General features: G+C 70.2%; 53 protein-coding genes and 2 tRNA genes (1 of these 55 running past the window's edge). 43 read left to right on the forward strand and 12 right to left on the reverse strand.

Annotated elements, in window-relative coordinates; translation table 11 throughout:
- Window positions 1-605: DNA primase (gene dnaG, locus GE115_RS00005; RefSeq protein WP_512698675.1), on the forward strand; the 605-nt coding region annotated here is incomplete at its 5' end.
- Between the two features lie 5 nt (window positions 606-610).
- On the opposite strand, the gene GE115_RS00010 is transcribed toward dnaG, so the two are convergent.
- From GE115_RS00010 to GE115_RS00025, 3 genes are all read right to left on the reverse strand, one after another.
- Window positions 611-1,186 carry a TlpA family protein disulfide reductase gene (locus tag GE115_RS00010; protein WP_153682811.1) on the reverse strand — a complete coding sequence of 192 codons (576 nt, stop codon included), beginning with the start codon at window positions 1,184-1,186 and terminating at the stop codon, window positions 611-613.
- Entirely contained in the window at window positions 1,186-1,659 is a 474-nt protein-coding gene (locus tag GE115_RS00015; protein ID WP_153682812.1) for a hypothetical protein, read from the reverse strand. Before GE115_RS00015 ends, GE115_RS00010 begins: the two co-directional genes overlap by 1 nt.
- A 91-nt stretch (window positions 1,660-1,750) precedes the next feature.
- On the reverse strand, window positions 1,751-4,402 hold the full coding sequence (locus GE115_RS00025) for a hypothetical protein (RefSeq protein WP_216648725.1): 2,652 nt from the start codon (window positions 4,400-4,402) through the stop codon (window positions 1,751-1,753).
- 439 nt (window positions 4,403-4,841) lie between these two features.
- Here GE115_RS00025 and GE115_RS00030 point away from each other — a divergent pair, with 439 nt between their 5' ends.
- The 8 genes from GE115_RS00030 to GE115_RS00065 all read left to right on the forward strand — a co-directional run bounded on the left by GE115_RS00030 (window position 4,842) and on the right by GE115_RS00065 (window position 12,819).
- The gene (locus tag GE115_RS00030) at window positions 4,842-6,470 is read left to right on the forward strand and encodes an ABC transporter substrate-binding protein (RefSeq protein ID WP_153682813.1); all 1,629 of its coding nucleotides are present in this window, start codon (window positions 4,842-4,844) and stop codon (window positions 6,468-6,470) included.
- Between the two features lie 91 nt (window positions 6,471-6,561).
- On the forward strand, window positions 6,562-7,653 hold the full coding sequence (locus tag GE115_RS00035; RefSeq protein ID WP_153682814.1) for an ABC transporter permease: 1,092 nt from the start codon (window positions 6,562-6,564) through the stop codon (window positions 7,651-7,653).
- Entirely contained in the window at window positions 7,653-8,723 is a 1,071-nt protein-coding gene (locus GE115_RS00040; protein WP_153682815.1) for an ABC transporter permease, read from the forward strand. Before GE115_RS00035 ends, GE115_RS00040 begins: the two co-directional genes overlap by 1 nt.
- Entirely contained in the window at window positions 8,720-10,447 is a 1,728-nt protein-coding gene (locus GE115_RS00045; protein ID WP_153682816.1) for a dipeptide ABC transporter ATP-binding protein, read from the forward strand. The genes GE115_RS00040 and GE115_RS00045 overlap by 4 nt, the downstream gene beginning before the upstream one ends.
- Window positions 10,447-11,307 carry an ATP-binding cassette domain-containing protein gene (locus GE115_RS00050; protein ID WP_172979610.1) on the forward strand — a complete coding sequence of 287 codons (861 nt, stop codon included), beginning with the start codon at window positions 10,447-10,449 and terminating at the stop codon, window positions 11,305-11,307. The genes GE115_RS00045 and GE115_RS00050 overlap by 1 nt, the downstream gene beginning before the upstream one ends.
- A 93-nt stretch (window positions 11,308-11,400) precedes the next feature.
- Window positions 11,401-11,476, forward strand: a tRNA-Asn gene (locus GE115_RS00055).
- 315 nt (window positions 11,477-11,791) lie between these two features.
- Entirely contained in the window at window positions 11,792-12,517 is a 726-nt protein-coding gene (locus GE115_RS00060; RefSeq protein ID WP_153682817.1) for an AzlC family ABC transporter permease, read from the forward strand.
- On the forward strand, window positions 12,514-12,819 hold the full coding sequence (locus GE115_RS00065; RefSeq protein ID WP_153682818.1) for an AzlD domain-containing protein: 306 nt from the start codon (window positions 12,514-12,516) through the stop codon (window positions 12,817-12,819). Before GE115_RS00060 ends, GE115_RS00065 begins: the two co-directional genes overlap by 4 nt.
- A gap of 21 nt (window positions 12,820-12,840) precedes the next feature.
- Here the strand turns inward: GE115_RS00065 and def are convergent, their stop codons facing one another.
- The gene (def, locus tag GE115_RS00070; RefSeq protein ID WP_153682819.1) at window positions 12,841-13,404 is read right to left on the reverse strand and encodes a peptide deformylase; all 564 of its coding nucleotides are present in this window, start codon (window positions 13,402-13,404) and stop codon (window positions 12,841-12,843) included.
- A 41-nt stretch (window positions 13,405-13,445) separates the two neighbouring features.
- On the opposite strand from def, the gene GE115_RS00075 reads away from it, so the two are divergent.
- The 3 genes from GE115_RS00075 (at window position 13,446) to GE115_RS00085 (ending at window position 15,852) form a co-directional block, all read left to right on the forward strand.
- The gene (locus GE115_RS00075; RefSeq protein WP_312854712.1) at window positions 13,446-14,363 is read left to right on the forward strand and encodes a DMT family transporter; all 918 of its coding nucleotides are present in this window, start codon (window positions 13,446-13,448) and stop codon (window positions 14,361-14,363) included.
- Window positions 14,364-14,517: 154 nt separating this feature from the next.
- Complete coding sequence (locus GE115_RS00080; RefSeq protein WP_312854713.1) at window positions 14,518-15,768, forward strand: glycosyltransferase; 1,251 nt, start codon at window positions 14,518-14,520, stop codon at window positions 15,766-15,768.
- 10 nt (window positions 15,769-15,778) lie between these two features.
- Window positions 15,779-15,852, forward strand: a tRNA-Ile gene (locus tag GE115_RS00085).
- 84 nt (window positions 15,853-15,936) lie between these two features.
- Here GE115_RS00085 and GE115_RS00090 read toward each other — a convergent pair.
- On the reverse strand, window positions 15,937-17,037 hold the full coding sequence (locus GE115_RS00090) for a tyrosine-type recombinase/integrase (RefSeq protein WP_172979612.1): 1,101 nt from the start codon (window positions 17,035-17,037) through the stop codon (window positions 15,937-15,939).
- Window positions 17,038-17,974: 937 nt separating this feature from the next.
- Between GE115_RS00090 and GE115_RS00095 the strand changes: the two genes are divergently transcribed.
- From GE115_RS00095 to GE115_RS00115, 5 genes are all read left to right on the forward strand, one after another.
- A complete protein-coding gene (locus GE115_RS00095; protein ID WP_153682822.1) occupies window positions 17,975-18,154 on the forward strand; it encodes a hypothetical protein in 180 nt (59 codons plus the stop codon).
- Window positions 18,155-18,376: 222 nt separating this feature from the next.
- A complete protein-coding gene (locus GE115_RS00100) occupies window positions 18,377-18,778 on the forward strand; it encodes a helix-turn-helix domain-containing protein (RefSeq protein ID WP_153682823.1) in 402 nt (133 codons plus the stop codon).
- Between the two features lie 1,119 nt (window positions 18,779-19,897).
- Entirely contained in the window at window positions 19,898-20,263 is a 366-nt protein-coding gene (locus GE115_RS00105) for a hypothetical protein (protein ID WP_153682824.1), read from the forward strand.
- On the forward strand, window positions 20,260-20,433 hold the full coding sequence (locus GE115_RS00110; RefSeq protein ID WP_153682825.1) for a hypothetical protein: 174 nt from the start codon (window positions 20,260-20,262) through the stop codon (window positions 20,431-20,433). The genes GE115_RS00105 and GE115_RS00110 overlap by 4 nt, the downstream gene beginning before the upstream one ends.
- Before the next feature lie 116 nt (window positions 20,434-20,549).
- Entirely contained in the window at window positions 20,550-21,473 is a 924-nt protein-coding gene (locus tag GE115_RS00115; protein WP_153682826.1) for a hypothetical protein, read from the forward strand.
- A 120-nt stretch (window positions 21,474-21,593) separates the two neighbouring features.
- Here the strand turns inward: GE115_RS00115 and GE115_RS00120 are convergent, their stop codons facing one another.
- The 6 genes from GE115_RS00120 to GE115_RS00145 form a co-directional block, all read right to left on the reverse strand.
- Complete coding sequence (locus tag GE115_RS00120; RefSeq protein ID WP_153682827.1) at window positions 21,594-21,860, reverse strand: hypothetical protein; 267 nt, start codon at window positions 21,858-21,860, stop codon at window positions 21,594-21,596.
- Window positions 21,847-22,347, reverse strand: a complete 501-nt coding sequence (locus GE115_RS00125; RefSeq protein WP_153682828.1) for a hypothetical protein — start codon at window positions 22,345-22,347, stop codon at window positions 21,847-21,849. Before GE115_RS00125 ends, GE115_RS00120 begins: the two co-directional genes overlap by 14 nt.
- Window positions 22,348-22,407: 60 nt before the next feature.
- Complete coding sequence (locus GE115_RS00130; protein WP_153682829.1) at window positions 22,408-22,986, reverse strand: hypothetical protein; 579 nt, start codon at window positions 22,984-22,986, stop codon at window positions 22,408-22,410.
- 583 nt (window positions 22,987-23,569) lie between these two features.
- Window positions 23,570-24,055 (reverse strand): GNAT family N-acetyltransferase, encoded by a 486-nt coding sequence (locus tag GE115_RS00135; RefSeq protein WP_172979614.1) that lies wholly within the window; start codon window positions 24,053-24,055, stop codon window positions 23,570-23,572.
- 191 nt (window positions 24,056-24,246) lie between these two features.
- On the reverse strand, window positions 24,247-25,206 hold the full coding sequence (locus GE115_RS00140; protein WP_153682831.1) for a LysR family transcriptional regulator: 960 nt from the start codon (window positions 25,204-25,206) through the stop codon (window positions 24,247-24,249).
- A 24-nt stretch (window positions 25,207-25,230) separates the two neighbouring features.
- Window positions 25,231-26,268, reverse strand: a complete 1,038-nt coding sequence (locus GE115_RS00145) for a LacI family DNA-binding transcriptional regulator (protein WP_153682832.1) — start codon at window positions 26,266-26,268, stop codon at window positions 25,231-25,233.
- Between the two features lie 183 nt (window positions 26,269-26,451).
- Here GE115_RS00145 and GE115_RS00150 point away from each other — a divergent pair, with 183 nt between their 5' ends.
- The 5 genes from GE115_RS00150 to GE115_RS00170 all read left to right on the forward strand — a co-directional run bounded on the left by GE115_RS00150 (window position 26,452) and on the right by GE115_RS00170 (window position 34,481).
- Entirely contained in the window at window positions 26,452-27,762 is a 1,311-nt protein-coding gene (locus GE115_RS00150; protein WP_312854714.1) for an ABC transporter substrate-binding protein, read from the forward strand.
- Between the two features lie 150 nt (window positions 27,763-27,912).
- Window positions 27,913-28,722 (forward strand): carbohydrate ABC transporter permease, encoded by an 810-nt coding sequence (locus GE115_RS00155; RefSeq protein WP_153682833.1) that lies wholly within the window; start codon window positions 27,913-27,915, stop codon window positions 28,720-28,722.
- Window positions 28,723-28,726: 4 nt separating this feature from the next.
- On the forward strand, window positions 28,727-29,629 hold the full coding sequence (locus GE115_RS00160) for a carbohydrate ABC transporter permease (protein WP_153682834.1): 903 nt from the start codon (window positions 28,727-28,729) through the stop codon (window positions 29,627-29,629).
- Window positions 29,626-32,274, forward strand: a complete 2,649-nt coding sequence (locus GE115_RS00165) for a family 78 glycoside hydrolase catalytic domain (protein ID WP_312854715.1) — start codon at window positions 29,626-29,628, stop codon at window positions 32,272-32,274. Before GE115_RS00160 ends, GE115_RS00165 begins: the two co-directional genes overlap by 4 nt.
- Window positions 32,271-34,481, forward strand: a complete 2,211-nt coding sequence (locus GE115_RS00170; protein WP_153682835.1) for a glycoside hydrolase family 3 C-terminal domain-containing protein — start codon at window positions 32,271-32,273, stop codon at window positions 34,479-34,481. Before GE115_RS00165 ends, GE115_RS00170 begins: the two co-directional genes overlap by 4 nt.
- A 66-nt stretch (window positions 34,482-34,547) precedes the next feature.
- Here GE115_RS00170 and GE115_RS00175 read toward each other — a convergent pair whose 3' ends face one another.
- Complete coding sequence (locus GE115_RS00175; protein WP_153682836.1) at window positions 34,548-35,570, reverse strand: VOC family protein; 1,023 nt, start codon at window positions 35,568-35,570, stop codon at window positions 34,548-34,550.
- A 286-nt stretch (window positions 35,571-35,856) separates the two neighbouring features.
- On the opposite strand from GE115_RS00175, the gene GE115_RS00180 reads away from it, so the two are divergent.
- The 21 genes from GE115_RS00180 to GE115_RS00280 form a co-directional block, all read left to right on the forward strand.
- Window positions 35,857-36,837, forward strand: coding sequence for a fumarylacetoacetate hydrolase family protein (locus GE115_RS00180; RefSeq protein WP_312854716.1), 981 nt, complete (start codon window positions 35,857-35,859; stop codon window positions 36,835-36,837).
- Window positions 36,838-36,842: 5 nt separating this feature from the next.
- Window positions 36,843-37,835 carry a cyclase family protein gene (locus GE115_RS00185; protein ID WP_312854849.1) on the forward strand — a complete coding sequence of 331 codons (993 nt, stop codon included), beginning with the start codon at window positions 36,843-36,845 and terminating at the stop codon, window positions 37,833-37,835.
- Between the two features lie 41 nt (window positions 37,836-37,876).
- Window positions 37,877-39,010: an FAD-dependent monooxygenase gene (locus GE115_RS00190; RefSeq protein ID WP_153682838.1), complete on the forward strand. Its 1,134-nt coding sequence runs from the start codon at window positions 37,877-37,879 to the stop codon at window positions 39,008-39,010.
- A complete protein-coding gene (locus GE115_RS00195; protein ID WP_153682839.1) occupies window positions 39,007-40,050 on the forward strand; it encodes an amidohydrolase family protein in 1,044 nt (347 codons plus the stop codon). Before GE115_RS00190 ends, GE115_RS00195 begins: the two co-directional genes overlap by 4 nt.
- Window positions 40,047-41,069, forward strand: coding sequence for a fumarylacetoacetate hydrolase family protein (locus GE115_RS00200; RefSeq protein WP_153682840.1), 1,023 nt, complete (start codon window positions 40,047-40,049; stop codon window positions 41,067-41,069). Before GE115_RS00195 ends, GE115_RS00200 begins: the two co-directional genes overlap by 4 nt.
- A 57-nt stretch (window positions 41,070-41,126) precedes the next feature.
- Window positions 41,127-42,104 (forward strand): PDR/VanB family oxidoreductase, encoded by a 978-nt coding sequence (locus GE115_RS00205; RefSeq protein WP_153682841.1) that lies wholly within the window; start codon window positions 41,127-41,129, stop codon window positions 42,102-42,104.
- A 56-nt stretch (window positions 42,105-42,160) separates the two neighbouring features.
- Window positions 42,161-43,375 (forward strand): cytochrome P450, encoded by a 1,215-nt coding sequence (locus tag GE115_RS00210; RefSeq protein ID WP_153682842.1) that lies wholly within the window; start codon window positions 42,161-42,163, stop codon window positions 43,373-43,375.
- A complete protein-coding gene (locus GE115_RS00215) occupies window positions 43,372-44,175 on the forward strand; it encodes an ABC transporter ATP-binding protein (RefSeq protein WP_153682843.1) in 804 nt (267 codons plus the stop codon). The genes GE115_RS00210 and GE115_RS00215 overlap by 4 nt, the downstream gene beginning before the upstream one ends.
- Window positions 44,172-44,903, forward strand: a complete 732-nt coding sequence (locus GE115_RS00220; RefSeq protein WP_153682844.1) for an ABC transporter ATP-binding protein — start codon at window positions 44,172-44,174, stop codon at window positions 44,901-44,903. Before GE115_RS00215 ends, GE115_RS00220 begins: the two co-directional genes overlap by 4 nt.
- Window positions 44,900-45,781, forward strand: coding sequence for a branched-chain amino acid ABC transporter permease (locus tag GE115_RS00225; RefSeq protein WP_153682845.1), 882 nt, complete (start codon window positions 44,900-44,902; stop codon window positions 45,779-45,781). The genes GE115_RS00220 and GE115_RS00225 overlap by 4 nt, the downstream gene beginning before the upstream one ends.
- The gene (locus tag GE115_RS00230; RefSeq protein WP_153682846.1) at window positions 45,778-46,866 is read left to right on the forward strand and encodes a branched-chain amino acid ABC transporter permease; all 1,089 of its coding nucleotides are present in this window, start codon (window positions 45,778-45,780) and stop codon (window positions 46,864-46,866) included. Before GE115_RS00225 ends, GE115_RS00230 begins: the two co-directional genes overlap by 4 nt.
- Window positions 46,863-48,086 (forward strand): ABC transporter substrate-binding protein, encoded by a 1,224-nt coding sequence (locus GE115_RS00235; RefSeq protein ID WP_153682847.1) that lies wholly within the window; start codon window positions 46,863-46,865, stop codon window positions 48,084-48,086. Before GE115_RS00230 ends, GE115_RS00235 begins: the two co-directional genes overlap by 4 nt.
- Before the next feature lie 89 nt (window positions 48,087-48,175).
- Window positions 48,176-49,456, forward strand: coding sequence for an MFS transporter (locus tag GE115_RS00240; RefSeq protein ID WP_312854717.1), 1,281 nt, complete (start codon window positions 48,176-48,178; stop codon window positions 49,454-49,456).
- Between the two features lie 139 nt (window positions 49,457-49,595).
- Entirely contained in the window at window positions 49,596-50,768 is a 1,173-nt protein-coding gene (locus GE115_RS00245; RefSeq protein WP_216648726.1) for a 4-hydroxybenzoate 3-monooxygenase, read from the forward strand.
- A gap of 66 nt (window positions 50,769-50,834) precedes the next feature.
- The gene (gene pcaH / locus GE115_RS00250; RefSeq protein ID WP_153682849.1) at window positions 50,835-51,632 is read left to right on the forward strand and encodes a protocatechuate 3,4-dioxygenase subunit beta; all 798 of its coding nucleotides are present in this window, start codon (window positions 50,835-50,837) and stop codon (window positions 51,630-51,632) included.
- Window positions 51,625-52,188, forward strand: coding sequence for a protocatechuate 3,4-dioxygenase subunit alpha (pcaG, locus tag GE115_RS00255; RefSeq protein ID WP_246190453.1), 564 nt, complete (start codon window positions 51,625-51,627; stop codon window positions 52,186-52,188). The genes pcaH and pcaG overlap by 8 nt, the downstream gene beginning before the upstream one ends.
- Window positions 52,185-53,399 (forward strand): lyase family protein, encoded by a 1,215-nt coding sequence (locus GE115_RS00260; RefSeq protein WP_153682851.1) that lies wholly within the window; start codon window positions 52,185-52,187, stop codon window positions 53,397-53,399. Before pcaG ends, GE115_RS00260 begins: the two co-directional genes overlap by 4 nt.
- Window positions 53,396-54,652, forward strand: coding sequence for a bifunctional 3-oxoadipate enol-lactonase/4-carboxymuconolactone decarboxylase PcaDC (gene pcaDC, locus GE115_RS18655; protein WP_312854718.1), 1,257 nt, complete (start codon window positions 53,396-53,398; stop codon window positions 54,650-54,652). Before GE115_RS00260 ends, pcaDC begins: the two co-directional genes overlap by 4 nt.
- Complete coding sequence (locus GE115_RS00270) at window positions 54,645-55,457, forward strand: CoA transferase subunit A (protein WP_153682852.1); 813 nt, start codon at window positions 54,645-54,647, stop codon at window positions 55,455-55,457. The genes pcaDC and GE115_RS00270 overlap by 8 nt, the downstream gene beginning before the upstream one ends.
- Window positions 55,457-56,113, forward strand: coding sequence for a CoA transferase subunit B (locus tag GE115_RS00275; protein WP_153682853.1), 657 nt, complete (start codon window positions 55,457-55,459; stop codon window positions 56,111-56,113). The genes GE115_RS00270 and GE115_RS00275 overlap by 1 nt, the downstream gene beginning before the upstream one ends.
- Window positions 56,110-57,068: the 5' portion of an acetyl-CoA C-acetyltransferase gene (locus tag GE115_RS00280; protein WP_246190454.1), read on the forward strand. It continues 256 nt past the right edge of the window; the window shows 959 of its 1,215 coding nt (coding positions 1-959); the start codon lies at window positions 56,110-56,112; its stop codon lies beyond the right edge, outside the window. Before GE115_RS00275 ends, GE115_RS00280 begins: the two co-directional genes overlap by 4 nt.

The following is a 57,068-nucleotide window of genomic DNA, read 5'->3' on the forward strand; positions in this document are numbered from 1 at the left end:
GCGGGCGACCCGGCGGCGGTCGACCGGGCGGCGCCGGCCGGCGCCCGGGCGCAGACGGGCGCGACGGCGGCGGCGATGCGGGTGGCGCCGGCAGGCCGGGCCCCGTCGGAACGGATGCCGCTCCGGTTCGGCCGTACTCGATCGCCGACCTCCCGGGCGACCCGTCGACCCGGCTCGAGCGCGATGCGCTGCAGGCGATCCTGCAGTTCCCCGACGCGGCAGGCCTCGACCTCATCCGCCAGGCGACCGACAGCCGCTTCGGCAACGAGACGCTCGCGGTGGTCCGCGACGGCGTCGCCTCCGTGGTGGCGACCGACGGCGCGCTGCGGGTCGACCGGGTCGTCGCCGAGGTGCCGGCGCCGTTCGCGGGCGTGGTGCAGCAGCTCGCCGTCGCGCCGGTGCCGCAGCGCACCGAGGCCGCGACGACGGCGTACGTGCGCGGCGTCGTGGCATCCCTCGTCGAACGCGAACTGCTGCGGCAGAAGCGCGAACTGCTCGGCCGGCTGCAGCGCACCGACCCGGCCGATCGGGAGACGTACGCGATGATCCAGCGGGCGCTGGTCGACATCGAGCTCGACCGGCGGAGCCTGACGGCCGCCGACTGAACGGTTCAGCCGCCGGTGCGCTGCACGATGCGGTCGAGCTCGGTGCGCAGCTTCGCCTCGTCGGCGCCGCCCGGCCAGAGCTTCACGAGGCGCCCGTCGGCGTCGACGAGCGCGGTCATCGGCGGCTCGTCGACGGCGTAGGAACGCCACACCCGCAGGTCGGGGTCGACGATGACGGGCTGTCCGACGCCGAGTTCCTCGAGGTGCTCGAGCAGGAGGTCGCGATCCTCTGAGGGGTCGCCCGCGACGAGCGCCACGGTGACGGCGTCGCCGTAGTCGCGCGAGATGCCGTCGAGGACGGGCTGCTGCTCATCGCACCGCGTGCACCACGCGGTCGTGAACTGCAGCACCGCCGGGCGATCGCCCCAGAGCAGGTCGCCGGCGACCGGCGTGCCGTCGACCAGTTCGGCATCGATGGACGGCGCCTTCGGCGCGCTGGGGCTGGCCTCGAACGTGACGCCCTCGGGGAGCGGACCGGGCAGGCGGTCCTCGCCGCCGCGTTCCTGCGGCGTGCATCCGCCGAAGAGCAGTGCGGTGACGAGGAGGCCGCCCACGAGCGCGGCGCGGGGGATGGACGACATCAACGGTCTCCGGTCTCGAGGATCGCGCCGGGATCGGCGAGCGGGGGAACCGCGATCGGCGCGGCCTCATCGGCGTCGTACCGGTAGTCGCCGGCGGATCGCCCGTCGATGGTGACGGCGTAGTCGAGATCGGGATCGAGGCCGGGCGCGGCGACGCGGAAGCGACACGCGGTCGGGATCCGCGGAGCGGCGCCGTAGTCGATGTCGTCGATGTGCACCGCCTCGCCGTCGGGAAGCTCGACCGAGATGCGGTCGGACCCGTGCTCGAGCACGAGGACGGCGCCGCGGTGGATGTACTGGTGCGGGCGGGCCGCCGAGCACGGCTCGCCAGCCACGCGGAGGTGGGAGTCGCGAACGAGCAGGTCGATCGTCGGGGCATCCGACCCGCCGCCCGGCGTCGCCGGTTGCGCGGCGCAGCCGGCGAGCATCAGGGCCGCGAGCGACGCCGCGAGGAGGTGGGGGAGTCTGGTCATGTCTCAGGTTCCGCGTTGGCAGTGGCCGGGCTGGAGGTCGGATCGGGTGCCTCCCCGCATTCGCGGGGAGGCACCCGTCCGATGATCGACGCTACTTCAGCGTGAAGGTGAGCGTCGTCGCGTTGCCCGCCACGTCGGACACGACGAGCGTGTTCTCGCCGACGACGCCGCCGAACGAGCCCGGCTTCACGAAGTTGAGGTCCGACCACGCGTTGTTCACGAGATCCTTGACCACTCCGTTGAGCGTCAGCTTGTCGATCTTGCCGGCGTCGTGCAGCTTGAAGCTCACGAGCGAGTAGGCGCCGTCGGCGCCCACCGTCTCATTCGCCCCGCTCTTCACCGTGACCGTCGGGGCGGTCGCGTCGATCGTGAACGCGAACGTTCCCGTCTTCGCGATGTTGCCCGCCAGGTCCTCGGCGTTGTACCGCACCGTGTAGTCGCCGTCGGGCAGCGTCACGGTCGCCGCGTGGGTGGCGCCGGTGGCGCCGCCGGCCGCGGTCTGCGTGCTCTTGACGAGCGTGCTGCCCTGGTAGACGTTCGCCACGATCCGCTGCAGGCCGTAGTTGTCGGTCGCGTCGACCTGCACCGACAGCGCCTGGAACGGGCCCGAGGCGGTCGGCGAGACCAGCGTCGCGACCGGCTTGACGCCGTCGACGACCCCGGTCATGGTCGACGCGGTGGCCGCCGGGTCGTTCTCGGATGTGACGGTCACCGTGACCGCGGGAACCGCGGTCGGAGCGCCGTCGCCCTCGTACGAGAGGTAGACCGGCACCTCCTCGGTGGCGCCCGTGCCGACCGTCAGGATCTCGTTCGGGATGCGGACGGTCCAGCCCGCCGCCTCGCCGGAGATCGTGGCGGCGACCCGGTAGATGTCGCCGTCGGCGATCGGGTCGGCCGAGCCGGCGCCCGTGTTCGTCACCGGCACCGTGAGACCGAGCAGGCCGCTCTCGAGCGATCCCGACTCGCCGACCTCGCCCAGGGCGACGCCGCGAGCCTGCGTGGACGTCGAGGTGAGCGAGCGGATCGCCACGTCGTAGGCCAGCAGGCCCTCGTCGTCGCGCTCCATGTCGGTGACGTAGAAGTGCAGCCCGTTGGCCTCGTCGACGTACTCGTACTCGGAACCCGAGTTCGTTCCGGCGTGGAAGAGCGCGTCGTTCAGCTGCCGCTGGTCGCCGCGCGTGATCATCACCGGCGTGCCGTCGGGCCGCACGTAGTCGACCGTGTCGATGTTCTGCGGGTTGGCATCGATCGTCCAGATGAACGGGTTCTGGTCGCGGTTCTTGGTCTTCGCGATCATCACGCCGTGGTCGGGCTGGAACGAGTCGGTGCCCATGCGGTCGATGACCTCGAGCGTGTAGTTGTCGAAGCCGCCGCCGTCGCAGTCCCACGTGGCCTGGCCGGCAGCGTCGGTGCCGCGACGGCTGCACGAGCCGGTCGAGTCGTCGGCGGGAGCATCCGTCGGCTTGTCGAGGACCAGGTTCACGCCGGTCAGGATGTCGTCGCCCATCACGGCGCGCGACGTGAGCCGGGTGGAGACGAAGCCGTGCTGGTCGAGCGTCTGCTCGGGCAGGTTCAGGTACTCGTCCTCGTCGATGATGCCGAGGTTGATGCGGTTGCGCAGCGCGACGCCAGCGGGCTGGGACCCGCCCGCCACCGACGGGACGCTCCAGCGCTGGTGGGTGCCGCCGGGGCCGTTGAACGAACCACGGGCGAGCACGTCGAACGGGCCGCTCGTGTCGCGCAGCGGACCGCCGTCCGCGGCATCCGTACCGTACGGGTTGCCGTAGTTGTCGGAGATGCCGAGGATGTGCGCGAACTCGTGCGCGAACGTGCCCATGCCCGAAGACTCCGCCTGCGTCGAGTTGCCGGCGCGGCCGTTCGAGGGGAAGTTGGCGTTGGGCCAGTGGTTGATCGCGGCCTGCCACGACGTCCACGGGATGTACCGGGTCTTCGCCCAGTTCGCCATCGGCTGGCCGTTCTGGTCGAGCGCGACGCCGTTCGCGTCACGCGGCGGGCCGAAGTCGTCGGTCACGTCCTCGGGGGACTCGAACAGCATCTGCCCGAACTCCTCCCACGTGGACGACTCGTCGTGGCCCGCGGTGATGTAGAACACCTGGTCGAACTGCGTGAGCGGGTCGGGGACGCCGAGGTCGGCGCTCCAGAGCGCATTGGCGTCGGTCCGGATGTTCTTGTTGCAGGACAGGCCCTGCGGGCAGAACGCGGCGTTCGGCCGGTTGAACGAGTCGTTCAGGCCGTACTCCTCGATGTTGCCGGGAAGCTTGTAGGGCCCGAAGGCCTCCATCTGCACGCTGAGGCGGCCGCCCGACTGCTCCATCCAGTACTCGTTGATGGTGCGCCCGTGGTTGAGCTCGTTCGGCTTGTTCAGCAGGTCGAGGTAGAACTGCGGCACGTCCTCGCGCTCGAGGCCGTTCGCGAGGCTCGACGGGTCGCCGAACGGGTGCTCGCCCTCCTCCTGCGTGACGAGGAACGGCTGGTTCTCGAAGTCGAGGAGGACGATCGCGCCGTTGAACTGCCGGTCGGAGCCCTCCTGGTCGTTCGCCCAGTCGGTGCCCGGGACGCCGACGTAGTCGTCCCAGGTCATGTCGTCCATGTTCTGCCAGTTCTGGGGATCGATCGGGTCGAGCACCGACGGCTCGAGCGGGTCCTCCGGCGCCGCGAACGCGGCGCCTGCGGGGACCGTCGTCGCGAGCGCGATGACGCCCACGGCGGCGGCGAGCGACAAGCCGGCCCGCCTCATCCGGGTCTTCGGTCGATGGGATCGTGGTGTCATTTCCAACCTCCGTGTCGAAACCTGCGGGACGAGCCGCCCGCGTGCTCGCGTTCCCGGCGACCGTGTTCGGAGCCGACCCGGAATACGATGTCCGAATCCTCGCACCGCCGAGCAGACGAAGGACAGCGCCGGACGTGTGGCGAATTCCGATGATTAACCATCGGTATTTCCGAGCATTACGGTCCGATAACGTTGGGTTCCCCCGTCAGGTCGCCGTGCTACCCCTTGAGTAACCGCCCCGCGCGCCAGCGGGGGCGCCACCGCCCCGTCCGCGGGGAGGGAACGAGCAACCCGGTTCGTGCCCGCACGCGGGTTCCCAACGTGCCGGTCTCAACATCTCGGCCGCCGCCCTGCGGGCTCGGCCGATATCCACAGGAAGAGGTAGACGGATATGGCATCCGCATCCCAGCTCCGGCGTCGCGGCCTCGTCGCGGCGGCGGGCGTCTCGGTCGCCGCGCTGACCCTCGCCGGCTGCTCCGCCGGCGACGGCGACGACAGCGCGAGCGGCGACTCGATCACGATCGGCACCACCGAGCAGATCACGGCCCTCGACCCGGCGGGTTCGTACGACAACGGCTCGTTCGCCGTGATGAACCAGGTGTACCCGTTCCTCCTGAACACGCCGTACGGCAGCCCCGACGTCGAGCCCGACATCGCGGAGACCGCCGAGTTCACCTCCGAGAACGAGTACACGGTGACCCTCAAGGAGGGCCTGAAGTTCGCGAACGGCAACGAGCTCACCTCGTCCGACGTGAAGTTCACCTTCGACCGGCAGCTCGCGATCGCCGACGAGAACGGCCCGTCGTCGCTGCTGTACAACCTCGACTCGATCGAGACGCCCGACGACCTCACCGTCGTGTTCAAGCTGATCTCGCCGAACGACCAGATCTTCCCGCAGATCCTCTCGAGCCCGGTGGGCCCGATCGTGGATGAGGACGTCTTCTCGGCCGACTCGATCACGAGCGACGACGACATCGTCGAGGGCAAGCCCTTCGCCGGCCAGTACTCGATCTCGAGCTACAAGGTCAACGAGCTCATCCAGTACAAGGCGAACCCCGACTACGCGGGCATCCTCGGCGAGGCTGCCACCGAGACGGTGAACGCCCGCTACTACACGGATGCCTCGAACCTGAAGCTCGACGTCCAGGAGGGCAACATCGACGTCGCGCACCGCACCCTCAGCGCGACCGACATCGAGGACCTCCGCGGCAACGACAACGTCAAGGTCGTCGACGGGCCCGGCGGCGAGATCCGCTACCTCGTCTTCAACTTCAACACGATGCCGTTCGGCGCGACGACCGCGGAGGCCGACCCGGCCAAGGCCCTCGCCGTCCGCCAGGCGATCGCCGACCTCATCGACCGCGACGCGCTCTCCGAGGACGTGTACAAGGGCACCTTCACGCCGCTGTACTCGTACGTTCCCGAGGGCCTGACCGGCGCGAACGAGTCGCTCAAGGAGCTCTACGGCGCCGACGGCGCGCCCGACGCCGACAAGGCGGCCGAGCGCCTCACGGCGGCCGGCATCCAGACGCCGCTGGACATCTCGATCCAGTACGTCGCCGAGCGCTACGGCCCGTCGTCCTCCGACGAGTACGCGATCATCAAGGAGAACCTCGAGGAGTCGGGCCTGTTCACGGTCAACCTGCAGTCGACCGAGTGGGTGCAGTTCTCCGAGGACCGCGTCGCCGACCTGTACCCGGCGTACCAGCTCGGCTGGTTCCCCGACTACTCGGACGCCGACAACTACCTCACGCCGTTCTTCCTCACGGAGAACTTCCTGTCGAACCACTACGACAACCAGGAAGTCAACGACAAGATCCTCGAGCAGGCCACCACGGCCGACCCCGCCGCGCGCGAAGCGCTCATCGGCGAGATCCAGGACCTCGTCGCCGCCGACCTGTCGACCATCCCGTACCTCCAGGGTGCGCAGGTCGCCGTCGTGGGCTCCGACGTCGAGGGCGCTGAAGACACGCTCGACGCGTCGTTCAAGTTCCGGTACGCGGCTCTCTCCAAGGGCTAGTCGCTCCGGCTAGAGTCGATCCAGTTCGACCGACGGGGGCGACCCGCATCGTGCGGGTCGCCCCCGTTTCCATGCATCACGTGAGGAACACATGTCCGCTGTCGATCTGACGCCACGGCCCGGTGCGCCGGTCCAGGGCGCAGGCAAGCCCAAGTCCCAGGGCGGAGGATTCGGACGCTATCTGCTCATCCGCTTCCTGCTCATCTTCCCGACCATCTTCATCCTCGTCTCGCTCGTCTTCTTCCTGATGCGGCTGACGGGCGACCCCATCACCGCGGCGCAGGGCGGGCGACTCAGCGCCGACCAGCTCGACGCGCTGCGCGCGGCCGCCGGCTACGACCGCCCGATCCTCGTCCAGTACTTCGAGTACCTCGGCCAGATCGTGGTCTTCGACTTCGGTACGACGCTCACGACGAATCGCCCCGTCATCGAGGTGCTCGCCACCTACGGCCCGGCGACGTTCGAGCTCGTCTTCTACTCGCTGATCGTGGCGTTCGCGGTCGGCATTCCGCTCGGACTGCGGGCCGCGTACCACCGCGACAAGCCCGAAGACGCCGTCTACCGCGTGCTGGCCATCCTCTGGTATGCCGTACCGGTCTTCTTCGGCGGCCTGCTGCTCAAGCTGATCTTCTCGGTCTGGCTGAAGTGGCTGCCGGTCGCGGGCCGCGCCGACGTCGACTCCGAGATCGAGATGGGCATGCTGCCCTTCCGAACCGGGTTCTACACGATCGACGCGATCCGCACGGGCGACCCGCAGGTCATCGGCGACGTGCTCTCGCACGCGATCCTCCCGGCGATCGCGCTCGGACTGCTCACCGCCGGCATCTTCCTCCGGCTGGTGCGCACCAACGTCATCGGCACGCTCTCGACCGACTACGTGGATGCCGCCCGCTCGCGCGGCGTCGCCGAGTCGCGGCTGCTGCGCAAGCACGCGTACCGACCCGCGCTGATCCCGATCATCACGGTCATCGGCCTGCAGATCGCGTTGCTGCTCTCTGGCGCCGTGCTCACCGAGACCACGTTCGAGTGGCGGGGGCTCGGGTTCCAGATGGCCGAGTTCCTCGAGAGCCGCGACTTCGTCGCCGTGCAGGGCATCGTCGCGCTGCTCGCCGTGATCGTGGCCCTGACCAACTTCATCGTCGACATCATCGCGGCGTTCATCGACCCGAGGGTGAGGTTCTGATGACTGCGGCAACCGTCGCGGCGCCCAAGCGCCGCCTCGTCGACCGGCTCCCGGTCGTGCACCAGCTCCGCCAGAGCGTCGGCCTCCAGCGCGGCATGCTCGTCGCGGGCCTCGTCATGGTGTTCGTGTTCGTGTTCACGGCGATCTTCGCGCCGCTGATCGCGCCGTTCGGGTTCGCCCAGCGCAGCGTCGACGGCGAGTCGTTCGGTACGCAGCAGCCGCCGTCGGCCGAGCACTGGTTCGGAACGACGGTCGGCGGCTACGACGTGCTGTCGCGCGTGATCTGGGGCACGCAGACCTCGATCCTCGTCATCATCGTCGCAGTGCTGCTGTCGATCTTCATCGGCATCGCGCTGGGTCTCTACGCCGGCTACTTCGGCGGATGGCTCGACCGCGTGCTCGTCGTCGTGTGCGACGCGATCTACGCGTTCCCGTCGCTGCTGCTGGCCATCGTGATGGCGATCGTCATCTCCGGCGGGCAGTCGAGCCTCTGGGGCGGCGTGCTCGCGGCCGCGATCTCGATCACGGTGATCTACATCCCGCAGTACTTCCGCGTGATCCGCGCCGAGACGGTGCGCATCAAGGCGGAGGCGTTCGTCGAGTCGGCGAAGGTGCTCGGGGCATCCAACTCGCGCATCGTGTTCAAGCACGTGTTCCGCAACGCGACGCGCACGCTGCCGCTGATCATCACGCTGAACTCCTCGGAGGCGATCCTGACGCTCACCGCGCTCGGCTTCCTGGGCTTCGGCATCGAGCCGACGGCCGCGGCCGAGTGGGGCTACGACCTCTCCAAGGCGCAGTCCGACGTGACCAGCGGCATCTGGTGGACGGCCCTGTTCCCGGGCCTCGCCATCGTGTTCACGGTGCTCGGCATCACGCTCGTGGGCGAGAGCCTGAACGACCTCGCCGACCCGCGCCTGCGCGGTCGTCGGCGCGTCGCGCAGGCGGCGGGCCAGGTCGCGGCGACCTCGGTCGTTCCCGGCGGCGTCCTGACGGCCGGGCCTGGTGGGGTCGAGGGGCTCGAGCCCGAAGAGACGTTCGACGAGCACGGAATCGAGGTCAAGCCATGAGCACCGCACCGCAGGGCACCGCGACGGGCGGGCCCGCCGACGCCATCGTCAGCATCGAGAACCTCGGCGTCTCGTTCGCCACCGACGCTGGAGCGGTCAAGGCCGTCGACGACGTCACGCTGCACGTCGCCCGCGGCGAGGTGCTCGCCATCGTCGGCGAGTCCGGCAGCGGCAAGACCGTGACGGCGAAGACGATCCTCGGCCTCCTGCCCGAGACCGCGACCGCCAGCGGCGCCGTCATCCTCTCGGATCGCGAGGGGATGCGCCGCCACGATGTCGTCGCGATCGATCAGAAGCGGCTGCGCGAGATCCGCGGCGTCGACGTCGCGATGGTCTTCCAGGAGCCGTCGACCGCGCTCAACCCGGTCTACACGGTCGGCTGGCAGATCATGGAGGGCATCCGCGCCCACGGCGAGGTCTCCAAGCAGGACGCGCGCGAGAAGGTGATCGACATCCTGCGCCGGGTCGGCATTCCCGACCCCGAGCACCGCGTCGACCACTACCCGCACCAGTTCTCGGGCGGGCAGAAGCAGCGCATCGTCATCGCCATGGCCCTCGTGCTCGACCCCGGCCTGATCGTCGCCGACGAGCCGACGACGGCGCTCGACGTGACGGTGCAGGCCGAGATCCTCGACCTCCTGCGTCGCTGCCGCGACGAGTTCGGCACCGCCATCGTGCTGATCACGCACAACATGGGCGTGGTCGCCGACCTCGCCGACCGCGTCGCGGTGATGTACCAGGGCAACGTGGTCGAGCAGGCCGATGCGCGCACGCTGTTCGCGTCGCCGCAGGCCGAGTACACCAAGCAGCTGCTCGCGGCGGTGCCGTACGTGGGCCACGGCACGGTGCGGGCCGCAGAGCGGGCCGCCGCGCGCCCCGAGGGATGGGCCGAGCAGGCGCCGGTCGTCGAGGCGAAGGGCCTCGAGATCGAGTACCCGGGCCGCTTCGGGCGCGCCGGGTTCCGGGCCGTGCACGGCGTGGACTTCGTCATCCGGCCGGGCGAGGTGCTCGGCCTCGTGGGCGAATCCGGATCGGGCAAGACCACGATCGGTCGCGCGATCGCGGGCCTCACCAAGGTCACCGGCGGATCGCTGCGCGTGCTCGGCCACGAGATGCTGGGCGTGCGCGAACGCCAGTTCCGCCCGGTGCGGAGCCGGATCGGGTTCGTCTTCCAGGATCCCGCGTCGAGCTTCAATCCGCTCCTCACGATCGCCGAGTGCGTCGCCGAACCGCTCGTGATCCACGGCCGCGCGGCGAACGCGCGTGAGGCACGTTCGCGCGTCGACGAGCTGCTCGAGGCGGTGCAGTTGCCGCGTGCGTACGGCAACCGCTACCCGCACGAGCTCTCGGGCGGCCAGCGGCAGCGGGCCAGCCTGGCCCGCGCGCTCGCGCTCGAGCCCGAGCTGCTCATCGCCGACGAGCCGACCTCGGCACTCGACGTCTCGGTGCAGGCGCGCGTGCTCGAGCTGTTCGGCGAGCTGCAGCGCGAGTTCGGCTTCGCCTCGCTGTTCATCAGCCACGACCTCGCGGTGGTCGACCTGCTGGTCGACCGCATCGCGGTGCTCTACCACGGACAGCTGGTCGAGGAGGGCACGAGCGCCGAGGTGCTCGGCGCTCCCGCCGACCCGTACACGCAGCGGCTGCTGGCGAGCCTGCCCGTGCCCGACCCCGTGGCCCAGGCCGAACGGCGGGCCGAGCTGCACCGGCTCCGGGAGTCGGCCTGATGTCCACCTCGCCCGCGCACGGCCACCCGGTCGTCCTGAGCGACCTGTCGGTCGAGTACCCCGCCCACGGGGCGTCGGCCGCGCATGTCGCGCTGCGGGGCATCCAGTTGCGGCTGGCGCCGGGCGAGGTGCTCGGGCTGCTCGGCAGCGCCGGCAGCGGCAAGAGCACGCTCGCGAAGGTGATCTCGGGGGAGTTCCTCGATTCCCGCGTCGACGAGGTGCGACCGGTGATCACGGGTGGCGAGGCGCGCGTGCTCGGCAACGCGATGCGCCGCATGTCGCGGCGCAAGCTCGCGGAGCACCGCTTCCACGTCGGCTACCTGCCGCAGGATGCCGCGATGCGGCTCCCGGCCGACCGCACGGTCGCCGAGATCGTGGGGGAGCCGATCCTCGAGCGCGACCGGCACTTCGATCGCAAGCGGCTCGCGGCGCGAGTGGCCGACCTGGTCGACGGCGTGCGCCTGCCGCTCAGCATGCTCGAGCGGTATCCGTACGAGTTGAGCGGCGGGCAGCGCCAGCGCGTCGCGATCGCACGCACGCTCGTGCTCGGCCCGTCGCTGCTCGTGGCCGACGAGCCGACGGCCGGCATCGACCTGACCGTCCGCGACACGGTCGCGCAACTGCTCACCGAACTGCGCGACGGGCATCGCTTCTCGGCGGTCGTCGTGTCGCACGACCTCCCCGTGCTGCGCCGGATCGCCGATCGCGTCGCGGTGCTCGACCGCGGCGCGCTCGTCGCGCTCGGCACCCTCGACGAGGTGCTCCACGATCCGCACCATCCGTACGTCAAGGCGCTCGCCGGCGCCCTCGACGACGGCCACGCGGTGATCGACGACGTCGAGACGGGTCCGTTCGGCTGATCGGCGCCGCGCGACCGTGGCGCCGGGAGTCGAGCGTGGCTCGATTGGGAACCCGGCCGCGGTTTTGCTAGAGTAGTCGTCGCTGCGAAGCGATCCTCCATAGCTCAATTGGCAGAGCAATCGGCTGTTAACCGATAGGTTCTTGGTTCGAGTCCAAGTGGGGGAGCCACCACGAAACGCCGCCCGATCGGGCGGCGTTTCCGTTTCCGCCGCGCTCTCGTCGCGCTCCGCAGGCGTGCCCCTCTGTGACGGCCTCGCCGTCGGAGGTCGACCGCTGCACGCGCAGCGGCCGCACGCGCCGCACGCTCGAGACGCCGCGGGCGTCGCCGAGCCGGATCTCAACCGTGGCCTGCATGCGCACCAGCGCAGGGGAGCGGCCGCGTGCCGATCACCGGCCGGAGAGCGGCTAGGTTCGAATACGGTGCCCGGTTCCGGGCACGGCGGTCGGCGGTCGCGCCGGCCACGACGGCTGACGGGAGGCGGCATGGCGCAGGGCGTCGACGACGCGGATGCCTCGGCCCGGCGTGTGCTCGCGACGCCGGCGGCCCGCGACGGCCTCGCCGTCGGCCTCGCGACCGCCGCCTACGGCATCTCGTTCGGCGCGCTGAGCGTCGCGGCGGGTCTCGACGTCTGGCAGACCTGCTTCCTCAGCCTCGTCATGTTCACCGGCGGCTCGCAGTTCGCGCTCGTCGGGGTGCTGGCCTCCGGCGGCGTCGCCGCGGGGGGCACCGCCATCGCGACGGCCGCGCTGCTCGGCGTTCGCAACGTCGTCTACGGCATGCGCATGAAGCCGCTCGTCGACACCGGAGGGCCGTGGCGGCGCGCCGCCGCCGCGTGGGTGACGATCGACGAGTCCACGGCCGTCGCGCTCGCGCAGACCGACGAACGGCAGGCGCGCGTCGGGTTCTGGGTCACGGGCGTCGCGATCTTCCTCGGCTGGAACCTGACCACCCTCGCCGGGGCGCTCATCGGCGACGCCATCGGCGACACTCGCGCGTGGGGCCTCGACGCCGCGGCGGCCGCGGCGTTCCTCGGGCTGCTCTGGCCGAGGCTGAAACGGTTCCAGGCCGGTGCGGTCGCCGTCGCGGCGGCGCTCGTCGCCGTCCTGGCGACCCCGGTGCTCATGCCCGGGCTGCCGGTGCTGGTCGCGGCCGTCGTCGCGGTGCTCGTCGGCTGGTTCGACCTCTTCGGAAGGAGCCGCGAACGATGACCACCTGGCATGTCATCCTCATCGCATCCGCGGCGACGCTCGCGCTGAAGCTCGGCGGGTACCTCGTGCCCGCCGGCTTCCTCGAGCGCGAGCGGCCCGCACGCATCGCCGACCTCCTGACCGTCGCACTGCTGGCCGCACTCATCGGGGTGCAGACCTTCGCCGATGGGCAGCAGATCGTGGTCGACGCCCGCCTGCCCGCCGTGATCGTCGCTGCGGCGCTCTACGCGCTGCGGGTGCCGTTCGTGATCGTCGTCTTCGCCGCGGCGGCCGTCGCCGCGGGCATCCGCGCCGTCACCTGAGCATCGACGCGACCCCGCAGATCACGCCTCGAGGTCGTCGACGCCCGGCAGCCACTGCTGGCCGGGGCGGCCCCAGCCGAGCTTCTTGGTGATCTTCTGCACGATCCGCTGGTCGCGCACGTCGAGCCGGTCGGTGTACAGCACGCCGTCGAGATGGTCGTACTCGTGCTGGAAGATGCGGGCGAGCCATCCGCTCGCCTCGATCTCGTACTTCTCGCCCTCGAGGTTCGTCGCCCGGAGGATCGCGTGCTCCGCGCGGCGCAGGCCGAAGCGCTCACCCGGGAACGAGAGGCAGCCCTCCTCCTCGTCGATGTCGGGCTCGCCGGGCGGGGGCGGGCTGATCCAGAGCTCGGGGTTGATCGCGACGCCGCGCCAGAGGCGGTCGGCCTCATCGGTCCAGCCGAACGTGAAGATGCGCAGCGGCACGCCGACCTGGGGTGCGGCGAGGCCGACGCCCGGTGCGCGATCCATGGTGTCGAAGAGATCGGCGACGAGTTCGCGAACCCCCTGGTCGATGTCGCGCACGGGGGCGGCGGGGGAGTGGAGCACGGGGTCGCCCGTGATTCGGATCGCTCGAACGGCCATTCGTCAAGGATAACGACGGGCCAGCCGGTAGGGTCGAGGGCGTGGATCCGGACCTGAGCGAACTCACCGAGCAGATCGCACTCGACCCGCAGCAGTTCATCGGCATCCCGCTCGCGCTGATCGGGGCGGTGTTCCTCTCGCTCGGCGCGCAATTCCAGCACCGCGGCGTCGTGAAGGTGGAGTCCCAGACCGTCGACACGCTCGGCAAGGGGCTCAGCGGCAAGCAGCTGGCGCTGCTGCTCGCCCGCCCGTCGTGGGTGCTCGGCACGCTGATGCTCGGACTCGCGATCGTGTTCCAGCTCGCGAGCCTCTACTTCGCGCCCCTCATCGTGGTGCAGCCGCTGGGCGCGATCGCGCTCGTGATCACCTCGATCATCAACTCGCGGGTCGCGAAGGTGCGGTTGAACCGCAAGACGATCATCGCCATCGCGATGTGCGTGGGCGGCGTCTTCCTGTTCGTCGGCGTGGCCGCGTTCACCGCGGTGGACAAGCCGGTCACCGACCGGCAGCTGTACGTGATCCTCGGCATCCTCGCCGTGGTGCTGGTCGCCGCGGCCGCGGCGTTCATGCTGTTCCGCACGCGCATCCGGGCGATCTTCTACGTCATCCTCGCGGGCGTGCTCTACGGATTCGTCGCGACCCTCGCGAAGGTGATCATCGGCCGTATCGAACAGGGCGAGTTCGACTGGCTCACCGTGCTCTGCGTCGTCGCCCTCCTCGCGGGCACGGCGCTCGGCGCCTACTTCGTGCAGAACGCGCACGCGTCCGGCCCTCCCGACCTCGTCATCGCAGGCCTCACCGTCGTCGACCCGATGGTCGCCGTCGGCATCGGCATCATCGTGCTCGGCGAGGCCTCGCAGGCGCCTCCGTGGGCGATGGCGGTGTTCATCCTCTCCGGGGTGATCGCCGTGTGGGGCGTCTTCCAGCTCGCCCGGAATCACCCGCAGACGCGGGTGTGACTCGGCGGGTCATCCGCTCGGATGACATGCGGACACGGCCGTGCCCGCACGGCGCTGCGTAGACTATGTTCGGATGCAGTCCGCGCGCCATCCTCACCGCGACTGCCGCTCCGGGGCCGATCGCCCCCCGCCGACCTTAAGGAATCCAGACCCAGTGCCTGACACACCCGGTGCGTCATCCGCTTCTGCTGCCCCCAAGACGGATGCCCCGCTTCGCATCCTCATCGGCGCCGACACCTTCGCCCCCGACGTCAACGGCGCCGCGCGATTCGCCGAGCGCCTCGCGGCCGGACTCGTCGAGCGCGGGCACGAGGTGCACGTCATGGCGCCGGCGGCCAGCCGCAAGCACGGCACGTGGACCGAGGTGCACGAGGGCCAGGAGATCACCGCGCACCGCCTCTACTCGTGGCGCTGGTACCCGCACGACTGGCTGCGCTTCGCGCTCCCGTGGCGCATCAAGCAGAACAGCGCACGCGTGATCGACCGGGTCAAGCCCGACGTGGTGCACTTCCAGTCGCACATCGTGGTCGGCCGCGGGCTGTCCCTCGAGGCCGAGAAGCGGGGCATCCGCATCATCGGCACCAACCACTTCATGCCCGAGAACATGCTCGAGTTCACCCTGCTGCCCAAGGCGTGGCAGGACTGGGCCGTCGGCCTCGCCTGGAAGGCGGCACGGCGCACGTTCGGTCGCGCCGAAGCGGTGACGACGCCGACGAAGAAGGCGGCGCAGTTCCTCGAGAAGCACACCGGCCTCCCCAACGTCCACGCGATCTCGTGCGGCATCGATGCCCACAAGTACTCGCCGAACTGGGAACCGCGCACCGAGAACCGCATCCTGTTCGTCGGGCGCGTGACCGGTGAGAAGCAGATCGACGTCCTGCTGCGCGCCGCGACGCTGCTGCCGGCCGAACTCGACGCCAAGGTCGAGATCGTCGGCGGCGGCGACCAGATGAAGAATCTGCAGAACCTTGCCGCCGAGCTCGGCATCGCCGACCGCGTCACCTTCACGGGATACGTGACCGACGAAGAGCTCCGCGACGCCTACCACCGCGCGACCGTGCTCGCGATGCCCTCGATCGCCGAGCTCCAGAGCATCGTGACGATGGAGGCGATGGCCTCGGCACTGCCCGTCGTCGCCGCGAACGCGATGGCGCTGCCGCACCTCGTGCACGACGGCGAGAACGGCTACCTCTTCGAACCGTCCGACGCGAACGACCTCGCGGCGAAGCTCCGGAAGGTGCTCGAGGCACCGGCCGACGAGCTCCGCGCCCTCAAGGAGGGCTCCCTCCGGCTCATCGCCGCGCACGACATCCAGACCACGCTGTCGACATTCGAGAGCCTGTATCGTGGGAGGCCGGTGGCCGATCCGGTCACCGATGTCGCGTCGGCCGCACTCCCCGAGTGACCCGTCGCGCGGGGCGGTAGCTCAGCCGGTCAGAGCAGTGGACTCATAATCCATCGGTCACGGGTTCAAGTCCCGTCCGCCCTACCCTTCGATCCCCGGAATGACGGGGATCGGCGCCGACTCAACCGACTGTCCCCGAGTCGCGTAATACGGATTGCTAGCAATCGGCTAGCTCCGCGTCGCAGAAGTGCGCGGAATGAGGGCCGCCGCTGCTGCCGCCGCTGCCGCTCCGACGCCGTCGAGCAGGTGCGCGTACGTGTCGGACGTGACCTGCACGCTCGAGTGCCCCAGCCGCTTCGAGACGAGCGCGAGCGGCACGCCCGCCGCGAGCATGAGCGACGCTTGCAGGTGCCGCAGGTCGTGGAACCGGATCAACGGGAGCGCGGGGCCGGCCTGCTCGGCGTTGTACGCGCGGATCGCGCGCGGGAAGCCGCGGGTGAGGTGTTCGGGCGTGAGCGGTCGACCGTCCTGGTCGACGAGCACGAGCCCGTAATCACGATCCCATCCGGCCCGCTCGGCGTCGTGGACGGCCTGCACGTCGCGCAGCAGGCCGATGGTGTCGACGTCGAGGTCGACGACCCGGCTCTCGCCGGCACGGGTCTTCGTACGCGCTACCTCGACCTGGCCACGGAGTTGGGTGACCTGCTGGGCGACGACGAGCCGGCCGCGCTCGAGGTCGACGTCGATCCATCGGAGCCCGCAGAGTTCGCCACGACGAAGACCCGTCATGCCGGCCAGGTGCACCGCGGTGGCGAGTCGGTCGCCGCGGCCGTGCAGCCAGTCCAGGAAGCGGCCGTACTGCTCCGGCTGCCACACCTTCACCTTGGGCCGGTCGGCCTTGGGCGCCTTCATGCGACGAGTCGGATCGTCGCGCAGGAGTTCGCGACGGTAGGCGTCGCGGAGCGCTGAGCGGAGCGTTGCATGCACCCGCGCGCGGGTCGCGGCCGACATGTTCGGCCGCTGCCGCTGCAACTCGGCCTGCACGTGCTCGAGGTGCTGCACCCGCACCTCCGAGAGCTTCATGCTGCCCAGGATCGGCACAAGGTAGGACTCGATGTGATGCCGGTACGCGATCGCGGTCGACGGTCGAATGTCGCCGTCGGCTTCCTTCCGCGTGATCCAGTCCCGCAGGAAGACCGCGACCGTCTGAGCCCGTCTCGACAGCGGCGAAGCCTCGAGGTCGGCCAGGGCATCCGCCCGAGCCTGCTTCGCGGCCTTCTGCGTCGGAAAGCCGCTCTTGGTCGCCTGCACGCGCTTCCCGACGTGCATGGTCGACGCGACGAACGCCCAAGGGCATCCGCAGGTCGTGCGGCCGTTCCCACGCACCCGATGAGCGCACCGCGGCTCGTGGACTCGAGCGCAACGGCACTTCGTCGGCTCGAGGCATTCGGGGGAGTGCTGGCGATTGCAGGAGCAGGGACGATGACGTTGGTACACGCCTGGGGGTGTTGCCATGGGGTGATCCTTCGGGGTGTGGTGGTTGGTCAGTGACTGGCGGGGGTCAGGTCTTGCGGGGCCGGCCGCGAGCTGGGGGAAGCGGTATCAGGCCGGCGTCTCGGGCTCGGCGGAGCCACAGGTCGAGTGTGGGAACTGGGATGCCGGGGGAGGCCTTCACGACGGCCCGCCGAGTCAAACCGGGAACGCCCAAGGTGGCGCAGTCGCTGTAGATCGCCGCGAGGCGCGGGGGGTCCTTCAAGACCTCCTTGGGGATCAGTCCTGTGCGCATGCGAGCCCGCTTGAGGTCTTCCACGCGCGTTATTGCGATCACCGCGAGCAGGGAGTCGCTGTAGCGGTCCCTGGACCCGATCGGGTCCTCGTCGAGCGCTTCCACGGTTTTCCGGACGAGCTGGGGGCCGTCTGGGAAGCGTCGGGCCGCGATCCGATACCGGATGCCGGCGCCTTCGTCGATCAGTACTACGTCTTGGGCACGTTTCGTCACAGTTCATATATTACTACACCTTCACCACGCTATATGCGCGCAGGATGCGACTGGATGAGATGTAATACAAAAAGAGCCGATAGGACGGGTTATTTGGGTTACCCGAACAGCTTGCGAGGTCGTCAGAATCGTGCAATCCTCCAGGGCATGAGTCCTGGCACGAAAGTTGTTCCCGCCGACCTTGTCTCACTCCCGAAGGCCGGCGTTCGCCGCGGGGGTGGGCCGACGTTCTACTACGGCTTGCGTAGTCGAGGTGTCGATCTCGGCGTGACGGTCTACACGATCAACGGGCAGCCGTTCGTCAGCGCCGCCGAGGTCGACGCGCAGCGCGAGCGCGAGGGGCTACCGCCGAAGCGGCTCAAGAAGAGCCCGACGACCGCGCCGTCGACCGCGTCGAGAGGATCGTCGGGCTCGAGAGGGTCGTCCGGCTCTTCGCCGACCAGGTGACCCCCTACCGAACACCCCCGAGGCAGGAACCGGAGCCCGCCTCTCTCGATTCTTCACGAGGGAGACGACAGTATGCCCCACAACGAGGAAGGGGCCGCCGTGTGTGACGCGGCGACCCCCGACGCCCCGGATGGGGACTTGGAACCGAACACCACGATACCCCCGGCACCGTCCGAGAGGATCGCCGACTTCCGAGCGATCCCGGACCCGCGGATCGTTCGGATGGCCCTGTACGTGGACGCGTTCGTCATGCATCCGTACATCGGCGAACGGATCACGAAGAGCCATCTCCGAGTCTTCCGTGTCGTGCTCGAGGCGATGGGGGTCGACGGGTACTGCGACCTGACTCGCGAGACGATCGCCAAGACCGCGGGCGTCTCGGTGCAGACGGTCACGAGAGCGATCCAGGCGTTCGAGCAGTTCGGCGAGCTGGACGTCGTCGAGACGATCGGCGACCGGGACGAGACGAAGCTCGGGCAGAGCGTGAACCTGCTGTTCGCGCCTCGATTCACCGGAATCTCCCCCGGCGGCAGGGCGGCCAGCTTCACGTACGCGGGCGGGCGCCTCGTCGTCACCGGATGGGCTGATAGGACGCGGCGCACGGGCGGACGGAGGACACCATGAACCGAGCGACACGCCCGGGATGCGCGACCGTGTTCCGGATACCGAAACACGGTCGCGAAATCGGCGGAAATCGACCGTGTTCCGGATTCCGGAAGGGCGGAATTCGGCGGAACACCCCTCGCGAAAACTACCTTTCCGGATTCCGAAACACGGTGCGTGTTTCGGAATCCGGAAGGGCGGAATCACGGGCGAGTTGGGACCGTGTTTCGGATTCCGAACCCTATTTAAGGCGACCAGGTGCGCAACGTGCGGCTTCAGGCACTCCGCAACCCCTCCGCTGCGCTCCGGGGTCGCTCCGTGCGAGGAGCGCCGACTTCGTCGCCGCGCCCTTCCTTGTGGGGCAGGCGTCTGTCCCACACCCCTGGCTCCTCCGCTACTTCCGGCCGGGTCATTCGCTCCGCTGCGCTCCGCGGACCCGGCCGGAAGTAGCTCCTCCGCTCCCGATCAGGTTCGCTCCGCTTCGCTCCCGCGAACCTGATCGGATCGACATGGAGAGATATCGCTTCGCTCGATGCCGGAAACCAGATCGATCTGGCGGCCTTACGGTTCGCGAGTGGCCCTGCACTGCCGCTGATGACGACGAAGCTGGCAGCGGATCAGTCCTCGCCGTCGGCAAGCGAATCGTGGAGCGGAGCGGAACGGTTCGCGCGGCAGTTGCGAGGCGTCGACCGGCCACCTTCGGGAGCCGCCGACGTCGGCCTCGAGGTGGTGCGGCGGGTGAGTACCTACAGTGCGCGAGCGCGCGTGACGACGTGCAGCACGTGGCGATTTCCGGACGCGAAACTGCTGGTTTCGTGCGGCCGAGGAGGACCAGACGCATGAGTTACCCGTCGGTCGGATTCGACTTCCGATGCCCCGACTGCGACAACGCGACCACGGGGTTGCTGCCGTGGTGAGGTCAGGCTCGCTCGGGTCGGGGATGGTGTGGTGTCCGCCGAGCGCGGTCGTTGTTCACTTCGGCAGTCCTGAAGGTACGACGTACCGAGCGCCCGAGGCCGCGCCCGGTTTCCTTAGAGACCCGAGCGTCGGACTCCCGCTCGACCTCCACACCGAGCCGGCCGCCGACGCCCGGCGTGCAGGGGAGCGTGCGCAGTGACTGACTCGGCATCGTCCGCGATCGTGTGGCAGCTCGCCGACGAACTCGAGCGCGCCCCCATGGTGTTCCACGACCTGCCCGAGCGGGCTCGCGAGTACATCGCGGCCTGGGTGCGGACGGTCGATCACGGGTGCGGGCACCCGGCACCCGTTCACGTGAGCATGATGCCCGGACGATCGGCCGTATGCCCGGCATGCGCGCTCGCCCTCGGCTTCGACACGCAGGTCGGCGACCGGTGCGGCCCGTGTCGGGCACCGCTCGGTGCGCACGGCATCGTAACCGCGTTCGCGATCTCGCCGCGGTCGATCGCGTTCGTCGCGTTGTGCGCCGAATGCGCCGGCACCAAGACCCCTGGCACCCCATCCACCGAGGAAGGAAGCGCACCATGAAGACCACGACCACCACGCCCATGCCGCCCGACGAGGTCGTCTCGATCATCCGGCGGGCCGTCGCCGAGGAGATCGCCGAGCAGCGGTCCAGCGAGCGCAACGCGCGGTCGGAGCGGATCGCTCTGCTTCGCCGAGAGATGATCCGCATCATGAGCCGGGGCACCCGATGAGCCGCGAGAGTCGCGCCGCTGCACTCCGTGCCGAGCTGACGGCAATGGACCTTCCGGCAGCTCCGTGCCGGTACTGCGGTGTGCCGGTCAAGCAGGGTCGGGGCACCCGGCTACCGATGGATGCGGCCTACCAGACGATGAATGATCCATGGTTCGAATGGGCCGACTACTGGCGCCGCGCCCACCGCGAATGCGCCCCGCCCGCCCCGACTGTCGACGGCGGGAGCCCGGCGCGGAACCGGCTCCGCGCCGACCGGCAACACCGGGTGACGATCCTCAAACAGGCCGTCGGGGTGACCGTGGCCGAGGCTGCCGCGCTGGACGTGTTCGAACGCTACGGCGACGTGCTCACCGCGTTCCGGGTCGCCCCGATCGACGGCATCGTCGGCGCTCTCGACGTGAATGCCGGGCGAAGGTTCCAGCACATCGAACGCGCGCGCCGGGCCTACGGATGGATTGACGCCGACTTGCGCGACGAGATTCGCGAGTACGCCCGCAGCAGCGACACGGCCGCCGACGGCCCGGCGAGGTGCGCGGCGGGTGCGTGCGCGTTCTGCGGACGCGCCGAGGCTGTCGGATGGGTGGAATCCCCGTTCACCTGGTCCGACGGCACGCCGGCGGCGTTGTGCGGCTCCTGCAATCGGGTGTGGGAGCGCAGGGGGAGCCCGACCCTCGCGCGCGACACCGCGACCCGATACGACGACGTTGCCGCGAACGACCTTCGCGCCGTCGCCGTGGAGCTGCTGACCGGTTACGCCGTGCTCGGCATGTCCGGCTACGGCCTGAAGCTCTTCCACGAGATCGCCGAGGCCGACGAGAAAGGCGGGTTCCCCGAGCCCTGGGCCTTCCGCCCCGATGCGCTCGACGAGGTCCGCGCCGACGTCTGGCGAGTTCAGCGCCACCTCATCCCCGCCGGTGCCGAAGGCGATCGGTTCCGCGAACGGTTCGCCGCTGAGGATGCCGAGGAAGTCGCCCGTGCCGCTGAGAACGCGCAGCAACACTCGAGCGGTTGGGAGCGGTCTGCTGCTCAGAGCGGCTAGTACGCGTTCATGCCTGAGACGCCCTGAGAGCGCCGCTGAGCGCCGAAACGATGTGCAGGAGGGCTCCGGATGCCGAGACGGGGGTTCGATCGCTCCATTCCGTATTACGAAATGGACTGATCAGGAGGCCGAACCGGCCTGATCAACCTCGACCGCCTCGAGCAACGCGCCCGTGACGATCAGCTCGACCTCCCCGCGGTCCATGCCGGCCAGGTCGCCGACCCGCAGTACCGCGGCCACCGTCGCCAGGGCGCCGGCCGGCAGTCCCTCTCGGAGCCAACCGACCGCGCCCTCGAAGAACATCGAGCGCACCTCCTCGGGCGCGAAGTCACCAAGGCCTTCCCGCAGCCGGCGGCCAAGCGCCTCGAGGTCGTCATCGCCGGTCATCGTCGATCTCCACGACCTCGGCGTCGACGATCGTCTCGAGGTCCGGCTCGGGGGAGCCGACCCCGGTCCGCCGCCGCAATTCCTCGAGCACCTGCTCGAACTCCCGGGCGTCAGGATTCACGAGTTCCAGCCGGCTCGGAGCATCGAGACCGTCGAGCTGCGCCGCCGACCGCGCGAGAGCTACCGCCGCCCGCACGGCCCCCGGCCGGCGCTTCGCGGCATCCTCCAAGCTGATCCGCCAGAGCGTTTCATGACGCTCGCGCCACGTCGAGCGCACAAGCTCCCGATCGGGCTCCGGCACCCGATTGAAGAATCTCTTCACCGCCCGAAACGCGTTCGCCCCGTTCGCGTACCCGACCGCGGCGGCGATCTCATCCCAGGTAGCGCCTGCCACCCGCATCCGCCATGCCCGACCGGCACGGTCGCCGTGGTCGGCGCGCACAACCTGGTGCCCGGCCCCGCTTGTCATCTGCTCGTCACGGTCCATACCCCCGTAGCGTATTACGAGGATTCCTCGAGGGGCATGCTGGCCGTCGCGAGGATTCGCCTAGGGCTGCCCAAACGCCGCGTCTTGGGCGTTCCATTGAGCCTCGGCCGCGGCCTTCTCGCGCATCCAACGTCGACTCATCATTCGAATTTCGTCTTGGGTCGGCCACTCGTTGCGGAATTCCATTGCCGCTCCGAGATCCATGCGAATCAGGAAGGGTTGCAGTTCCGTAACCGGGATATCGCCCCGGTGCCACGCGGTGAGCATGCGACCCGCCGAACCGAACGCGTTTAGCCGCGTGGTGTCGTCGACGCCCGCCGTTGCGTAGTAATTGACTCCGTGGATGAAGTCCTCAACGGGCTTCTCGACCAACGATGAGATTTCGGCCTGCGCCTTCCAGGAACGAGCGACCGCCGCGTCTGCCTTCTCGGTGCCAGCCGCGAACGTCGTCGCGATGTTGGCTTCGGTCCATTCGACGATAGCCACTCGTCTCGATTCCAGTCTCCGGCGCTCGTCGTCTGCGGCGCGCGAGGAGCGCTGCAACCACCATGGTCCGACCACCGCGCCGAGGGCGCCAACGAGAGCGCCCAGGAAGCCCGCCGCAGCGGTGATGAGTGCGATGGCGACGGTGTCGGTCATTCTCGAAAGATAGCGCTCGGAATCGCGATCTCGGCGGAGTGCCACCCAGGTAACCAGACAGCGAGCGATACCACGGCGCGAGGCCGTTTCGAGTCGGTGAGGGTGGGGGGTCAGTGACTGGCCGGAGGTGGTCGTGCTCCGGCTCGGTGACCGCCGGTCCGGGCACCTGGAGGACTGCGGCCGAGGTTTTGAGGGTCGTGCTAGCAGATTGCTAGCAGGTTGCTAGCACGGAAGGTGCGATCGGACGTAACAGGATGAGACGACACGCCGACCCGAATATCCCGTCTGTTCGGGGAGTTTGGGTGATTTGGGTTAGGCGCGGCGGGGGACTCGAACCCCGATAGAACGAACTCATAATCCATCGGTCACGGGTTCAAGTCCCGTCCGCCCTACAAATGGCTTCTGATCAGGGAGTTCTGCCTTTGTGGAAGTCTCGTCGTGTCCGATGCCCAGAGTGTCGCCTCGGCGGACACAATGTAACTCGCGCTGTCTTGCCCAGGTTCGGGTGGGGTGGATCGATCTCGAGTAGACGCGTCAATTCTTCGCTCGATTCGTGAAGAGGGGTCACGAACATCGCCCGCGGTCAGCGGGGCTCGTCAGCGGCAGCTCCCGTGATGCGGATCGAGTGGCGCGAGTACTGGCTCACCCAGAGCCCAGCGACGGGTTCGATATCAGCGTCATGTGTGAATCCGAGAGCTTCATAGAGGGCGCGAGCAGGCGCATTCTCACGTCCGGTCGCCACGATGGTTCGCGCCTCGAGTGACATGACTTCGGTCACCAGGGAAGATCCGAGACCCTTTCGGTGATACTTCGGATCGATCATGAGACGGTCGATGTCGACTGCGCCTCCCTCCACCGCGTACCCCAAGGCGCCAGCGATCCGGTCGCCATCGAAGGTCACCACCCAGTGCAGCTGTGCGGATACGAGGTCCTGCACTGATTCATGCAGTGGCGGGATTCGGTCGTCACCGATGAGCGCGGCCTCGACTCGGTACGCGTGTCGCTGAAGTTCCAGCAGATCCGGAGCCAAGCCGGCAACTTCCTCGGCCCGAAGTGTGCGTGTGATCATGACCTCCGATCTTGGCATGCCGCCCGTGGCCGGCGTCAGGAACGGCCGATCGGAGATTGACTCTGCCGAACGCCGTTGCGATCACCGTCGCGGCGAGTTCAACCGGAGTAGGTGTGTCACCCATCAACCGAAAGAGGACAGCCCTACGGCAAGCCGGTGCGGCTGGCCCGCCTGGTGCCGTTCTCCCCGGCTCAGCCTGCCGCGAGCTTCGCCGCGACCGCGCCCACCCGCTCGCGGAACCAGCGGTGCCCGGCATCCTGTTCGTGCGACGGACTCCACCAGAACGCCTGCTTGATGCCGGGAATGGCGATCGGGCAGTCGACGGCGACGACATCGCCGCGCTCCTGGAACCGCTCGACCAGGGAGACCGGCACGAAGGCGACGCGGTCGGTTCCGGCGACCATGTCGGGAAGGGTGAGGAAACTGCGCGTCGTCACCTGCATCCGCGGGTACACGCCGAGCATGTGCAGTTCGCGGGTCGCCGCGACGATGGCCGTGCGTCCGCTGTACGTCGTCGCCCATGGCCTGGCGCCGAGGGCCTCGACGGTCAACGGAGTCGATGCGGTGTCGGTCGCGACCAGGCAACGCCACTGGTCGGTGAAGAGATCGGTGTACTCGAGGTGTTCGAGATAGCCGTGCGGCAGGATCAGGCCGTCGATGTCGCGAAGCGAATCGGGTGCCTCGTCGACGACGGCATCCTGCACGTGCTCCATGCGGAGCATCACGTTCGGTGCCACCCTCGAGAGCTCGCGCGAGAGCGACGCCCCGAACACCGCGGCGACGTAGTCGGAGCAGACCAGGCGGAACTCGCGGCTGCTCTGCTCGGGGCGGAAGTCGGCCTGGGCGCTGAAGACGCGCGTGAGGGAATTGCTGGCTTGCGTGACCGACTCGAGCAGTTCGATGCCGAGCGGACTGAGCACGTACCTGTTGCCGGCGCGCACGAGGAGTTCGTCGTTGAAGTGCCGCCGCAGCCGCGAGAGGGCGGCGGACAGCGCGGGCTGGCTCATGTACATGCGCTCGGCCGCACGGCTGACGCTGCGCTCCTCGAGCAGCATCTGCAACGGCACGACCAGGTTGAGGTCGACCGAGCTCAGCTGCAGCGCGCTCCGGCCGGACTGGGAAGCGTCATCGGCTGCGGGTTCGTTCGTCATCGTCGACGGTCCCTTCGGTCGGTCCTATCGCTCGGTGCTGCGCCGCGCGATCAGGGTGGGGGTGAGCCGGATGGCGCGGTGCTCGTGGTCGGGCGCTTCGACCTCGTCGACGAGGAGTCGTGCGCCGACGTACCCGAGCTCCTCACCGGGCTGGCTGATGGTCGAGATCGGGATCGGGGCATCCCATGCGGCCTGGTTGTTGTCGTATCCAATCACACTGACCGTGTCGGGCACCGAGATCGGGCGGATCTCGGAGAGCGCCTGGACGATGCCCGCGGCGAGCAGGTCGGATGCCGCGACGATGCCGTCGACTTCGCCGTTCAGGACACGGTCGGCGAGCTGCCGGCCGACCTGCCATCCGTCGGACCGGTTGACCCAAGCGGGTGAGATCTCGTCGACCGGCGCGAGGGAGGCTTCGACGAGCGCACGACGGAATCCGGCGCGCCGGTCGGTGACCGGCTGCAGCGTGTCGGGACCACCGACGAAGACGATGCGGCGTCGACCGGTTTCGAGCAGATGGGATGCCGCGAGGTGGCCGCCGGCCTCGTTGTCGATGGATGCCGTGCAGTAACGGCCGGTGTCGTCGTGGAAGTTGAGCATGACGATCGGCTGCCCGTGCGCGTGACGCCCGGCGATGGCGCGGAAGTGCGAGGCGTCGTTCAGGGTGAGCAGCACGCCCCGAACGCGGGTCTCGGCGAAGAGTTCGACGTAGCGGTCCTCGCGCTCCAGCTTGCCGTCGCTGTTGGCGAGCACGACCGACAGCCCCTGTTCGTCGGCCGCGCGCTCGGTGCCGCGGGCGATGTCGATGAACAGCGAGTTGCCGAGGTCGGAGAGCACCAGGCCGATGGAGCGCGTGCGGCCGGCGGCGAGCGAGCGGGCCGCACCGTTCGGGATGTAGCCGAGCATGCCGATGGCCCGATCGATCCGTTCGAGCGTGGGCCCCGCGACCCGCTCGCGGTGGTTCAACGCGTTGGACACGCTCGCGATCGAGACGCCGGCGAGCGCGGCGACGTCCTTGATGCCGGGGGAGGTCGGCTCTTCGCGCGCCGCTGCGTCTGACATGTCCGGAAGCCTAACGCAGCTTGTAACGCTCCAAGCGACGGTGCAACGTGCATCGACGCGGCGAATATCGGGTATTCCGGAGAGGCGCAGCGCGAAAGGTCCATTCGGCTGGAGCGACCGTCGCCGCCGATCTACGCTCATCCGTTGTAGCGCTTCAATCGAGGCCGCATTCAAGGAGGAACTGTGACCACAGCACGCAAGCGGGCAAGGAAGATCGTCCCGCTCATCGCCGGAATCGGCGCCACCGCGCTCGCGCTGACGGGCTGCACCAGCGGCGGAGGCGGAGGCGAGGCCACCGCGCCCGACTCGTTCAGCTATCTCTCGTTCGCCGAGAACACGTCCATCCAGGACACCCTGACCGCGCTGTCGGAGGGGGAGTGCTCCGCTGAGAACGAGGCGCTCGCGCTCGACATCACGACCCAGCCGCAGGCGAGCTACGACCAGCAGCTCCAGCTCCTCGCCGGCCAGAACGCGCTGCCGGTGCTGTTCGCGAGCGGCAACACGCCGCAGGTCGCGAAGGACCTGCAGAAGGGCGGCAAGCTCGTCGACGTCGAGCAGGCGCTCGAGGACCTCGACCAGTCCGACGCGATCATCCCGGCGGCGAAGTCGACCATCGACGCGCTGTACGACGGCGAGCAGTACGTGCTGCCCACCGAGTTCAACGTCGAGGGCATCTGGTACAACAAGCAGCTCTTCGCCGACCACGGAATCGAAGTTCCGACGACGTGGGACGAGCTCGTCGCGGCCGCGGACACGCTCAACGCCGCCGGCGTCATCCCCTTCTCCGCCGACGGACAGGACGGCTGGCCGCTCACCCGCCTGGTGGGCAACTACCTCTTCCGCACGCTCGGCCCCGACGCACTGCAGCGCGTGGCCGAGGGCGAGGCGAAGCTGACCGACCCCGAGTACGTCGAGGCCGCGGCGGCCGTCGCCGAGCTCGGCGACAAGGGCTACTTCGGCCCGTCGGTGACGTCGATCGACTACATGACCGCCGTGAACCAGTTCCTCACCGGCCAGGCGGGCATGTTCTACATGGGCTCGTGGATCCTCGCGAACTTCAACGACCCCGAGCAGAACCAGATCGGCGCGGAGAACATCGGCTTCATGCCGTTCCCCGAGGTCGAGGGCGGCGAGGGTTCGGCCGACCAGCTCGCCGCGAACGTGGGCGTCCCGCTCGCGCTGTCCGAGGCTTCGTACTCGGACGACGTGGCGTCGTGGCTCGGCTGCTTCGCCGAGAACTTCGGCTCGAGTTCGCTCGCGAACCAGGGCGTCATCACGGGCTTCAAGGTCGCGACTCCCGTCGAGGACCTGCCTCCGCTGACGCAGGAGGTGCAGTCGCAGATCGAGGCGACGACCCAGAGCGTGCTCTGGTTCGAGGCGCTGTTCAACGCGAAGGCGGCCACGACCAGCCAGACGAACGCCTCCCAGCTCGTGACCGGTGCGCTCAGCCCGGAGGAGTTCATGGAGACCGTCCAGGCCGACCTCGGCAACTAGCCACGGACACCGGGGTGCGCGCGTCCGCGCGGCGGGCGCGCGCACCCTTGCCATCACAGGAAAGAACCAGCTGCAGTGAATCGCGTACTAGGTGACTGGCGGGCCGTCACCGTTCTTCTCGGACCCGCGCTCCTCGTCTACACCCTCGTCATGCTCGTGCCCATCTTCTGGTCGCTCGGGTACACGGTGTTCGAGGGCAACCCGATCATCGGGTTCACCTTCGTCGGCTGGGACAACATCGCCGCGCTCTTCACGGACCCGAAGATCGGCGACGCCCTCGTCTTCACCGTCAAGTACGCGCTCGTGCTCACCGTCGGGCAGGTGCTCGCAGGCTATCTGCTGAGCCTGCTCTACGTGTTCTGGCTCCGGAAGGCCTCCGGCCTCATCCGCACCCTCGTCTTCTTCCCGGTCGTGCTCCCGACCGTGGCGGTCGCCCTGTTGTTCCAGGCGCTGTTCGCGATCGCCCCGCAGATCGGCCCGGTCAACGCCCTCCTGAACGCGGTCGGCATCGAATCGATCGACTGGTTCGCCTCCGGGGGAACGGCCTTCTGGGTCATCATCATCATGGACATCTGGCGTTCGATGGGCTTCTACGCCGTGCTCCTCTACGCCGGCCTCGTCGACATCCCCGAGGAGCTCTTCGAGTCCGCGCGCATCGATGGCGCATCGGGTTGGCGCCTGGTCCGCCACATCGTGATCCCGCTGTCCCTGCCGGTGCTGTTCTCGTCCATCATCTTCAGCATCAACGGCACGTTGAAGGTGTTCGACTCCGTGCTCGCGCTCACGAACGGCGGCCCGGGCAACACGACCACCCCGCTCACGCTGTACATGTACCAGACCTCGTTCACCTACGGCGAGTACGGCTACGGCAGCTCCATCGCGCTCCTGCTGACGATCCTGTGCCTGCTCGTCACGCTGTTCATCTTCCGTTCCTCGCGCCGCGACCTGACCAAGGGGTGACCCCATGACCGACACCACACTCGAGACGGTCGCCCGACCCACCGTGCAGGCCCCGGAGCCGCAGCGCCGCAGTCCGCTGCTCTGGGTCCGCCGCATCCCCGGCTGGCTGGTCGTCGCGGTGCTGCTCATCGCCGTGGGCTACCCGCTCGTCTGGCTGCTGATGGGCTCCTTCAAGACGCAGGCCGAGTTCCTGAACAATCCGACGTGGGCTCTGCCCGAGGACTGGACCAACTTCGACAACTACGTCGAGGCGTTCACGACCGGCAACCTCGCGGTCTACATCAAGAACAGCATCCTGGCCACGCTTCCGGCGCTGGCCCTCACGATCATCATCGGCGTCGCCGCGGGCTTCGCGCTCGAGGTCATGGTGTGGAAGGGCCGGGGCACCGTGCTGCTGCTCTTCCTCGCCGGCATCATGGTCCCCGGGCAGATGATCCTCCTGCCGCTGTTCACCATCTACTTCCAGACCGGGCTCACCGGCACGCTGTGGCCGTTGATCATCACGTACACGGCCATCGGCCTGCCGCTCACGGTCTTCATGATGGCCACGTTCTTCCGCGGCGTCCCGCGCGAGATCTTCGAAGCGGCGACCCTCGACGGTGCCAGCATCTACCGCCAGTTCCGCTCGATCGGCTTTCCGATGGTGAAGAACGCGATCTTCACGGTCGCCCTCGTCCAGTTCTTCTTCATCTGGAACGACCTCCTGATCGCGCTGACCTTCACGAACCGCGACGACCTGCGCACCATCCAGGTCGGGCTCCTGAACTTCACCGGCGAGTTCGGGCAGGTCCAGTACGGCCCGACGTTCGCCGCCGTCTGCGTGAACGTCTTCGGCACCCTGATCATCTACCTCTTCCTCAACCAGCGGGTCATGAAGGGCATGACTGCCGGGGCGGTGAAGGGGTGAGCGTCCTCGACCTTCGCGTCGAACACCTCGCCGAACCGCTCGGCATCGGAACCCCGACACCCCGGCTGAGCTGGCGCCTGTCGACGGGAACGCAGCTCGCGTACGAGGTCGAGGCCGTCCACGCGACCGGACGCAGCGAGCGCGTACGCGTCGACAGCGCCGACACGCTGTATCAGCCATGGCCCTTCGCGCCGCTCGACTCGCGGGCCGCGGTCGATCTCCGGGTGCGAGCCCTCGCCGAGGGGGCATCCGAGTTCACCGCGTGGAGCGCGCCGCTTCGCATCGAGGTCGGCCTGCTCGACGAGGCGGACTGGCAGGTCGATTGGGTCTCGCCCTCGATCGAGGCGGCCCACGACGGCCCGCGTCCGGCGCACCTGCTGCGCGCCGAGTTCACGACCGTCGGCGAGGTGCGCCGCGCCCGGCTCTACGCCACCGCGCACGGCATCTACGACCTCGAGGTGAACGGCATCGCCCCGACCGATGAGGTGCTCGCCCCCGGCTGGAGTTCGTACGGGCACCGGCTGCGTTACCGCACGATCGACCTCACGCCGCATCTGGCAGCCGGTCGAAACGCGATCGGTGTGCACCTCGCCGACGGGTGGTACCGCGGACGGCTCGGCTTCAACGGCGGCCTCTGGGATGTCTACGGCGGGGATGCCTCGGTGCTGATGCAGCTCGAGATCGAGGACGAGTCCGGCCTCCGGGTCGTACCGCTCGACTGGCGTACGGCGGCCGGCCCCGTCATCGCGACGGGGTTGTACGAGGGCGAGCGTCACGACGCGCGCCTCGATGCGCCTGGGTGGTCGCGGCCGGGCTTCGACGACGCCGAGTGGAAGCCGGCCGAGCGCATCCCCCGGAGCGCGTTCGGTGCGGCGCTCGAGGCGCCGACCGGGCCGCCGGTTCGAGTCGTCGAGACGATCCGACCCACCCTCGTCTCGCGCGCGGCCGACGGAACGATGCTGCTGGACGTCGGTCAGAACATCGCCGGCAAGATCCGGGTCACCGCCTCGGCGACCGCCGGGGCCACCCTGCGCATCCGCCATGCCGAGGTGCTCGAAGACGGCGAGCTCGCGACGAGGCCGCTGCGATCCGCGACGTCCGTCGACGAATACACCTTCGCCGCTGCCGGCCGCGTCACCTGGACCCCGCGGTTCACCATCCACGGGTTCCGCTACGTCGAGATCAGCGGCATCCCGGATCTCGATGTCGGCGACGTCGAGGCGCTCGTCATCCATTCGGACATGCGCCGAACGGGGTGGTTCCGGACGGATCATCCGCTGCTCGATCGGTTCCACGAGAACGTCGTCTGGAGCATGCGCGACAACTTCGTCGACCTGCCGACCGACTGCCCCCAACGCGACGAGCGCCTCGGCTGGACCGGCGACATCCAGGTGTTCGCGCCGACGGCGGCCTACCTGTACGACGCGACCGGCGTCCTCCAGAACTGGCTCCGGGACCTCGCCGCCGAACAGGCCGCGGCCGGCTCCGTGCCGAACTTCGTCCCTTGGGTCGAGTGTGGATTCCCGAGCGACCCCGCAGCGGTGTGGGGAGACGCCGCCGTGATCGTGCCGTGGACCCTGTACCGGCGGACCGGCGACAGCGGGATCCTGCGCGACCAGTTCCCGAGCATGCGCGCCTGGATCGACCAGGTGTTCGCGTTGACCGAAGGGACCGGGCACTGGAACCGAGGATTCCAGCTCGGCGACTGGCTCGACCCTGCTGCGCCGCCCGAACGGCCGGGAGACTCGAAGACCGACCCGTACCTCGTCGCGACGGCGTACCTCGCCCATTCGGCGCGCCTCGTGCGCGAGACCGCGCTGGTGCTCGGCGACGAAGCAGCCGCCGACCGCTACGGCGACATCGCCGACCGGGCGCGTGCAGCGTTCCGGGCGCACTACGTCGCGCCGTCCGGCCGCGTCGTGAGCGACACCGTCACGGCCATCGCGATCGCGATCGCCTTCGACCTGCTGGAGAACGACGCGCAACGCGCCGAGGCCGGGCGACGGCTCGCGGAACTCGTCGCCGAAGGCGATCACCTGATCCAGACCGGCTTCGCCGGCACGCCGATCGTCTGCGACGCGCTCGCCGCGACGAACCATCTCGACGTCGCCTACCACCTCCTCATGCGCACCGAATCGCCGTCCTGGCTGTACGCGGTCGTGATGGGCGCGACCACCGTCTGGGAGCGATGGGACAGCATGCTCCCCGACGGCAGCATCAATCCGGGCGAGATGACGTCGTTCAACCACTACGCACTCGGTGCGGTGGCCGACTTCCTCCACCGCGTCGTGGGCGGCATCGAGGAGCTCGAGCCCGGATACCGGCGCGTGAGGATCGCGCCGCGACCCGGCGGGGGGCTCCGGCGGGCATGCGCACGGCACGACAGCCCCTATGGGGCGATCGCCAGTGCGTGGGAGCGCATCGGCGGGTGGATGCACCTGACCGTCACGGTACCGGCCGGGGTCACCGCGGAGGTCATTCCGCCCGGCGGGGATGCGCGGCCGGTGACCGTCACCGAGGGGCGGCACGAACTGCGGTTCGCGGTGCGTCCGGCGGCCGACGATCCGGTGCGCCCGCGCAGGTGGAACATCCACAACCCCGAGGAACGCCGCGAGATGATCGAGACGGGCACGCTGCGACCATGACGACAAGCCACGACGACCTGACCCTGGCGGAGGCGGCATCCCTCCTGTCCGGCGCCGACATGGCGTCCACCGTGTCACTCCCGGCACACGGCATCCCGTCGGTCGTGATGACCGATGGGTCCAACGGGGTCGCGATGAACCTGCCGGACTTCTCCGGGAAGGTTGCGGCCACGTGCTTCCCGAGCTCGTCGGCGATCGCAGCGAGCTGGGATCCCGAACTCGTCGCGCGCGTCGCCGCCCGGATCGCCGTCGAGGCGAAGGCCGCGGGCGCCCAGGTGCTGCTGAGCCCCGGGATGAACCTCAAGCGCTCACCGCTCGGCGGGCGGAACTTCGAGTACTACTCGGAGGACCCGATCCTGACCGGTGAACTCGCCGTGGGCTTCGTGCGCGGGGTGCAGGGCCAGGGCATCGGTGCGTGCGTCAAGCACTTCGTGGCCAACAACCAGGAGACCGATCGGATGCGCGTGAGCGCCGAGGTCTCGGAACGGGCGCTCCGCGAGCTGTACCTGCGCGCGTTCGAGACGGTCGTCACGCGTGCAGCACCCTGGCTCGTGATGGCGTCGTACAACAAGGTCAACGGCACCTACGTCAGCGAGGACCCGCGACTGCTCACCGGCGTCCTCCGGACGGAGTGGGGATTCGAGGGCGTCGTCGTCTCGGACTGGGGAGCGGTCGACGACCGCGAGCGCGCCCTCCGCGCAGGACTCGACCTCGAGATGCCGTCGACCTCGGGCGCCTCGGCGGCCGCACTCGTCGCCGCGGTCGAACGGGGCGCGCTCGAGGAAGGCATCGTGCGCCGCTCGGCGGAGCGGGTCGCCGCACTCGCGCGTCGAGCCCACCAGTCGACCGACCCCGCCGCGCCGGTGGATGCCGATCCCGATGCGCTCGCCGTGACGGCCGCCGAGCGGTCGATCGTCCTGCTCGCCAATGACGGCGCCCTGCCGCTGGACCGCAGCGCACGCGTGGCCGTCGTGGGCGCCTTCGCGCTCGCACCGCGGTTCCAGGGCGGCGGCAGCGCCGGCGTGAACGCGCGTCGTTCGCCGGGCTCGATCGTCGACGCGCTCGATCGGCTGCGACCGGGCCGCGTCGCCTTCGCCGCCGGGTACGACGAGACCGGCACGACGGGCACCGAGTCGGACCTCGCCGAGGCGGTAGCCACTGCGGCCGCCGCCGACGTCGCGATCGTCGTGGTCGGCACGCCCGAGTCCGCCGAGAGCGAGGGCTACGACCGGGCCGACCTCGACCTGCCCGCGGTGCAGGACCGACTCGTCCGCGAGGTCGCCGCGGTCACCGCCCGAACGGTCGTCGTCGTGATCTCCGGCGGCCCGGTGCGCACCGAGGCCTGGCGGCACGACGTGCACGCTGTCATCGCGACCGGGCTCGCCGGCCAGGGGATCAGCGATGCCCTCGCCGCGGTCCTCTGCGGCGATGCCGAGCCCTCTGGCCGCCTCGCCGAGACCTGGCCGGTCGACCTCGCCGACACCCCGAGCCACCTGAGCTTCCCCGGCGAGGCCGGGATCAGCGTGTACGGCGAGGGTGTGTTCGTGGGGTACCGCGGCCACGACCTCGGGGGTGGGCGGGTCGCGTTCGCGTTCGGCCACGGACTCTCGTACGCGACATTCGAGTACTCGGGCTTGCGGGTGCGGGCGACCGATGAGGGCTGGAGCGTGTCGCTCATCGTCCGCAATCCCTCGGAACGCGGCGGGCGCGAGGTCGTCCAGCTCTACGTCGAACCGCCGGAGTCGACGCCGGTGCGCCGGCCCGTTCGCACGCTCGCCGCCTTCGAGTCCGTGCTCGTTGATGCGGGCGCCTCGCGCGAGGTGACGATCGAGGTGCCGCGCCGGGCGCTGGAGCGGTGGGACGAGCGCCTGGGCCGTTGGACGCTGGACGCCGGCGCGCACCACCTGGCGGTCGGCGCGTCGTCGCGGGACGTCCGCCTCCGGGCGGGCATCACGCCCGAGGTCGCCGACGACCGGCATCCGGTGACCCGCGAGTCCACGCTCGTCGAGTGGCTGCAGCACCCGGTGGCAGGTCCGGCCCTGCTCGCGGCGGTCGGCGAGGCGGACCCCACCGGTCGCACGCTCGGCATGCTCACGAACCCGGTCGCGGTCCTGATGATCGGCGGACTGCCGATCCACCGGCTCGCGGTCGACGCCGGCAACGCGCTGACCGAACCACTCCTCGCGGAGATCGCTGCGAGGCTCTGAGCTGCCGACGACGCGGCGGTGGCCCGGCTCCTCGACGGAGCCGGGCCACCGCGGTGAGAGCCCTGTTCAGCCGCGACCCGGCACGGCGTAGGGGTTCAGCAGCGCCTCCTCGGTGCCCGGGTAGACGCCCTCTTCGGTCGCGGTCGGACGACCCTCGTCGGGCGGGAAGGACTCGGTCATCGACATGGGCATCGCACCGTTGCGGTAGATGCTGTTCGACCCGGTCGACGGCTTCCAGTCCTTCGGCTTCCAGTCCGGCACGTAGTTGCGGTACCCGCCGGTGTTGACCTCGATGCGGAGCCCGCTCGGGTCGCGGAAGTAGAGGAAGCTCTGCTCGCCGATGCCGTGGATCGACGGCCCGTACTCGATGTCGGTGCCGTTCTCCATGAGGACGTCCGCGGCGATGAGGAGTTCCTCGCGGGTGTCGACCCAGAAGGCGTAGTGGTTGATCCGGCCCGGCCGGCTCGAGCTGTCGAGCACGATGCCGAGGTCGTGCGACTTCTCGTTCGTCGTGATGACCGCGAAGACCGTGATGGGCGCCTCGTCGAGCACCGTGTAGGCCATGATGCGGAAGCCGAGCACGTCCTGGTGCCATTCCGCGAAGGCGCGCACATCACTCGCGGCGATGGTCACGTGATCGAGGTTCCGGGGGGCGCCGGCGACGCTGGACCGGCGCTCGGGGCGGTCGGGGAAGATCGACGCGTTCGCCTCGTCGGCCTCGTACTGCTCGACCTCCCAGGCGAGTCGGATGGTGTGGCCCCAGGGGCCCGTGAACACGTACGAGCGACCGCGCCCGGGTCCGCCGTCCGACCATTCGCCGGTGACGCCCACGTCCTCGACCCGGCGCGCGGCCTCATCGAGCGCCTCGGGGCTGGTGGTGCGCCATCCCATCTCGACGAGCGCCGGTTCGGGGCCTTCGGAGAGGGCCACGCTGTGGTGCGTGTAGTCGCCCCACGAACGCAGGTAGACCTTGCCGTCTTCGCGAGCGACCTCGCGGAGTCCGATCCGCTCCAGATAGAACGCGACGGATGCCTCGACATCCGGTGTCGCGATCTCCACGTGGGTGAGGTGGGACAACAGTGTGATCATCTTCGATCCTTCGGTTCGTGCGAATGCGTTCCAAGCGGTGGTCCGACGACATCGGACGTCATCAGGCTGCGGGGCGCGGCCGGCCGAGGGGAACAACGGACCGGCTATGCCCGCATCGACGACGTGGATAGCGCGCGGCTTCGTGGCCCCGACGCGCCGTGGACGGGCGGATATCCACCGCGTGGATAGCGGCGATCAAGGATCGGTTGTTCACCCGGTGTGCCGCTCCGGCTTTGAATGAGGGCGATCCGCGGCGACGATGCGCGGACCGGAATGGAGAGCCGACGTGACCACCCCGTCCGATGGGCTGCGAGCCCCCTTCGCCCTCGCCCGCTTCCGGGACGACGACCGAGTACGGCTCGGGATCGTCGTCGAACGAAGCATCCGCGCCCTGGATGCGCAGGACATCGGCGACGCCTCGCTCAATGAGCTCCTCGAGGTCGCACCGGCGAGCTGGGAGCGGCTGGCTGCGGCGGCCGAGCGGACGGAGGGCTGGCGCGATCTCGACTCCGTCACCCTGACGGCTCCCGTGGAACCACGACAGGTCCTGCAGACCGGCGCGAACTACCGCACGCATGTCATCGACCTGGTGGTCGCCGGACGCGCCGCGGAGGACCCGCGCCCCGTGGAGGAGCTCCGCGAGTGGGCCGCCGAGATGATGGACCGCCGGGCGCGCGAGGGCATCCCGTACTTCTTCATCGGCCTGCCCGCAGCCGTGGTCGGCGACGACGACGAGCTCGTCCTGCCGGAGTACAGCGAGCAGCACGACTGGGAGCTCGAGCTCGCGGTCGTGATCGGCAAGCCCGCCTTCCGCGTCGGGCCGGCCGAGGCGATGGATCACGTCGCCGGCTACACGATCGTCAACGACATCACCACTCGCGATCTCGTGTTCCGCCAGGACATGAAGGAGATCGGCACCGACTGGTACCGCGCGAAGAACGCGCCGGGGTTCCTGCCCACGGGACCGTTCCTCGTCCCGGCTCCGTTCGTCGAGGACCCGGGTGCCCTGCGGCTCCGGCTCGACCTGAACGGCAGGACGATGCAGGATGCGACGACCGACGACCTGCTCTTCGGCCTTCCCGCGCTCATCTCGGCGGCCAGCCGGAACATGCCGCTGCTTCCCGGCGATCTCCTGCTCACCGGGAGCCCCGCGGGCAACGGCATCGTGCACGGCCGGATGCTCCGCGACGGCGACGTCATGACGGCGACGATCGAGGGCCTCGGCACCCAGGTCGTGCGGTGCCGAGCCGAGGCGGCGGTCGCGTGAGCGCGATCGGAGCCATCGTCGAGCATCCGGCGCACCTCGACCGGACCGACCCGGCCGGGCACATCGCGGCGGCCGCGGCGGCATACCGCAACTGGGGGCGATGGGGCGAGGACGACCGCCTCGGCACGCTGAACTTCATCGACGACGCGAGGCGCGTCGCGGCCGCCGCGCTGGTCCAGCGCGGCGCGGCGTTCTCGCTGTCGCAGCCGTTCGACATGAACGGGCCCCAGCAGGGATGGCGCCGGCGTACGAACCCCGTGCACACCATGCTGGACACCGGCACCGACGCAGTCGCCAACGGCCAGGGCTTTCCGCACGGCATCGGCGGCGCCGACGACGTGATCGCGATGCCGCTGCAGTGTTCGACGCAGTGGGACGGCCTCGGCCACATCTTCGACCGGGGCACGGCCTGGAACGGCCGGCCCGCCGATCGGGTGGTCACGAGCGAGGGCGATCTCGTCACGGGAATCGAGCATGCCGTGGATCGCATCGTCGGCCGCGGCGTCCTGCTCGACATGGGCAGGCATCTCCGGCCCGACGGCGAACTGCCCGACGGGTACGCGATCACCGTGGAGGACCTCGAATCCTGCATCGCCGCCCAGGGACCGACCTCCCGCGTGGGGCGGGGGGACCTCGTGCTCGTGCGGACCGGCCGGTACACCCGCGCCAAGCGCGAGGGCTGGAACGGATACGCCGGGGGGCCGAGCGCCGGATTGTCGTTCACGACCGCCGGATGGCTCCACCGAACTGAGATCGCCGCGATCGCCACCGACACCTGGGGATTCGAAGTGCGCCCGAACGAGTTCGACGACGCGTTCCAGCCGCTGCACCAGGTCGTCATCCCGAACATCGGCCTGACGGTCGGTGAGATGTGGGACCTCGACGACCTCGCCGAGGACTGTGCGGCCGACGGCCGATTCGAGTTCCTGCTCACCGCCGCGCCGCTGCGGATCACCGGGGCCGTCGGCTCGCCCGTCACCCCGATCGCCCTCAAATGACCTCCCCCGCTCCAATTCCCGTCGACGAAGGAGTCCACGAAATGCCCGCAGTGTCCCGTGTCGCGATCGCCGGAGGCGGCGTCGCCGGCACCGCCGCCGCCATCTTCCTCGCCGAGCGGGGGGTGCAGGTCGACGTGTTCGAGCAGAAGGCCGACCTGCACGCCCTCGGCTCCGGCATCACGATCCAGGGGAACGCGCTACGCGTCTTCGACCGTCTCGGCATCTGGCCGCAGGTCGAGGCCGGCTCGTACACGTTCAACGAAGTGAGCCTGCGCGCACCGGGCCCGGGCGCCCAGGTGCTTGCGACCATCCCCGACCAGCGGACCGGTGGCCCCGAGTTCCCGGCGACCGCGGGCATGTATCGTCCCGACCTCGCCCGCATCCTGGTCGAGCGCGCCCGTGAGGTCGGTGCCGACGTGCACTTCGGTGCCACGGTCGCATCGTTCGCCGCCGACGAGGATGGCGTCGACGTCATCACCTCCGATGGGCTCGAGCGTCGCTACGACCTCCTCATCGGCGCCGACGGCCTGCACTCGAGCATCCGCGGCATGCTCGGCATCGAGGTCGCACCGCAGCGGACGGGCATGGGCATCTGGCGCGCGTTCGTGCCCCGGCCGGAGTCGGTCACCCACACCGACCTCTATTACGGCGGGCCCTGCTTCATCGCCGGCTACTGCCCGACGGGCCAGGAGACGATGTACGCCTACCTCGTCGAGCCCGCGCAGGACCGCAGCGAACTCGACCAGGCGTCGAAGATCGCCGTGATGCGCGGGCTCGCCGAAGCCTACGGGGGGCCGTGGAACGAGATCCGTGACGCGCTGGACGACGCGGCACGCGTGAACTACACGTGGTTCACCTCACATGTGGTCCCCGACGCCTGGAACCGCGGCCGGGTGGTGCTCATCGGTGAAGCCGCCCACAGCTGCCCGCCCACGATCGCGCAGGGCGCCGCCCAGGCGGCCGAGGACGCGCAGGTCCTCGCCGAACTGCTGCTCGGTCGCGACCGCGTGGACGACGACCTCTGGACCGCGTTCCACGCCCGGCGCCTGCCGCGCGCGTCGGCCGTCGTCGAGGCATCCGTGCAACTCGGCAGGTGGCTGCTCGACGGCGAGCGCGACGCCGACGTGCCCGGCCTCATGGGCCGGATCGCGCACCTCGTGAGCGAGCCGGCATGACGACCGTGCCCGACGCGTCCCCGATCGTCGACATCCACGCGCACGTGCTGCTGCCCGCGCTGCAGGCAGCCGTGCAGGCGCGCGATCCCGACGGCTTCGCTCGTGCGGCCGAGCTGGACGCACGGCGCGCGGGCGCCGAGAGCCAGGCGGTGTCGGGCGCGATGATCGGGGAGCGGTTCGCGCTGCTCACGTCGCTCGATGCGCGGTTGGCCGAGATGGACCGGCAGGGCGTCGATCTCCAGGTCGTATCGCCGTCGCCGAGCCACTACTATGCGTGGGCCGACGAGGCACTCGCCCGCTGGGTCGCGGTCGAGGCGAATGCCGCGGTCGAGGCACTCGTCGCGAGTGCCCCCGGCCGACTGCGAGGGCTCGGGCTGGCGCCGCTGCAGCATCCGGAGTCAGCGGTCGCCGCGCTCGAGGACGCGGTCATCCATCGCGGCCTCGCCGGCGTCGAGATCCCGTCGGCCGCCGGCGACCTCGAGCTCTCGGACGAGCGCCTCGAACCGTTCTGGGAACGGGCCGCCGAGCTGCGGGCGGTCCTCTTCCTCCACCCGTTCGGCTGCACGCTCGACGAGCGGCTCGATCGGCACTTCCTGTCGAACACCGTCGGGCAGCCCGTCGAGAACGCGGTCGCGATCGCGCACCTGATCTTCGGCGGCGTGCTCGACCGACACCCGCAGCTGCGGATCGTGGCCGCGCACGGCGGGGGATACCTCCCGACCTCCATCGGCCGGGCCGACCACGCGTGGGCGGTGCGACCGGATGCGCACGGTTGCGCCGAACGCCCGTCGGCGTACCTCCGCCGGATGTGGTTCGACTCGCTCGTGCACACCCCCGAGGCGCTGCGCGCGCTCGTGGCGGCGGTCGGCTCCGACCGGGTCGTGCTCGGCTCCGACTACCCGTTCGACATGGGGGTCGACGATCCCGTCGAACGGGTCCTCGCAGCGCGACTGCCCGCGACCGACGCCGAGCGGATCCTCCGCGGCACCGCCGTGGACCTGCTCGGACTGCCGGCCGCGTCGATGGGAGGGGCCCGATGAGGTTCGCACGATGGATCGGGGCCGACGGCGTCGTGGTCGACGGGATCGTCGCCGACGTGGGCGGCATCGATCGCCTGATCGCCTTCGACGACGGGATGACCGTGCTGGAGCTCACTCGGCGCGGGTTGGCATGGGCCCTCGAGTACGGCGGGGCCGTCCAGGGGAATCGGGCGGATGGCGCACCCGACGCACCCACCGTCGAGCAGGTTCAGCTGCTTCCTCCCATCGAGCCGCCTTCGGTGCGCGACTTCGTCGCGTTCGAGGAGCACGTCGAAGGCGTCGTCCGCTCCGTGGGCGGCGACGGTGGGGGCGGCGTGGTCGCCGAGTGGTACGAGGCACCGACCTTCTACTTCACCAACCCGCACTCGTTGATCGGCAGCGGGCAGAGGGTGTCTCCTCCGCGGACGACGCGGCTGGACTTCGAACTCGAAGTCGCCGTGGTGATCGGCTCCGTCCCCGGCTCGGATGGCCGTGATCTCGACGCGCGTTCCGCGGCCGCACACGTGTTCGGCTACACGATCTTCAACGACTGGTCGGCACGGGATCTGCAGTCGCGCGAGATGCAGGTGCGGCTCGGGCCCTGCAAGGGCAAGGACTTCGCAACGACGCTCGGCCCGTGGATCGTCACCGCCGATGCGTTCGAGGACCTCATCGACGCCGACGGCTTCCTGCCGCTCGAGGTCGAGGTCGAGGTCAACGGCGTACGGGTCGGCCGCGACCTGCTCTCGAACATGGGCTGGCCGTTCGCGGAACTCGTCGCCTACGCGTCGAGGGACTCGAGAGTGGTCCCCGGTGACGTGCTCGGGTCCGGGACCACCGGAAATGGCGGATGCCTCGCCGAACTGTGGGGTCGCCGCGGCGCGCTCGACCCCGCTCCGCTCGTCGAGGACGACGTCGTGGTCATGCGCGCCGAGCGCATCGGGGAGATCCGCAACGTCATCGGCCCGGTTCCGCCGGAGCGGCCGATCGCGCCCGCTCGCGCGCGTTCCCGGTCGCGGACCCGCGCGCTCGTCGCCTGACGACGACCACCCACCCCACACATCGCACACCGTCGACGACGACGAGAGGAGGCCCCGATGGCGGCTCGCAACGAGGCGAGGAACCCGGCCCCGGCTCCACGCGACACCCTGATCGTCCAGCGCAAGCAGCCGGTCACGGATCGCGTGGTGCACCTCACCCTGGGGCGTGCCGATGGCACGAGGCTCCCGGACTGGACGCCCGGTGCCCACATCGACCTCGTCCTGCCCGACGGTGCGACGCGCCAGTACTCGCTGCTCGGCGACCCGCGAGACCCGCTCCGGTACGAGATCGCGGTGCTGCGCGAGCCCGAGGGACGCGGTGGTTCGTGCTTCATCCACGATCGGCTCACCGTCGGCGACGCGGTCGGCTTCGGCGGACCGCGCAACAACTTCCGGCTCACGCCATCGCCGCGCTACCGGTTCGTCGCGGGCGGCATCGGCATCACGCCGATCCTTCCCATGCTCCGAGCGGCGACCGCACTCGGCGCCGAATGGGACCTGCTCTACCTCGGTCGCACGAGGTCGTCGATGCCGTTCGTCCACGAACTCGTCGCCGATCACGGCGAACGCGTCGTCGTGCACACCTCCGACGGCGGCCGGATCGACATCGGAAGGTGGCTCGACGCGTTCGACCCCGAGGTCAAGGCGTACACCTGCGGGCCGGTGTCGCTCATCGACGACGTCGGCGCCGCCACCGCCGGGTGGCGGCCGGGATGGTCGCGTCTGGAACGGTTCACCGCCGCGGACGCGGGGGAGCCCGCGCGGACGACGCCGTTCGAGGTGGAGGTCCTCGGTTCCGGGCGGGTCGTTCAGGTCGCGCCGGGCGAGCCCGTCGCCGGAGCACTCCGTCGAGCCGGATTCGACCTCCTCACCTCGTGTTCGCGCGGTGTCTGCGGCACCTGCGAGACCGACGTGGTCAGCGGAGAACCCGACCACCGCGACGCCATCCTCGACGACGGCGAACGAGCAGCCGGCACCTGCTTCTTCCCGTGCGTATCCAGATCCAAGAGCGACCGACTCGTGATCGCCCTCTGAGACTGGCCCCACCTTCCCGCGACATCGAACACCTCATCTCGACGAAGAGAGACCTGATGACCATCAGCACCCCGACGGCACCCGCCACGGTTCCCACGACCGACGAGGACCCGTTCAGCGCAGCGGTCCTGGCGGACCCGCTCCCGTTCCAGCATCGGCTGAGGGAGGCCGGCGAGGTCGTCCTGCTCGAGCGGTACGGCGTCTACGCCATGGGCCGCTACGACACGGTCAGGTCCGCGCTCCTCGACTGGCAGGGATTCGAGTCCTCGGCGGGCGTCGGCATCACCGACTTCCGAACCGAGCCGCCCTGGCGCCCACCCAGCCTCCTGCTGGAGGCCGATCCGCCGCACCACGACGCTCCGCGTTCCGTGCTCGCGAAGATCCTCGGCCCCCGGGCGCTGCGGGAGCTGGCCCCGAGGTGGCAGGCGGACGCCGACCGCCTCGTCGATGAGGTCCTCGCCCGCGGGCCGGAGTTCGACGCGGTGGAGGCGCTCGCCGAGGCCTTCCCGCTTCGGGTGTTCCCCGATGCCGTGGGAATCCCGCAGGAAGGGCGCGAGCACCTGCTGCCATACGGCGACCACCTGTTCAACAGCTTCGGGCCCGAGAACTTCCTCGTCCGGCACGGTGCCCCGCACATCGCCGAGCACTCGGCCTGGGTGATCGAGCAGTGCGCGCGCGAGCGCATCGCTCCGGGCGGCTTCGGCGCCGCCATCTGGGCTGCCGCGGATCGCGGCGATCTCACGACCGAGCAGGCGCCGCTCGTCGTGCGGTCCCTGCTGTCGGCGGGCGTCGACACCACCGTGCACGCGATCGGCGCGATCCTGCACGCGTTCGCGACCCATCCCGAGGCGTGGGCGATGCTGCGCGAGGACCCCGGCCTGGCGCGGGTCGCCTTCGACGAGGCGATCCGGCTGGAGGCGCCGGTGCAGACGTTCTTCCGGACGACGACGCGCGACCTCGTGGTCGGCGACGCGCTGATTCCCCGGCGCCGCAAGATCCTGATGTTCCTCGGGTCGGCGAACCACGACCCCAGGCACTGGAGAGACCCGCAGCGGTTCGACCTCACCCGGGATCCCTCCGGCCACGTCGGCTTCGGCATGGGCATCCACCAGTGCGTGGGCCAGCACGTCGCACGGCTCGAAGCCGTCTCGCTGGTCACCGCTCTGGCACGACGGGTCCGGACCATCGAGTCGACCGCCGAGCCCGAGCGCCACCTGAACAACACGCTCCGCGCCTGGGAGACCATGCCGATGCGGGTGACGTTCGCATGAGCGCCGCATCGAGCGGGTCGCCGGCCGCGCCGATCCTGAGCCTGCGCGGCGTGGGCATCTCGTTCCGCGGCGTGCGGGCACTGGACGACGTCACCTTCGACGTGCCCCGAGGCGGCGTCACCGCGGTGATCGGACCCAACGGGGCGGGGAAGACGACCCTGTTCAACTGCATCAGCGGCATCTACCGCCACGAAGGCGACATCGCCCTCGCGGGAGCGGACATCCAGCATCTCCGCGCGCACCGGCGTGCGGCCGCGGGAATCGCGAGGACGTTCCAGACGCCGACGCTGCTCGACGCCGAGTCGGTCTTCGAGAACGTCCTCGTGGGCACCCACGCGTGGACGAGGACCGGACCGGCCGGCGTCCTCCTCGGGACGCGCAGCGCACGTCGCGAGGAGCGCGAGGCGCGCGAGGTCGCGTGGGAGCGGCTGACCGCCGTCGGCCTGGCCCCCGTCGCCCACGTGCCGGCAGGGGCCCTGCCGCACGCGGATCGCCGCCGCGCCGAGGTCGCCCGCGCGCTCGCCTCCCGGCCCCGGATCCTGATGCTCGACGAGCCCGCCGCCGGACTCAGCGCCGCCGAATCCGACGAGCTCCTCGAACTCGTCGCCGAACAGGGCCGCGCGACCGGGATGACCAGCGTCCTCGTCGAGCATGACGTCGCGCTGGTGATGCGGACGGCCGGATGGATCGCCGTGCTCGACGCCGGCAGACTGCTCGCGACCGGCGCTCCGGACGCCATCCGGCAGGACCCGGCGGTCGTCGCGGCGTACCTCGGAACGGATGCGGAGGTGGCGGCATGAGCCTGCTGGAGATCGAAGGGCTTCGCGCCCGATATGGACGCGTCGAGGTGCTTCATGCTGTCGACCTCCGAGTCGAAGAGGGAAGCATCGTCGCCCTCCTGGGAGCGAACGGCGCGGGCAAGTCGACGCTGTTGCGCGCGATCTGCCGCGCGGTCGACACATCGGGTTCGTGCCGTTTCGCCGGGATGGATCTCGATGGCCGGTCCACTGCGACCGTCGCACGGCTCGGCATCGGCCACGTCCCCGAAGGGCGGGGCACGTTCACCGATTTCTCCGTCGAGGAGAACCTCCGCATCGGTGCGATCAGTCGAACGTCCTTCCGCTCCAGGTCCGCGGTGCAGACCGATCTCGACCTGATCTACGAGACCTTCCCGGTCCTGCGCGAATTCCGGCGCCGACCGGCGGCGGCCCTCTCCGGTGGGCAGGCGCAGATGCTCGCCGTCGCGCGGGCGCTGCTCGCCCGGCCACGCCTGCTCTTGGTGGACGAACCGTCGCTCGGCCTCGCGCCGCTGACGGCTCGCGACCTGTTCGAGCGGCTGAGCGGGCTGCGGGACGCGTGGGAACTGACAATCCTCCTCGCCGAGCAGAACGCGAAACTCTCACTCGCCATCGCCGACCGGGCGGTGCTGCTGTCGAGGGGCCGAGTCGTGCACGACGGCCCCTCGGGCGACCTCGCGACGGTCGATGCCATCCACGCCGACTACCTGGGCGGAGGTGCGGGACGATGATCGAGTTCCTGCAGATCGGCCTCGACGGCCTGATGACCGGGGTCGTGTACGCGGCCCTCGCGCTCGCGTTGGGCGTGGTGTTCCAGGGCACCGGCATGCTCAACCTCTCGCAGGGCGAACTCGCCGTCGTGGCGGCGTACATCGCGTGGTCGTGCGTTCAAGCGGGCATCCCGATCTGGCCCGCGATCGCGATCGCCGTCGTGGCATCCGCTGCGCTCGGCACCGCGCTCTACCAGGGCGTCGTGCGATTCGTCCCGCCGCACCGCGAGGACTCGCTGATGACCCTCGGCGTCACGCTGCTGCTGGGACTGAACGCGATCATCAGCATCATCTGGGGAACGGATCCGCGCGGCTTCCCGAGCCCGTTCGGCACCTGGGTGGTGCACCTGGCCGGACTCAGGCTGACCAGCCAGCAGATCGGCGGGGTCGTCCTGGTCGCCGCCACGATGCTCGTGATGGCGCTCCTGTTCACGCGGACGACCTTCGGGCTCCGACTGCGCGCCGTGGCGCAGAACCCGCGCTCGGCCGCATTCCTGGGGCTTCGCTCCGGCCTGTGGCTCTCGGCCGGGTGGGCCGCGGCCTGCGCGGTCGGCGCCGTCGCCGGCGTGGTTGCCGCGCCCACCCTCGGCCTCTCGCCCGCGATGATGACCGTCCCGTTGCTCATGGCGCTCGCAGCCGCCAACCTCGGCGGCATCGGCAGCCGCGTCGGCGTCGTCGTCGGTGGCCTCATCATCGGCGTGCTCACGGCGATCGGCGGTCGATACATCCCCGGCCTCGGCGGCGACCTCAACGTGGTGTTCGCGTTCGCGATCGTCATCGCGGTCGTCCTGGTCAAGCCTGCCGGCCTCTTCGGCCGAGAAAGCGTGGTGCGAGCATGAGCGCCCCCGTCGTGCACACCGAACCGACCGGCCGGGCGACAGCGCCCGACATCCGCCCCAGGTACCGAACGCCGGGCTTCTGGACGGCGGTCGTCGCCGTCGCGATCGCCGTCGCCGTCCCGTTCCTCGTCAGCGACTACGACCTCTTCAACCTCAGCCGTGTCGCCGCGGTCGCGATCGGCGTCGCGAGCCTGAACCTGCTGACCGGATTCTCCGGTCAGGTCAGCCTCGGCCAGGGCGCCACGTTCGGCATCGGCGGATACGCCGCGATGATGGCGATCCGGTACCTGGAATGGCCGGTCTGGGTCGCCCTGCTCGCGGCGATCGCGGTCGGGGCCCTCGTGGGGTTCGTCATCGGCCTGCCCGCCGTCCGCATGGGCGGCTTCAACCTCGGCCTGCTCACGATCGTGATCGCGGCGTTGTTCCCCGTGCTGCTGTACCGATTCTCGGACTTCACCGGGGGTCAGGCGGGCGTGACCCTTGCCGCGCCCGCATTCCCGTCGCCGACCGACTCGCTCACCGATGCCCAGTGGTCCTACCTCGTCGTCCTCACCCTGCTGGTGCTCACGATCGCGTTCCTCGACCAACTGGTGGCGCGACGGACCGGACGCGCACTCTCGCTCATCCGAGCGGGCCGCATCCTCGCCGTCTCGAACGGTGTCGACGTCGAGCGCCTCAAGCTGCAGTTCTTCGTCATCAGCTCGGTCCTGGCCGCGCTCGGCGGAGCGATCTTCGCTTTCGTGCTCGGCCTCGTGGTGCCCGAGTCGTACCCGCTCGTCTTCTCGATCACCCTGCTCGTGGCATCCGTCGTCGGCGGCAGCCGATCCTGGATCGGCGCGATCCTCGGCGCCGCGATGGTGGTCTACCTGCCCTCGCTCGCGAGCTCCGTCATTCCTGGGGAGGCGTCCGCCTACCTCGCCCAGCTCGTGTTCGCCGTCGTGCTCGGACTCTGCGTGATCGTCGCCTCCAGCGGTATCGCCGGCGCCGGCCGCCGTCTGGCGAGCTCCATCGAGCGCGTCCTCAGGGAGCGCCGCGCCACAGCACCACCGACACCACCGTCCACCACCCGAGAGGAAATCCGATGAATCACCAGACACGAAGCCGTGGCACGGTCGCCACGTTCGCCGTCGCCACCGCAGCCGTGCTCGTACTCGCGGGATGCACGCCGCGAGCGGCGACCGGGAGCGACGCGCAGTCCGCGGACGACAGTCCCATCGTGATCGGCGCCAGCTGGCCGCAGAGCGGCCCCCTCGGCTCGGTGGCTCCGGGCCTGGCCGGCCTCGAGGCCGCGATCGCCGCGGCCAACGAGGACGGCGGGGTCGACGGTCGCGAGATCGAACTGGTCACGGCCGACGACGCGTACGACCCCGCGCGCCTCGTCGAGAACGAGCGCAAGTTCGTCGAACAGGACGGCGCGATCGCCGTCGTGAACTTCGGCGGCATCTCCATCGCCGGCCGGGAGTACCTCGGCCAGAAGCAGGTCATGGGCGTCTCGATGGCCGGCAACTCGCCGCTCAGCGACATCGAGGCCTTCCCGATGCAGCGCGCCTTCTGGCCGGACGTCTCGTGGGAGGCCCAACTCCAGGGCAAGTGGCTGACCGAGCATGCACCGGACGCCGTCGTCGGCTACATCGGCTTCAACAACGACCTCACCGAGAGCCACCTCGCGGGCCTCGCCGCGCAGGGCGTCACCCCGGCGCAGGTCGCGGCCGTGCCGCCGGGTACCGCCGACCTCAGCGCGCAGGTGAGCCAGTTCCAGGCTGCCGGCGTCGACACCGTCATCATCAACATCGGCGCACCGACCGGTGGCGCGACGCTGGCCTACATGGACCAGATCGGCTGGAAGCCGACCGTGTTCCTCTCCTCCACGGTCTCGGACTTCCACACGGTGATCAACATCTCCGGCCCGGGCCCGGTGGAGGGCGCCTACTCGTTCGAGTTCTTCAAGGATCCGTCCGATCCCCGCTACGCGGACGACGACGTGATCGCCCAGTACCTCGACGACATGGAGGCATCCGGTCACGAGAAGGACGCGACCAACGCGCTCGCCCTCGAAGGCTACGGACTCGGCGCCGCGCTCGTCGACGCCCTCTCCCGAACCGATTCGTTCGACAGCGAGGGCCTGCTCGCCGCCTGGGATTCCTTCGACGGCACCGAGAACCCGATGCTGCGCGACGGCATCACGCTCGAGGAGAGCTCGCACGGCCGGGTGATCTTCCAGTACCAGCTCAGCCGATTCGACGGTGCGAGCTGGGTCGACGAGGGCGAGATCGAGGACGTGCGGGAACTGGGCATCGTCGAGTGACCAGCGATCGCGCAGCGGCGATCTGAGGGTGCGGCGTCGGGTCGACGCCGCACCCGTGCCCGCCGTCGCACCCGCGACGGCGACGGCCCGTGACCGAAGCAACCGACGGACTCGATGGAGAGCAACCGATGGCCAAGCGTGTCGCCGACCGGCGAGCCGATCCGACGCACCGCCGCGCAGGGCTCTCGCAAGCAGCGCCGTTGCTGGCGGGCAGTTGCATGCCGGTCCTCGGGTCGGTGCTGATCACTCCGGTGCTGCCGCGGCTCTCCGAGCACTTCGGCGGCGTACCCGGTGCCGATGTCCTGGTGCCGCTGATCGTGGCGCTTCCGGCGCTCATGATCGCCGTGTTCGCGCCGTTCGCGGGACAGATCGTCGACCGCCTCGGCCGGAGATCGCTCCTGCTCGGTGCCATGCTCGTCTACGCGCTCGCCGGTACCGCACCGGTCTGGCTGGACTCGCTGGCCGCGATCCTCGCCAGCCGCGTCGTGGTCGGCATCTGCGAGGCCGCCATCATGACCGCGTGCACGACGCTGCTCGTCGACTACTTCCCGGGCGAACGCCGGAGGAACCGGTACCTCGGCCTGCAGACCGTCGTCACCACGCTCGCCGCGACGGCGTTCATCGCGATCGGAGGCGCGCTCGGCGCCTCCGGCTGGAAGACGCCCTTCTGGGTGTACTCCGTGAGCATCGGGATCGCCGCCGTGATGGCGGTGCTGCTCTGGGAGCCGACCGATGCCGATGCCGGACCGCAGGCGATCGAACGCACCGCCGCGGGAGGTCGATTCCGGCTGCGAACCCGCATCCCGTGGGAACGGATCGGCGGGCCGCTGTGGGTCACGGTGTTCGGCGGCTTCACGTTCTACGTCCTCGTCCTCGAGGTCGGCTACCTGGTCGTGGCGACCGGCGTGGCCGCGGAGAACACCCAGGTGATCGGCTGGGTCGCCGCCGTCTCGTCCCTCGCCACCGCGTTGGGCGGCCTGTCGTTCTCGCGGATCTCCCGGCTTCCGCGCGGCGTCGTGCTGCCGGCGGCATTCCTCCTGCAGTCGGTCGGGATGATCGCGATCTGGGTCGTGCCGACGGGGCCCGGCCTCATCGCGGGCGCCGCGATCACCTCGTTCGGGTCCGGCGTGCTGCTGCCCTCGCTCATCACCTGGGTCGTCGCGGCGGCGCAGTTCACCGATCGCGGGCGCATCACCGGCTGGTGGACGGCGGCGTTCTTCCTCGGGCAGTCGCTCACTCCGGTGCTGATCGCTGGGTTGACCCTCGCGGCGGGTTCGCTCACCGCAGCGGTCGGCCTTGCCGGCATCGCCGCGGCCGTCGCGTCGGCCGTCGTCGGGTCGGTGCTCAGCGATCGGTATCGACGGTCGTGATGCCGGTATAGCCGAACACCGATTCCCCGTCGGCCGAGCACGGTCGATGGTTGAAGGCGGACGAGCGATGCGATCCCATCGCAGCCTCGACCATCCTGCTCGAAACGCGAAAGGCGCAACGTTGCGACCCTCCACCTCCGTGGCCATCATCGGCGCAGGTCCCGCGGGCCTGATGCTCGGCCACCTCCTCGCGCAAGCCGGCGTGCCGTTCACGATCCTCGAGGCGCAGACGCGCGAGCACGTACTCGGGCGCATCCGGGCCGGCGTGCTCGAGCAGGGCTCGGTCGACCTGCTCGCCGAGCACGGCCTCGACGCCGACCTGCGTGCGCGGGGGCTCACCCACCGAGGCATCCACCTGCAGTTCGAGAGGGAGCGGCACCACGTCGACTTCGTCGACCTCGTCGGCCGCACGGTGACGGTGTACGGCCAGCAGGCGCTCGTCGCGCACCTTCTCGCGGAACATGAGCGTCTCGGATCGAACGTGGTGTTCGAGGCGCATGACGTGCAGCCCGTCGGTGTCACGGGCTCGCGTCCGACCGTGGTCTTCACGAAGGACGGCGCTCCCGAGCAGCTCGAATGCGACTTCGTCGTCGGCACCGACGGCTACCACGGAGTCTGCCGCCGAAGCATCCCCGCCGACGGCATCGTGGGCTACGAGCGCGCCTACCCGTTCGGCTGGCTCGGGATCCTCGCGGACGTGCCCCCGTCGACCGACGACCTCGTCTACGCGCTGCACCGCGACGGCTTCGCCATGCACTCGATGCGCTCACCCGAGGTCTCGCGCCTGTACGTGCAGGTGGCGCCCGGCGAGTCGATCGACGACTGGAGCGACGCGCGCATCTGGGACGCTCTGCAGACCCGGCTCGGCGTCGACGGATGGACCCTCGAAGAGGGCCGCATCACCGAGAAGTCCATCACCCCGATGCGCAGCTTCGTGGTCTCGACGATGCAGCACGGCCGCATGTTCCTCGCGGGCGACGCGGGGCACATCGTGCCGCCGACGGGCGCCAAGGGCCTGAATTCCGCGCTCGCCGACGTCGCGCTCCTCGCCCGAGCCATCCTCGAGCATCGCGGCGGCGACCACACGGGGCTCGAACGCTACAGCGCGCGGGCCCTGGCCCGGCAGTGGAAGGTGCAGCACTTCTCGCAGTGGATGACCGAGATGTTGCACGTCCACCAAGAGGTGCCGGATGCCTCGGCCAGGGCATTCCGCTACCGCAGCCAGGTCGGCCAGCTGGAGTACGTCACGGGCTCGCAGGCCGCCCGGCAGAGTCTCGCCGAGCAGTACGCCGGCCTTCCCTTCACCCCCTGACGCCGACGGACCCCGGTCCACAGACCCCGGTCCCACGGACCCCCGGAACACCACCACGGAGCGCCCATGCCACGACCAGCACCCCAGCCCGAACTCACGCAGGAGGCGATCAGCGCCGAGATCGCCGAGCGTTCCGATCGCGAGCGCGACGACGCGGCCGCGGCCGGCCGGCCCCAGCCCGCGCACCCGCGCCGCGACTACGCGCCGTACCGGTCGACGCTGCTGCGGCATCCGACGCACGAGCTCGTTCGCGCCGACCCCGAGGAGATCGAGTTGGTCTCGCCGGCATTCGGGCACACGGATGTCTCGACCGAGGAGTCCGACCTCACGATCCAGCACTCGGGCGAGCCGCTCGGCGAGCGCATCGTCGTCGCGGGCCGGGTGCTCGACGGCGACGGCCGCCCCGTGCGCAATCAGCTGGTCGAGATCTGGCAGGCGAACGCATCGGGCCGCTACGTGCACAAGCGCGACCAGCATCCGGCCCCGCTCGACCCGAACTTCACCGGCGTCGGGCGCCTGATCACCGGAGACGACGGCTCGTACCGGCTCACGACGATCAAGCCCGGCGCGTATCCGTGGAAGAACCACCGCAACGCCTGGCGGCCCGCGCACATCCACTTCTCCTTATTCGGCTCGGCGTTCACCCAGCGCCTGGTCACGCAGATGTACTTCCCGGGCGACCCGTTGTTCGCGCTCGATCCGATCTACCAGTCGATCACCGACCCGTCCGCACGCGAACGTCTCGTCGCCGCCTACGATCACGGGCTCTCGGAGCCCGAGTGGGCGCTGGGCTACCGGTGGGACGTCGTGCTCACCGGCCCCCGATCGACCTGGATGGAACCGGAGGATGCCGACCATGCGTGACACCGGCCAGACGCCGTCGCAGACGGTCGGCCCGTTCTTCGGCTACGCCCTGCCGTACGCCGGCGGTCCCGAGGTGCGGGCCGCGTGGCAGCCCGACGCGATCCGACTCCACGGGGTGGTGCTCGACGGCGCGGGAGCGCCGATCTCGGACGCGATCATCGAGATCTGGGGTGCGGATGCCTCTGGCCGCACCTCGACCGAACGCGGGTCGTTCCACCGGGACCAGCACGGGTTCACCGGGTTCGGGCGCTCGGCCGTCGACCGCGACGGGCGCTACTCGTTCACGACCGTGAAGCCCGGCGCCATGCGCGACGGATCGGCTCCGTACGTGCTCATCGCCGTCTTCGGGCGCGGGGTCACCCACCACCTGTTCACGCGGGCGTACTTCGGCGACGAGCCGAGCGCGAACGCCACGGACCCGCTGCTGGTGAGCGTCGATCCCGCGCGCCGCGACACCCTCGTCGCCGTGCCCGACGCGCCGCGCTCGTACCGCTTCGACCTCCGCCTGCAGGGCGAGCGCGAGACGGTCTTCCTCGACTACGGGGTATCGCGATGACCGGACTCGACGCCACGAGCGACTGGGGCCTGATCGATCCCGGCGCCGCCGACCCCACGGGCACGGCCGACGACGCGGTGCTGGCAGCGATGGTCGACGTCGAGCGGGCGTTGCTCCGCGCCTGGGGGAGCGAACTCGACGAGTTCCTCGACCCGCAGGCCGACGCCCTCGATGCGGCAGCACTCGTCGCCGATCCGGGCACCCGCACCGCGCTTCGCGACGGAGTACGTCGCGACGGCGTCCCGGTCGTCGCCCTCGTGCCGGCGCTCCGCGCGCAACTGGAGGCCGCACGCCTCGCGACCGACCGCCTCCACCTCGGCGCCACCAGCCAGGACGTCGTCGACACCGCGCTCATGCTCGTCGCGCGTCGCGTCCTCGGTGCCACGCGCGACTCGCTCGTCGCCACCGGGCGCAAGCTCGCCGTACTCGCCGACGCCGAGCGGGGGAGCATCCGGATGGCCCGCACCGTTGCGCGTCACGCCGAGGCCAGCACGCTCGGTGTGCTCGCCGCCGGCTGGCTCGACGGCGTCGGCTCGGCGGTCGAGACGATCGATGCACTGCGATACCCGGTGCAGTTCGGCGGCGCCGTCGGCACCGGCACGGCGGCGGATGCCACGGCCGGTCGAGGGGGCGCGAGCGACACGGTGCGCGCGGCGCTCGCGGCGAAGCTGGGCCTCGACGACCCGGGCCGTGCCTGGCATGCCGAGCGCACCGCTGTCGTCGCCATCGCCGCCGCCTCGGCCTCGGCCGTCGCGGCCCTCGGCCGCATCGGCGGAGACGCCGTCCAACTCTCGCGCGAGGAGATCGGCGAAGTGCGCTTGGCCACCGCGGGCGGTTCCTCGGCCATGCCGCACAAGCGCAATCCGGTCGACGCGGTCGCGATCACCGCCGCCGCAGTCGAGGCCCCCGCGCACCTGCAGATCCTCGCCAGCGCCGCGATCGCGGGCGATGAGCGCTCGGCCGGCCGCTGGCACGCCGAGTGGCCGGCCCTCCGCCGCCTGGTACGACTCGCGCGGTCGAGCGGCATCGCGGCCGAGCGCTTGGTCGCCGGCCTCGAGTTCGACCGGGAACGTGCCGCCGCGATCGTCGCGGGTTCGGGCGCGGCCGGAACGGGACCCGATCGTGAGGTGCTCGTCGCGGCATCCGATCGCCTGGTCGACCACGCCCTCGCGCGGTTCACCCGCATCGCCGACCGATCGGAGCAGCCGTGACCGCCCCGGTCCTGCGCGGCGCATTCGCGACCGGCACCCAGCCGGGTGCGACCAGTCCTCTGCTGGTGTTGCTGCCCTCGCTCGGCACCACGACCGCACTCTGGGACGGCGTCGTCGCCGCGCTGCGCGGCGACCCGCGCCTGGCGTCGGCGCGAATTCTGCGTATCGACCTTCCCGGGCACGGCGCGAGCCCGGCGACCCGCGACCCGTTCACGATCGGCGACCTCGCCGACGCGGTCCTCGCGGTCGTCGACGAAGCCGGTGGCGGTACCTTCCACGTCGCGGGCGTCTCGCTCGGGGGAGCGGTCGCACTCGAACTCGCGATCGTGCACGCCGACCGCGTGCGCTCGCTGACCGTCGCCTGCAGCGGCGCGCGCATCGGCACGCCCGATGGCTGGCGCGAACGAGCGGCCGCCGTGCGGGCGGCCGGCACCGCCTCGCTCGTGACGGGAAGCGCATCGCGCTGGTTCGCGCCCGGCTTCCTCGAGCGCGAAGGCGGCGGCCCCGGTGCTCGCTCCCTCACGACGCTGATCGACGTCGACGACGAGTCGTATGCGCGATGCGCCGAGGCGCTCGCCGAATTCGATCGCACTGCTGACCTGCCCCATCTCACGGCGCCGACGCTCGCGATCGGCGGCGAGCACGACGCCGTGACGACGCCCGTGTCGATGCAGGCGTTCGCCGATCGGATACCCGAGGCGCGGCAGATCGCCATCGCGGGAACCTCGCACCTCGCCGTGCTGGAAGCCCCGACGACCGCCGCCGACCTGATCGCCGCGCACGTCGCGGACGTCGAGCGCGCGAACCAGGCCGCCGGCGCCTCCGAACGCGGGATGCGCGTGCGACGCGAGGTGCTCGGCGACGCCCACGTCGATCGTGCGGTCGCGGCGACGACACCCGAGACCGCGGCCTTCCAGGACTTCATCACCCGAACCGCGTGGGGCGATGTCTGGGCCAGGCCGGCTCTGAGCCGTCGGGAGCGCTCCATCGCCACGCTGGCGAGCCTGACGACCGGCCGTCATGGGCACGAACTCGCGATGCACGTGCGCGCCGCCCAGCGCAACGGGCTCACCCGCGACGAGATCGCCGAGGTGCTCCTGCACACCGCGCTCTACGCGGGACTGCCGGCGGCCAACGCGGCGTTCGCGATCGCGCGCGACGTCTTCGGCGAGGCATCCGGCGAGGCATCCGATCAGAGAGCAACCGGCCCCGGGGCCGGCGCCTCCGACGACACCGAGGAGAACCATGGATAAGACCGTCTCGAGCGCCGCCGACGCGGTCGCCGACATCCCGTCGGGCGCATCCCTCGCCGTCGGCGGGTTCGGCCTCTCGGGAGTGCCGATCGTCGCGATCCGGGCGCTGCTCGCACAGGGCGCGGACGACCTCGAGGTCGTCTCCAACAACTGCGGCGTCGACGGATGGGGGCTCGGCGAGCTGCTCGCCGCCGGCCGCATCCGCAAGGTGATCGCGAGCTACATCGGTGAGAACAGGGAGTTCGCGCGCCAGTACCTCTCGGGCGAGGTCGAGGTCGAACTGACCCCGCAGGGCACGCTCGCCGAACGTCTCCGCGCCGGCGGCGTCGGCATCCCCGCGTTCTACACCGCGACCGGCGCCGGAACCGCCGTCTCAGAGGGCGGGATGCCGCTGCGTTACGCGCCCGACGGCCAGATCGCCCTGACGAGCGAGCCGAAGGAGCTCCGCGCGTTCGACGCGTTCGGGCCCGCGCGGGAGTACGTCCTCGAGCAGGCGATCCGCACCGACTTCGGGCTCGTGCGCGCCGGGGTCGGCGATCGCCACGGCAACCTGCGGTTCGAGAAGTCGACCCGCAACTTCAATCCGCTCGCCGGGATGGCCGGGCGCGTGACGATCGCCGAGGTCGACGAGCTCGTCGAACCGGGCGTACTCGGTCCCGACGATATCCACCTCCCGGGCATCTACGTGGACCGCGTCATCGCGCTCACCTCGCAGGAGTCGGCTGACCTGCCGATCGAGAAGATCACGGTGCGGCCGCGGCCCGGCGCATCCACGACCGACGACGACAACGAGAGGGGCCGTTGATGCCGCTGACCCGAGACGAGATGGCGGCACGCGCGGCGCGCGAGCTCGAGGACGGCACGTACGTGAACCTCGGCATCGGCCTGCCGACTCTCATCCCGAACCACCTGCCAGCGGGCATCGAGCTCGTGCTGCACTCCGAGAACGGCATCCTGGGCGTCGGACCGTACCCGTGGGAGGGCGAGCAGGACCCGAAGCTCATCAACGCGGGCAAGGAGACGGTGACCGTGCTCCCGGGAGCGGCGTACTTCGACTCGGCGGCGAGCTTCGGCATGATCCGCGGCGGGCGCATCACGACCGCGGTGCTCGGCGCCATGCAGGTCTCGGCCGGCGGCGACATCGCGAACTGGGCCGTGCCCGGGAAGATGGTGAAGGGCATGGGCGGTGCCATGGACCTCGTCAACGGCGCCGAACGCGTCATCGTCGTCATGGAGCACGTCGCCAAGGACGGCACGCCGAAGCTCGTCGAGCAGTGCACGCTGCCGTTGACGGGAAGGGCCTGCGTCGACCGCGTCATCACCGACCTCGCGGTCTTCGACGTCGCCGCCGACGGCTTCGAGCTCGTCGAGCTCGCTCCCGGCGTGACCGTCGAGCAGGTGACGGATGCCACGGGCGCGGCGTTCACCGTCGTCGGCGGGATCGTCGACGTGGCGCGATGACCGAGCTGCGCGAGGTGGTGATCTGCTCACCGCTCCGTACCCCGGTCGGACGCATGGGCGGTGCGCTCGCGCCGGTGTCGGCCCATTCGCTCGCGACCAGCGTGCTCGAAGCGCTCCGGGCGCGCACCGGCATCGACCCCGCGGCGATCGACGGCGTCGTCGCCGCGCAGGGCTATCCGACGATGGAGGCGCCGGCGATCGGACGCGTCGCAGCGCTCGACGCCGGTTTCCCGGTGACGACGACGGGTTACCAGCTCGATCGCCGCTGCGGATCCGGCCTGCAGGCCGTGCTCAATGCGGCGATGGAGGTGCAGACCGGCGTCGCCGACGCCGTCATCGCACTCGGCGTCGAATCGATGTCGAACGCGCCGCTGTACACGGTCGAGGGTCGTCGCGGTGTGGCGGGAGCCGGTCTCATGCTGCACGACGCGCTCGCGCGTGGCCGCGAGACCGTCGGCGGCCGACGCTTCCCGACGCCCGAGGGCAACGTCGGTTCGGCCGAACTGCTCCGTGCGGGATACGGCGTCTCGCGTGAGGCGCAGGACGCGTTCGCGCTGCGCTCGCACCGGATGGCCGTCGCCGCGCAGCAGTCGGGCGCATTCGACGCCGAACTCGTGCCGGTCGAGGTCCCGGCCCGGCGCGGGACCGTCACCGTCGATCGCGACGAGCACCCGCGGGCCGACACGACGCTCGAGGCGCTCGCCGCGCTCCGCCCGATCCTCGGGCGGGCCGATGCCGAGGCGACGGTGACCGCCGGGAACTCGAGCGGGCAGAACGATGCCGCCGCTGCGTGCATCGTGACGACGCAGGCCCGCGCAGCCGAACTCGGGCTCGCGCCCATGCTCCGCCTCGTCTCCTGGGCGGTCGCCGGCAACGACCCGCTGCGCTTCGGCGTCGCCCCGGTGCCCGCGGCGGACCGCGCGCTCGCGCGCGCCGGCATCCGCTTCGCCGATCT

It is taken from the genome of Agromyces agglutinans (genome assembly GCF_009647605.1).
GTDB lineage: Bacteria > Actinomycetota > Actinomycetes > Actinomycetales > Microbacteriaceae > Agromyces > Agromyces agglutinans.

What these genes read in the sequence shown, in the direction of transcription:
- GE115_RS00155 (WP_153682833.1), top strand. Translation starts at nt 27,913, where the DNA reads ATGCTCGTGCCCATCTTCTGGTCGCTCGGGTACACGGTGTTCGAGGGC.
- GE115_RS00210 (WP_153682842.1), top strand. Translation starts at nt 42,161, where the DNA reads ATGACCATCAGCACCCCGACGGCACCCGCCACGGTTCCCACGACCGAC.
- GE115_RS00045 (WP_153682816.1), top strand. Translation starts at nt 8,720, where the DNA reads ATGAGCACCGCACCGCAGGGCACCGCGACGGGCGGGCCCGCCGACGCC.
- GE115_RS00160 (WP_153682834.1), top strand. Translation starts at nt 28,727, where the DNA reads ATGACCGACACCACACTCGAGACGGTCGCCCGACCCACCGTGCAGGCC.
- GE115_RS00100 (WP_153682823.1), top strand. Translation starts at nt 18,377, where the DNA reads ATGGCCCTGTACGTGGACGCGTTCGTCATGCATCCGTACATCGGCGAA.
- GE115_RS00135 (WP_172979614.1), bottom strand. Translation starts at nt 24,055, where the DNA reads ATGATCACACGCACACTTCGGGCCGAGGAAGTTGCCGGCTTGGCTCCG.
- GE115_RS00195 (WP_153682839.1), top strand. Translation starts at nt 39,007, where the DNA reads ATGACGACCGTGCCCGACGCGTCCCCGATCGTCGACATCCACGCGCAC.
- GE115_RS00090 (WP_172979612.1), bottom strand. Translation starts at nt 17,037, where the DNA reads ATGCACGTCGGGAAGCGCGTGCAGGCGACCAAGAGCGGCTTTCCGACG.
- GE115_RS00130 (WP_153682829.1), bottom strand. Translation starts at nt 22,986, where the DNA reads ATGACCGACACCGTCGCCATCGCACTCATCACCGCTGCGGCGGGCTTC.
- GE115_RS00215 (WP_153682843.1), top strand. Translation starts at nt 43,372, where the DNA reads ATGAGCGCCGCATCGAGCGGGTCGCCGGCCGCGCCGATCCTGAGCCTG.
- GE115_RS00225 (WP_153682845.1), top strand. Translation starts at nt 44,900, where the DNA reads ATGATCGAGTTCCTGCAGATCGGCCTCGACGGCCTGATGACCGGGGTC.
- GE115_RS00120 (WP_153682827.1), bottom strand. Translation starts at nt 21,860, where the DNA reads ATGACCGGCGATGACGACCTCGAGGCGCTTGGCCGCCGGCTGCGGGAA.
- GE115_RS00270 (WP_153682852.1), top strand. Translation starts at nt 54,645, where the DNA reads ATGGATAAGACCGTCTCGAGCGCCGCCGACGCGGTCGCCGACATCCCG.
- GE115_RS00065 (WP_153682818.1), top strand. Translation starts at nt 12,514, where the DNA reads ATGACCACCTGGCATGTCATCCTCATCGCATCCGCGGCGACGCTCGCG.
- GE115_RS00060 (WP_153682817.1), top strand. Translation starts at nt 11,792, where the DNA reads ATGGCGCAGGGCGTCGACGACGCGGATGCCTCGGCCCGGCGTGTGCTC.
- pcaH (WP_153682849.1), top strand. Translation starts at nt 50,835, where the DNA reads ATGCCACGACCAGCACCCCAGCCCGAACTCACGCAGGAGGCGATCAGC.
- GE115_RS00035 (WP_153682814.1), top strand. Translation starts at nt 6,562, where the DNA reads ATGTCCGCTGTCGATCTGACGCCACGGCCCGGTGCGCCGGTCCAGGGC.
- GE115_RS00260 (WP_153682851.1), top strand. Translation starts at nt 52,185, where the DNA reads ATGACCGGACTCGACGCCACGAGCGACTGGGGCCTGATCGATCCCGGC.
- GE115_RS00115 (WP_153682826.1), top strand. Translation starts at nt 20,550, where the DNA reads ATGGATGCGGCCTACCAGACGATGAATGATCCATGGTTCGAATGGGCC.
- GE115_RS00275 (WP_153682853.1), top strand. Translation starts at nt 55,457, where the DNA reads ATGCCGCTGACCCGAGACGAGATGGCGGCACGCGCGGCGCGCGAGCTC.
- GE115_RS00190 (WP_153682838.1), top strand. Translation starts at nt 37,877, where the DNA reads ATGCCCGCAGTGTCCCGTGTCGCGATCGCCGGAGGCGGCGTCGCCGGC.
- GE115_RS00170 (WP_153682835.1), top strand. Translation starts at nt 32,271, where the DNA reads ATGACGACAAGCCACGACGACCTGACCCTGGCGGAGGCGGCATCCCTC.
- GE115_RS00015 (WP_153682812.1), bottom strand. Translation starts at nt 1,659, where the DNA reads ATGACCAGACTCCCCCACCTCCTCGCGGCGTCGCTCGCGGCCCTGATG.
- GE115_RS00110 (WP_153682825.1), top strand. Translation starts at nt 20,260, where the DNA reads ATGAAGACCACGACCACCACGCCCATGCCGCCCGACGAGGTCGTCTCG.
- GE115_RS00145 (WP_153682832.1), bottom strand. Translation starts at nt 26,268, where the DNA reads ATGTCAGACGCAGCGGCGCGCGAAGAGCCGACCTCCCCCGGCATCAAG.
- GE115_RS00220 (WP_153682844.1), top strand. Translation starts at nt 44,172, where the DNA reads ATGAGCCTGCTGGAGATCGAAGGGCTTCGCGCCCGATATGGACGCGTC.
- GE115_RS00050 (WP_172979610.1), top strand. Translation starts at nt 10,447, where the DNA reads ATGTCCACCTCGCCCGCGCACGGCCACCCGGTCGTCCTGAGCGACCTG.
- GE115_RS00125 (WP_153682828.1), bottom strand. Translation starts at nt 22,347, where the DNA reads ATGGACCGTGACGAGCAGATGACAAGCGGGGCCGGGCACCAGGTTGTG.
- pcaG (WP_246190453.1), top strand. Translation starts at nt 51,625, where the DNA reads ATGCGTGACACCGGCCAGACGCCGTCGCAGACGGTCGGCCCGTTCTTC.
- def (WP_153682819.1), bottom strand. Translation starts at nt 13,404, where the DNA reads ATGGCCGTTCGAGCGATCCGAATCACGGGCGACCCCGTGCTCCACTCC.
- GE115_RS00235 (WP_153682847.1), top strand. Translation starts at nt 46,863, where the DNA reads ATGAATCACCAGACACGAAGCCGTGGCACGGTCGCCACGTTCGCCGTC.
- GE115_RS00010 (WP_153682811.1), bottom strand. Translation starts at nt 1,186, where the DNA reads ATGTCGTCCATCCCCCGCGCCGCGCTCGTGGGCGGCCTCCTCGTCACC.
- GE115_RS00030 (WP_153682813.1), top strand. Translation starts at nt 4,842, where the DNA reads ATGGCATCCGCATCCCAGCTCCGGCGTCGCGGCCTCGTCGCGGCGGCG.
- GE115_RS00140 (WP_153682831.1), bottom strand. Translation starts at nt 25,206, where the DNA reads ATGACGAACGAACCCGCAGCCGATGACGCTTCCCAGTCCGGCCGGAGC.
- GE115_RS00205 (WP_153682841.1), top strand. Translation starts at nt 41,127, where the DNA reads ATGGCGGCTCGCAACGAGGCGAGGAACCCGGCCCCGGCTCCACGCGAC.
- GE115_RS00200 (WP_153682840.1), top strand. Translation starts at nt 40,047, where the DNA reads ATGAGGTTCGCACGATGGATCGGGGCCGACGGCGTCGTGGTCGACGGG.
- GE115_RS00230 (WP_153682846.1), top strand. Translation starts at nt 45,778, where the DNA reads ATGAGCGCCCCCGTCGTGCACACCGAACCGACCGGCCGGGCGACAGCG.
- GE115_RS00175 (WP_153682836.1), bottom strand. Translation starts at nt 35,570, where the DNA reads ATGATCACACTGTTGTCCCACCTCACCCACGTGGAGATCGCGACACCG.
- GE115_RS00040 (WP_153682815.1), top strand. Translation starts at nt 7,653, where the DNA reads ATGACTGCGGCAACCGTCGCGGCGCCCAAGCGCCGCCTCGTCGACCGG.